Source organism: Streptomyces smyrnaeus (genome assembly GCF_017676345.1).
GTDB classification, from domain to species: Bacteria; Actinomycetota; Actinomycetes; order Streptomycetales; family Streptomycetaceae; genus Streptomyces; species Streptomyces smyrnaeus.
The window spans coordinates 57,672-113,780 of record NZ_JAFFZM010000021.1 but is presented as its reverse complement, the minus strand read 5'-3'; the positions used below and the strand labels follow the sequence as shown (position 1 = coordinate 113,780).

Sequence of the window (56,109 nt, the reverse complement as noted above, 5' to 3'; positions counted from 1 at the left end):
TGGAGGTGCGGGTCGGCGCCGCACTCGCCGGAACACACCGCTTCCGGATCCTCAAGTACCGCCCGGCGCGGCGCCGGACGGGCGAGTCGGGCTCCGCCGCCGACAGGGCAAGGGAAAGTCCTCCGGAGAGGCCGCGGGGAATTCCGCTGCGGCCCCGGCCTGTCGTCAACCGGGACAACGCGGGCTTCTGGGAGGGCGTCCAGCGGCACCAGTTCCTCTTCCAGCGCTGCGCGACGTGCGCCGTTCCACGCTTCCCGTGGCTGCCCGGCTGCAACGCCTGCGGGTCCGCCGAGTGGCGGGCCGTCGCGGCCTTTGGGCACGGCACCGTCTACTCGTACGTCGTCATGCACCACCCGCCCTTCCCGGCCTTCGACCCGCCGTACGCGGTGGCTTTGGTCGAGCTCGACGAAGGGGTGCGGGTCATCAGCAACGTGACCGGGGTGCGCCACGACCAGGTGCGGATCGGGATGCCGGTCGAGCTGGAGTTCCTGCGGGTGGACGACGACCTGGAACTGCCCGTCTTCCGTGGAGCGGCCTGATCAATCTGACCGGAAGGCGTCGTCGAAGGGAGGCAGGAGTTGTGATGTCACACACCGAAGTTCCGATGTCACACGCCGACGCCCGCTCACGTACTCCGGCCGTGCCGTCGGCGTGGCCGGAGGAGGGCGACCAGCTGCCGCCGTCGGAGATCCCGGTGACCCGCACCCTCATCGTCTCCGGCGCCCTGGCCTCGCGGGACTTCCAGGACGTGCACCACGACACCGAGGCGGCACACCACAAGGGCTCCCCCGACATCTTCATGAACATCCTGACGACCAACGGACTGGTGGGCAGGTACGTCGTCGGATGGGCGGGTCCGTACGCCGTGCTGCGCAAGGTCGCCGTCCGACTGGGGGCGCCCAACTATCCGGGCGACACCATGGCACTGTCCGGACACGTCACCGCAGTCACGCCTCCGGACCCTGACGCGCCGGAGGGCGAAGGCGCCACTGTCGAGATCGCCGTACGGGGCACCAACCGGCTCGGCGACCACGTCACCGGCACGGTCACCGTCACCCTCCGGGAGCCCCCGGCCGGGCAGCAGGACGCTCCCCCGTCGGCCAGTACACCGAAGCGGACAGCCGCTCATGTGACCGAGCGGGAAGCCGACCCGGGAGGTGGCACCGCATGAGCCTCCGGAAGGCCGACGCTCTCGGCGGCCGTGCTGCCGTCGTCGGCATCGGTGCGACGGAGTTCTCCAAGGACTCGGGGCGCAGCGAGCTGAAGCTCGCCGTGGAAGCCGTGCGGGCGGCCCTGGACGACGCCGGTCTGGCGCCGGGTGACGTGGACGGCATGGTCACCTTCACCATGGACACCAGCCCCGAGATCACGGTCGCGCAGGCGGCGGGGATCGGGGAGCTGTCGTTCTTCTCACGGGTGCACTACGGGGGCGGTGCGGCCTGTGCGACCGTGCAGCAGGCAGCGCTGGCGGTCGCCTGCGGTCTGGCGGAGACGGTCGTGTGCTACCGGGCCTTCAACGAGCGCTCCGGGCGGCGCTTCGGTTCGGGTGTGCAGCAGCGCGAGCCGTCGGCGGAGGGCGCGGCGCTCGGCTGGTCGCTGCCGTTCGGGCTGCTGACACCCGCCTCCTGGGTTGCCATGGCGGCGCAGCGCTATCTGCACACCTACGGTCTGCCGCCCGAGGTGTTCGGGCACGTCGCGGTGGTGGACAGGAAGTACGCGGCCACCAACCCGGCTGCCTACTTCTACGGCAAGCCGCTCACCCTGGCCGAGCACGCCGCCTCACGCTGGATCGTGGAGCCGCTGCGGCTGCTGGACTGCTGCCAGGAGACCGACGGCGGCCAGGCGCTGGTCGTCACCTCTGCCGAACGCGCCCGCGACCTGCCGCACCGGCCCGCCCTGATCACGGCCGCCGCCCAGGGCGCCGGCCGGGGCCAGGAGCAGATGACGAGCTTCTACCGCGACGAGCTGACCGGACTGCCCGAGATGGGCGTCGTGGCGCGGCAGCTGTGGCGCACCAGCGGGCTGGGGGCGCAGGACATCGACGTGGCTGTGCTGTACGACCACTTCACACCGTTCGTGCTGATGCAGCTGGAGGAGTTCGGCTTCTGCGCGCGTGGCACAGGAGCGGACTTCGTCGCCGCGGGGTCCCTGCCGCTCAACCCGCACGGCGGGCAGCTGGGGGAGGCGTATCTGCACGGCATGAACGGCATCGCCGAAGCGGTGCGCCAGCTACGCGGTACTGCCGTCAACCAGGTTGACGACTGTGCGCGAGTGCTCGTCACGGCGGGCACCGGCGTACCGACCTCCGGGCTGCTGCTGACCCGTTGAGCATCGGGCAGATGGCTGAACCCCGGCATGCGGTGGGCGTGTCTGACCGGCTCTACGGGTCTCGGCTCGTTCACTCGGCCCATGGCGACCAAAAATCAGATGATGAGACGGGCGGCCCTGCTGTCGGCCGCGCTCGCCACCGTGCTCACCGGGGGCGCTGTCCCCGCCTCCGGTGTGGAACCCGCCCCTCCCGGCCCGGCCACCAGCCGTCCCGCGACGGCCACCCCGGACGGCACCGCCCCGGCAGACGGCACCACAGCGCCGACCGGTGACGCTCCGCCCCCGGGCGAGCCGGCCCACCCGGGCGGGCCCGCCACCTCCACAGGGGACCCCGGCGGCGATCCGACCGGCGGTCCGGCCGGCGAGCCTGGCGGCGCGAGAGGGATGACCGACCCGGCAGCACCCGACGCGCCGGCCGACCCGACCGCACCCGGCTCCGCGGGCGTACCGGGGGACCAGCCCTCGCTCGTGCGGGGCGACCCCCGCGACTTCGGGGCGCACATCTTCCAGGGCAACGCCTTCGACACCTGCCAGGCACCCTCGGCGGCCACCATGCGGGCGTGGCACGGGACCTCGCCGTTCGGTGCCGTCGGTGTCTACATCGGCGGCCGTGGCAGGGCGTGCCCGAAGCAGAAGCATCTGAGCCCGGACTGGGTGCGCAGCGTCGACCAGCAGGGCTGGAAGCTGCTGCCGATCTACGTCGGCTCCCAGTCCCCCTGCGTCATCGCCAAGAACAAGCGCAAGGTCCGGATGTCCAGCAAGGACCCCTACGGGCAGGGCAAGCGGGAGGGTCTGGACGCGGTACGCCAGGCGCAGCATCTCGGGATGGGCAAGAGCAGCGCCGTCTACCTCGACATGGAGGCGTACCGGTACAAGCGCAAGAGCTGCGCCGACACCACGCTGCGCTTCATCCAGGGCTGGAACAGCGCGGTGCGTGCCCAGGGGTACGTCGCGGGCTACTACAGCAGCGCCAACTACGGCATCGCGCACCTGGAGAAGGCCCGCGCGGCGGGGGCGCGGGGACTGCCCACGGCCGTCTGGTTCGCCCGCTGGCGGACGCGGCCGTCGGTGGACGGGGAGAAGAATCTGCATCCCCGGGCATGGCAGCCGCACCGCCGCATCCACCAGCACACGGGCAATGTGAAGCGCACCTACGGCGGGCACACGGTGCACATCGACCAGAACCTCGTGGATGCCCCGGTGGCGGTCGTCGGATGAGGCCACCAGGCGCACCCTGATCCGCCTGGTGGATGCTCTCCACCTTCAGGAGGTGTAGTTAGCACCACCACTACACCCTGAGGCGGACTCGGCATCGGGACCTTGGGGCGATCCGGGGAGGCCGGGCGACTCATAGCGTGGATGCCATGACCACGCCTGGGACAGTTCGGACTCCCCGGACCACCAATGCGAAGCACGCGCGGTCCCTTGCGATGCAGCCAGGCTCCGGGGGACAGCCACTGACGTTCACCTCCTATGTGCGAGCCAGGGGGCCGGTGCTGCTGCGCACGGCCCGCTCCCTGACCGCCAACCCCAGCGACGCCGAGGACCTGCTCCAGACGGCGCTGACCAAGACCTATCTGGCCTGGGAGCGAATAGAGGACCACCGCGCGCTGGACGGCTACGTCCGCCGGGCGCTGGTCAACACCCGCACCTCGCAGTGGCGCAGGCGCAAGGTGGACGAGTTCTCCTGCGAGGAGCTGCCGGAGCCCGATCCGCTGCCCGCCCCCGACCCCGCCGAGCAGCAGGCCGTACGGGACGCCATGTGGCGTGCCGTGCTCAAGCTGCCCGCCCGGCAGCGTGCCATGGTGGTGCTGCGCTACTACGAGGACCTGAGCGAGATCCAGACGGCCGAGGTGCTCGGGGTCTCCGTCGGCACGGTCAAGAGCGCCGTCTCGCGTGCCCTGGCCAAACTGCGGGAGGACCCGCAGCTGGCAGCGGACGTTCGCGCGGACGCCCCCATGGACGGGCGCGTGGACGGACGCGGGGCGGGGCACGGCTCCCTGGATCAGGAGCCTCTCGCGGCCTGAGGGCGCTGTCGTCGCCGCCATCGCCGTCGCCGTCGCGTACGGCACCGGATCGGCGGCGGGGCCGGGGCGAGGCGGGTTCCGGAGCCGGGCCGGAGCGATGACCGGCCGGACCGGCCGGACCGGCCGGGCACCGGGCGAGGAGAGGGAGCGGGGCCGGACCGGGCAAGGGTCGGTCACGGATCGGGCCGGCAGCGGACAACTATCCGGTACGGATCGGTACAGGACCCCGTGACATACCGAGCGGTCGGTGGCAGGCTTCCGCGGAACCGGCGCATTACCCGTGCGTACGACCGCACCTGCGCGTGACCGCTCCGGCGGGCACGCCCGTGCGTGACCGCATGCGGCATGCGTCTGCTCCGCGTATCCACCGCTCAAGGGGAGGCCCCGGTGCTGAGCACGATGCAGGACGACGTACCGCTGACCATCTCGCGCATCCTGCGCCACGGGATGACCGTTCACGGGGACGCGCGGATCACCACGTGGACAGGCGAGGCGGAGCCGCACCGCACCACGTTCCGTGCGACCGGCGAGCGCGCCGCACAGCTCGCGCACGCCCTCCGCGACGAGCTGGGCATAGGCGCGGAGGACCGGGTCGCCACACTCATGTGGAACAACTCGTCCCATGTCGAGGCGTACTTCGCGATCCCCTCCATGGGCGCCGTACTCCACACCCTCAATCTGCGGCTGCCCGCCGAACAGCTCGTCTTCATCGTCAACCACGCGGCCGATCGCGTCATCCTCGTCAACGGCACCCTGCTGCCCCTGCTGGCGCCGCTGCTGCCCCGTCTGCAGACGGTCGAGCACGTCGTCGTCGTCGGCCCGGGCGACACCTCGGTGCTGGAGGGCTGCACCCCACAGGTGCACGAGTACGAGCAACTGCTGGCCGGGCGCCCCACCTCCTACGACTGGCCGGAGCTGGACGAGCGCGCCGCAGCGGCCATGTGCTACACCTCCGGCACCACCGGTGACCCCAAGGGCGTCGTCTACTCGCACCGCTCGGTCTATCTGCACTCCATGCAGGTCAACATGGCCGAGTCGATGGGCCTGACCACCGCCGACACCACGCTTCCGGTCGTCCCGATGTTCCATGTGAACGCCTGGGGACTGCCGCACGCCGTCTTCATGACCGGCGTCAGCATGCTGATGCCCGACCGCTTTCTGCACCCCGGGCCGCTCGCCGAGATGATCGCGGCCGAGCGGCCCACCCACGCCGCCGCCGTCCCCGTCATCTGGCAGGGCCTGCTGGAGGAGCTGGCCGCCACCCCGCGCGACATCTCCAGCCTCAAGACCGTCACCATCGGCGGCTCCGCCTGCCCACCGAGCATGATGCGGGCCTTCGAGGATCTGCACGGTGTACGGGTCTGCCACGCCTGGGGGATGACCGAGACCTCCCCGCTGGGCAGCCTCGCTCACCCGCCCGGTGGCCTTACCCCGGAGGAGGAGTGGCCGTACCGGATCACCCAGGGCCGCTTCCCCGCCGGTGTGGAGGCCCGCCTGGCGGCCCCGGGTGGCGGCTTCGCGCCCTGGGACGGCGCCTCGCCGGGCGAACTGGAGGTGCGCGGCCCGTGGATCGCCGCCGCCTACTTCGGCGGAGTGGGCGAGGAGCCGCTGCGCCCCGAGGAGAAGTTCAGCCCGGACGGCTGGCTTCGCACCGGCGATGTCGGCGTCATCAGCCCGGACGGCTATCTGACGCTCACCGACCGTGCCAAGGACGTCATCAAGTCCGGCGGCGAGTGGATCTCCTCCGTCGAGCTGGAGAACGCGCTGATGGCGCACGAGGCGGTCGCGGAGGCCGCCGTCGTCGCCGTCACCGACGAGAAGTGGGGCGAGCGCCCGCTGGCCGGCGTCGTCTTCAAGGAGGGCCACGACCCCGTGCCCTACGAGGAACTGCGCACCTTCCTCGGCAAGACCATCGCCCGCTGGCAGCTTCCCGAGCGCTGGGTCACCCTCGACGTCGTACCGAAGACGAGCGTGGGGAAGTTCGACAAGAAGGTACTGCGCCGCCAGTACGCGGCGGGCGAGCTGGATGTGACCAAGCTGGGCTGAGGCCGTCGCGCCGCTGCCGGAACGCGGGAGCCGTGCCTGTTTCGGGAGGCGGGGTCGGTGCCACGAGGCCTTGGACCCGGAGGCTCCGGCACCACCGGGCGCGGCCCCAGGCGCGGCCCCGGGTTCGCGCCGGGCGCGGCTGCGGGCTCGGCCGCCGCTTTTCGGCGGCCGGTCAGTGCGCGCCGATCTTCGTCAGCAGGTCGACGATCCGCGACTGCACCTCCGGACTGGTGGACCGCTCGGCCAGGAACAGCACCGTCTCGCCCGAAGCCAGCCGCGGCAGTTCGCCGGGGTCCAGGTCGGCCGAGGTGTAGACGACGAACGGGGTGCGGTTGAGCATCCCGTTCACCCGCAGCCAGTCGATGATCCCCGCGCGCCGCCGCCGTACCTGCATCAGGTCCATCACGACGAGGTTCGGCCGGATCTGGCCGGCCACATGCACCGCCTCCGAGTCCGTCGGCGCGTGCGCGACCTGCATACCGCGCCGCTCCAGGGTCGCCGCGAGTGCCGCGGCGATCGCCTGCTGCTCCTCGACCAGCAGCACCCTGGGCGGATGCTGCTCGCTGTCGCGCGGGGCCAGTGCCTTCAGCAGCACAGCGGGATCGGCACCGTAGGCGGCCTCGCGGGTGGCCTGTCCCAGCCCCGCAGTCACCAGTACGGGTACCTCGGCCGCGACCGCCGCCGTACGCAGCGACTGCAGCGCCGTCCTGGTGATCGGCCCCGTCAGCGGGTCGACGAACAGCGCGGCCGGGTAGGCCGCGATCTGCGCGTCCACCTCCTCGCGCGAGTGCACCAGTACGGGACGGTAGCCGCGTTCGGAGAGCGCCTGCTGGGTGGAGACGTCCGGCTCCGGCCAGACCAGCAACCGCCGCGGGTTGTCGAGCGGCTCGGGCGGCAGCTCGTCGTCCATGGCGTGCGGCGGCACACCGAAGCCCCGCCCGTCCGTCATCTCCACGGGACTGTCCGGCCCGTCCAGCGGCTCCGGCCCCTCGGTCACCTCGGTACCCGGTGCGCCGCCGGACGCGCCGACGGTGAACTCCTGAGGACCGGGCCGGGGCATGGGCATCGGCCCCGGCATCGGACCGGGCTGCCCGGCCCCCTGCCCCTGCCCGGGCCCCTGTCCGGATCCCTGTTCCTGGCCGGCTGGCTGTCGTAGGGCGGGGGGCTGCGCCTGTGAGCGGGGGGCCGCATCCGGTGCCGGGCCGGACCTGGGCAACTGTCCCGGGGCCTGGCCCGGTACCGGTCCCGGCAGCTGCCCCGGCGGATTCCCCGCGGCTCCGTGCTGGGCACCCTGGTCCGCCTGCCCGGGCCCGGCAGTCCACGGCTGAGCCTGACCGGGTGCGGTCGCCATCGCTGAGCCGGGCTGCGGCCGGCCGGTCGGGGCTGTCCCCGGCGGAGCGGCCTGCTCCGCGGGGATCGCACCGTGCTCGACCTGCCCCGGTGCGGAGCCGGATCCTCCGGACTGTCCGGCCTGTCCGCCCTGTGGCCCGGTGTGCGGGGCCTCGGCCGACCAGGCGGTGTCGCTCTGGGGCGGACCGGAAGGAGCGCCGCCTTGCGCCCGCTCCTCGGGCGTCGCCAGCTTCCGGCGACGGCCGGAGCCGGGAGGCGGTGCCGCTCCCGCCGCTCCCGCCGGAGCAGCAGGAGTGGGCGGATTGCCGGTGGCGGACGGTGCGGAAGGGCTGGAGGGGGTGGACGGTATGGCGGAAGCGGCCGACGGTGTCGTGGACTGCGCCGGAGGCCACTGCTGAGCGGCGGCGGCCGTCTGCTCCGCCATCCGCTCGGCGAACGGCACGCCCTGCCCCAGCGTTCGTACGCGGGGGCCGGGTTCGGCGCCGTACGGGCCCGAGGGCGCGCCCTGCCGACCCGGCTGTCCGGGCTGTCCGGCCTGCACGTGCTGTTCCTGCTGGCCGTGCTGTCCCTGCCGGCCCTGCTGACTCTGTGGTGCCTGTGTCTGTGGCGGTGTCTGTGGCTGTGGTTGTTGGAGTGCTCCGCCGCCCAGGATCGGACTGGCGGCGACGACGGAGGATTCCCCCCGCTGCGGAGGGCCGCTCTCCTGTTGCGCTTCGGGGGCGCTCGCGTCCGGGTTCGCGCCTCCCTCGGCGGTCGCGGGCGGCATCCCGCCAGGCATGGCACTGCTCGCGGCCTGTGCGGCGTACTGGTCGTAGCCCGGGTCCGACGGGACGGCTTGCTCCGCCTCCGCCGACGAAGGGCCCTCCTGCGAGGGAGCGGGTGGGAGGGCGAACGGCGCGTGGTGCGGGCCCTGCTGGGCCGCGGCCTCCGCCTGGGCCCGCGCGCGGGCGGCCGCGATGCGCCGTGCCCGGCGTCCTCCCCCGGCAGGCGTCAGCTCCAGACCACCGGAGGCCTCCCCGACCTCACCGGTCTGTCCGCTCTCCGCGCCGCCCGCTTCCTGCTGACTCGGTACCTGCGCCGCCAGGCCGTCCTGAGCTGTCTCCGCGCCCGGAGACGGGGGCGCGGAGGAGTGCCCGGAGACGTGCGGGTCCTCCGGGCGCTCGCCCAGCGCGCGCCGCGCACGCCGACCCGAGCCCTGCGCGGGCACGGTCGCGGGCACGCCTTCTCCTGAGCTTTCCGAGCCGCCTGTTCCGCCCGAGGGGAGTTCGAGAGCACCGGACGCGGTACGGGCGCCGGGCTGTCCGCCGACGGCCGCCTGCTCGTGCTGCTCGGCCGGGCTCGGCCGCCCGCGCCGTCGCCCGGTGGGCCGGGGCATGGCCGCAGCGTCCTCGTACGCCCCTTCTCCGTACGGGGCCTGCTGGTACGGGGCTCCCTGTGCGGGAACCGGGGCGATCGGACGGCCGTGCGGCGCGGCCGACGTGTGCTCCGCGGGCGGCGGGGCCGGATGCGTACCGGTTCCCGGCTGTTCGCTTTCCGCGGTGGGGCGCGCGGGGCCCAGTGCACGCGGTCCCGCTTCATGCCGCGCCTGGCCACCACCGTCACCGTGACCGCCACCATCACCGTGACCGTGACTGTGCCCGCCATGGCGGCCGTCACCGCCTCCGTGGCGGTCACCGCTGCCGGTGGCCGCGGACGGTCCCGGCCCCAGTTCGATGCTCTGCCGAGGGTCGGGAACCGGAGCGAGCGCGCCCGCCGGCTGCCGTGGGTCCGCCACCGGCTCCAGGGCGGCCGCCGATACGCCCTCGCCGGTGCCGTGCCCGCGCTCCGCGCCCCCGGCCTGCCCCGTTTGCTCCGTATGCTGCGACTGCCCGGCCTGCTGAGCCTGCCCGACCTGTCCGGCCGGGTCCGGGCCTGCGCCGCGACCTCCGTCGCCGCTCTCCTGCGCGTGCCCCGCCGTCCCCCGCGCCGGGGCGGACGGCACCGGCATCACCGTCGTCTCGCCGCGCTCGGTACCGGGCACGACGCTCGGCACCCCGAAGGCCCCGTCCTCGCCGCCCTGCGAGCCGTTCCCGGGGGAGCGGCTGCCGCCCCGGGCGTGGCTCCCGCTCCGCCCGCGCGCGTGACCGCCGCCGCCCGTCGAGTCGTCACTGCTCGCCGCACGGCCACCTGTGGAGCGGCCCGCACCGGTCGAACCGTCCCGGTCCTGCCGGCCCGAGCCGCCCGTGCTGTCGGCGCCGATGCCGCCGCCCGTGCTGTCCGTACCGCCCGTACCGCTGGTGTCGCCGGGGCCGGGCCTGCGGGCCCGGCTGCCGGACTGGCGCGTCGTGTTGCCGACCGCCTTGACCGGGACCTCCAGCACATACGCGCTGCCGCCCGCCGAGCCGGGCACCTCATGTGTCTGGAGAACGCCGCCGTGCCGGGTGACGATGCCGCGCACCAGCGGCTCGTGCACCCGGCTGCCGCCGCTGTGCGGGCCGCGCACCTCGACGCGTACGACCTCGCCGCGCTGGGCGGCGGCCACCACGATCGTCGGGTCGACGCCGGGCGGCGGCGCCGAGGTCGTACGACCCGTCGCGTCCACACCCGCCACATCCGCGATCAGATGCGCCAGCGCCACAGCGAGCCGTTCCGGGTCCACCTCGGCCTCGATGGGCGGCGCGTGCACGGCGAACTGGGCGCGCCCCGGGCCGATCAGCTCGGTGGCACCCTCGACACCGGCGGAGACCACCGCGTCCATCGGCACCGGCTCGGTCCGCAGCCGCTCCTGGCCTGCGTCCAGCCGCTGGTAGCCGAGGACGTTGTCGACCAGCGTCGTCATCCGGGCGTAGCCCGCCGACAGATGGTGGAGGATCTGGTTCGCCTCCGGCCACAGCTGCGCCGCCGGGTCGGAGGTCAGCCCGGACAGCTCCTGGCGCAACTCCTCCAGCGGACCGCGCAGCGACTCCTCCAGTACGGCGCGCAACTGCGTCTGCCTGGCCGCTACGGCGTCGTAGGGGCGCCGGTCGGCGAACGTCAACACCGCGCCGACCAGCTGTTCGCCGTCCCGTACCGGTGCCGTCGTCATGTCGACCGGCACCGCCTGCCCGTCCTTCGCCCACAGCACCTGCCCGGCCCGCACCCGGTGCTTGCGGCCCGAGCGCAGGGTGTCGGCCAGCGGGGTCTCCTCGAACGGGAGGGGGCTGCCGTCGGGGCGTGAGTGGTGCACGAGGGGGTGCAACTGCCGGCCGCCGAGGTCGCTGGCGCGGTAGCCGAGGATCTGGGCCGCCGCCGGATTGACGAGCACCACCCGCCCCTCGGCGTCCACCCCTACGACGCCCTCCGAGGCGGCGCGCAGGATCATCTCCGTCTGACGCTGCTGCCGCGCCAGTTCGGCCTCGGTGTCCAGGGTGCCGGTCAGATCGCGTACGACGAGCATCAGCAGTTCGTCGCCCGTGTAACCGCCACCGCCCGGATGGTCGGCGAAGGCGGCCTCGAACGCGGAGGCGTACGGCGTCCTTCCGTCCTCGAGGTTGGCGCTGGTCACCTCGACCGGGAACTCGCTGCCGTCCGTACGCCGCGCCACCATCCGGGTCGGCTTCTGGCGGCCCTGCGTCTGTGCGGCCTCGTCCGGCCGCCGCATCGAGCCCGGGATGCGCTTCGAGTCGAACTCGGGCAGCAGGTCGAGCAGTCCACGCCCCACCAGCGCCGTGCCCGGCGTCTCGAAGGTCTCCAACGCGATGGCGTTGGCGTTCACCACTGTGCCGTTGCAGTTCACCAGGAGGAGCGCGTCGGGCAGTGCGTCGAGTATGGCGGCGAGGCGAGCAGCGCCTCGGGATGGCCTGCTGCTCACGGCGACAATTCCCTCCTGCTGACCTCAGGTGCTCGTGACCTTCCGCCCGTTTCTTCCCTGTTGGTCCGGTCAGGTCACGGCTGCCAGTCTGCCGTTCACCCCGGGCGTGCCACTAGGGGGAGTCTACGGGCCGCACTCCTGGAAGCGGCGGCGGATGCGTGTCAGGTCACCCCCGTAGCGCGGGGCAGAGGGCCGGCTGCGCGGGCGTCGCCGGCCAACACCCGGCGCACAGCGGAGAGTAGGCCGAACGCCCTCGGCTCACCCCCCAGGGCGACACCGCAAGCTCAAGCCGCCCGCTCGGACCGCAGGATCGGGTCGCCCGCTCGGACCGTGCACCCAGTCAGGCCGTCCGCTCGGACCGTGCACTCAGGAGGACGTCCGGGGCAGCGCCGGAACGAGGCTGTTCCACCGCGCCACCTCACAGCCGTTGGTCCGGCTGAACCGGGCGTCGACCTTCCGGCCCTGCCAGGTGCCGGTCACACGAGCCGTCGCCGGGCCGCCGTAGATCATCGTGCACGTGGCACCCGCCGCCACCGGCTTGAACGGGTCACGGCCCTGGGAGGTCGCCCGATCGAGCGCCGCGCACGCCCGGCTCGGAGCCGCGTGCCTGCCCCCCGGGGGGTGACAGCGGAGCGTGTACGACCCGTCGTGCGCCGCCCTCCCACTGTGGGCGACGGTGAAGGTGAGCTTGTCGCGGGGCCGGACAGCGGCTGCGGACCCACCGGCGGTGGCCGACGGGCCGGTGGCTGCCGACGGCTCGGCGGCCACCGCCTCCGGCGCCCCGAGGAGCGAGAGCAGGCCGGCCGCCGTGGAGGTGACCATGGTGAGGGTGAGGAGCGGGCGGACGCGGAAGGGTACGGGCGCGGTACGACGCGGCATGACTGACTCCAGAGGCTCGAGAGCACACCCCCGCCGGGACAGGCTGGACGGGGGCGGCCTTCGTGATGGGAGGGAGACGGGGGCGCCGCGAGTACGCCCCCTCTTCTTCAACGCCGCTCCGCCCTCACCGTTGCGCGGGCGGACCCGTCCGGGCGCAGCGCACACCCCGTACGGCCGCACCGGCGCCCACCGCGACCGCCCCCACCGACGCTGTCCTGCACCGGGCCACCTGCCCCGAGTCCCCGGGTATCCGGGGACCCGGCCCCGAGACCGACTTCGCCGAGGCCGACGCTCCAGGCCGACCCGGCCGATGGCGGCGCTGCCGGGCCGTCGCGCTAACGCTTTGCCCAGGGGTCCGCGGACCGAGTACGGTAGGGGCCGATTGGAGACAGCCCCCAGGGTTGTGCCATCATCAGCACACACTTTGCCGCCCTCCGGGCGTCCCGAGTGTGTCTGGAGGCTTCGCCTAGTCTGGTCTATGGCGCCGCACTGCTAATGCGGTTTGGGGTGACCCCCCATCCCGGGTTCAAATCCCGGAGCCTCCGCTCACGATCTCCGGATCCAGGATCATCCACGGATCTCAAGATCACCGAAGCCCCGGCCCGTCCGGGGCTTCTCTCGTTCCACCCCGTCCCCCTGATCCCGCTGCGCGGCACCCTTGTCCATGCCGTTTCCGCAGGTCACAGGGGGTGACCCAAACGGATTTCACCTCGGCGCGCAGGTCATGTAATGTTGTTCCCGCAACGCCGACCGGCAGAAAAACCGCCGAAGAGCAAGCGCTCGTAGCTTAACGGATAGAGCATCTGACTACGGATCAGAAGGTTGCAGGTTCGAATCCTGCCGAGCGCGCAGCAGCTGAGAGCCCCGCTCCGATCAATCGGAGCGGGGCTTTTTCGTGCCGTACGGCAGTGTTGACGGCAACCGCGTCAGTTTGCGGTGGCGGTGGCGGCACCCACTGACATCTGCGACGGCATCCGCGAGGCCTCAGAGCAGCGCTTTCTGTACACGAACAGGCGGTTTCGTGGCGCAGGCCGACATTCTGCGCGCCTGGAGGGCATGACCTCGTCAATCACCTCAGCGCCCCGGCAGCAACTGCGGGGTGGTGGCTCACGTGCGTGCCGGGGCCTGAGGACCCGCTGGTAGCAGAAAGGACGGAGTTTTATGAATCAGTGGATTCGCGGCACGGTCAGCGCCGAAGGTGACAAGATCGCGGGGCACAACTTCAAGGTCGTGAAGCCGAGCCAGACCACAGGCGCCTACACCTTGATCTTCCTCCGCGACTTCGAGGAGACCCCTTCGGTCGTGGCCACCATCAACGGCGATGGATGGAAGATCGTCGACAATGCGCATGTCGCGAAGGTCGACGCCGGACAGTGCGAGATCCATACCGGCGACTACTACGGGGCCCTGGCGGACCGGCCCTTCTCCTTCATCGCCGTAGGCTGACTACCTGCGATGGTTCCTGACGTCTCCCGTTGACCGGTACCCGGCGCGGTCGGCTCGGGGCGCGTACCCCGAGCCGTGCCGAGAGCAGCGGCTCAGAGCCCGCCGCACGAGAAGGGGCCGCCGGCAGCCTCCGCGCGCAACGACGCCGGCCGGTGCCGGGAGGTGCCGGGGAAGCGGGGCGGGGTGCTAGTCAGTACTCGGGAGGTGGCGTCGGAACCATGCGGTCAGGCCGGCGTCCACTGCGCGCGCCGGTGGCAGCTGGGGGGCGGGCTCGATGCCGGGCTCGTCGGCGAGCGGATGCGCCAATCCGGGGATCGACAGCAGTTCGGACCGTTCCCCCAGCGCGTCGACGAGGTGCAACGCGTCGGCGCGCAGCGCCGGGTGGTCCGACTCGCCGCTGACGACGAGCAGCGGCGCGCGATCGGCGATGGCGGGGGCCTTGGTGACGAAGTCGAGGGAGTCGGCCACCTTCTCGGAGTCGGCGTCGTAGGGGTAGTCGCCCGGGAACAGGTCCACGACCGACCGCATCCGGACGGCGGCGTTCACGACGGCGCCGGCGAAGACCGGAGTGCCGGTCTCGGCAAGGACCCGTAGCGCGACGGCCCCGCCCAGGGAGCCGCCGAGCACACCGATCGGGCCGTCACCGACCGGCAGCTGGGCACGCAGCGATGCCAGCGCGGCCGGGAACTCCTCGGTCGCCTGCTGGACGAACGGGGCCAGGAAGGACATCAGGGGGTCCCGCTGGAAGAGTTCCACGATCGCGTCCGTACGGCCGTCGACCATCCGAGCCCCGCACATCGGCATCCCGAGGTGCACCCGCCACGTGGGCAGACCGTTCATCGGCAGCGCGGCAGCGAACGCGGCGTCCGACCTCGGTGCGTCCAGCATGTGCCAGGTGACGATCAGCGGCGCGGCGCCGTTGTCGGCCGGGGGCAGCGCGGTGAACGGCACGCCGGCGGCTGTTCCCGTGATCGGTGAGTCCATACGGCCACCGTAGGTGTGCGGCCGTGCACCGAGCCTCGGTTATCGCCCCCAGCAGAACGTCCCGGCCCGGCTCGGCTCGCCTCGCCTCGCCTCGACCCCGCGGTCCCACCGGTCGGCCGTCGCCCCCCAGCTCCTGATGTGCCGTTGATCAGCGACCTGGAGAGCCGATGTTCTGGACAGGCTGACCGGTTCTGTTGACTGGTCCGTCCCGTCAGATGTAGGTCCAGCGCCAGGCGTTCGAGCTCTGCGCGCACTTGATCTTCCTGCCGCTCGCGGTGGAGGTGACGGCCCCGTGGTCGCTGTTTCGGCAGAACTGACCCGCCGAGTAGCAGTTCCCAGAACTGGAGACGATCGAGCACGTGCCGGTGCTGTCCCGGCTGCTGCTGTCGCTGCTGCTGCTGTTGCTGCCGCTTCCCATGTCGGCACCTTTGGCGGTGGCGGTCTTGGTGACGGTGACCGTGGGGCCGGGCTTCCTCGGGGACTTGGCCTTCTCGGTGACGGTCGGGCCGGGCTCGGGTGTGGCTGTGGTGGTCGCGGTGACGGTCGTCGCGGGCTTGGCTCTGCTGTCGACCGGCTGCTTGCCGTCGTCTCCGGTCGAGCCGATGGCCACGCCCGCGATGAAGAGGGCCGAGCCTCCGAGCCACACGAGTACACGCTTGCGGAGCGGGCGTGCGTCGGGTGGGCGGGGTGTCGGTGGTATGGGCCCGGTGTACGGATTGGTCATCTCGTCCCCCCAGGGTGTTTTGGGTGGAGTGACCGTAGTGCTCGGCAGAGTGAAGTGTGAGGGGGCGTGCAAGAGAAGTGACGTTTCTGTGACCGATGTGTGGTCGGCGCGTCGGCTCGGTCCGGACCGGTCCCCGGGCCTGGTCTCCGACGGGCGTCCCGCCGAGACCGCCTTGGTTCTCGGTTCCTTTCGCCGCCGTGTCAACGGTGACTGGAGCTTCGTCCCGGGAGGCAAGGGGTACCGGGGCGGCCTGGAGGAGCTGGTCCAGGACCACGGCATCGAAGTGGCCTGACCCGCCCGGGCGGTGACATGTGAGGACCACCGCCACCGTTCAGCAGAGGGGGCGGCTTTTTGGGGGGGTCGGCTCATCGGCTGAGTCTCAGGACGCGGGGTGGGGAGACATGGCCGTCGGGCAGGACGTGGGATTCCACCAGGGCGGTGAGGTCGGCCGGGAGGGAGCGGTCCGCGCCCTCGGTGGTGAGCCAGCGGGCCGCTGCAAGAGTGCCGTAGGTGGACCAACCGCACAGCATGACGACGCGAGCTGCGGGGTTGAAGGGGTTGGGGGCGCGGATCACCAGCCCGAGGTCCCGGGTGACGGCGCCGTCGGCCGCGTCACCCTCATAGGGAGTGCCGTCCCAGACGATCCTTCCGCTGCCGGTGCGGAACGGGAGGGAGTCCGCCATGGCTGTCAGCAGGCGGCCCGCGGTTTCGTTGGTCTTCGGACCGCCGAGGACGAGGAGGTAGCCCTCCAGGGCGGAGCCCGGCAGGTGAGCGGAGAGGTGGAGCTTTTCCAGGTCCAGGTCGCGATAGGCGAGGTGCAGGCTGGGCACGAGGAGGGAGAGCGCACGGACCTGGCCCAGTCCGGAGACGGGGCGCCGATAGCGGCCGGTGTCCACATGGTCGGTGTCGACGACTGTTGAGAGTTCGGCTGCCTTCTCGAAGCGCCAGATGCGGCGGGCAGGCAGGCGGCGGGCCAGCAGCCAGCGCGCAAGGCCCACCAGCCCGGTGAGCGCGGCGGCGACGAGCGCGCTCACCAGCTCCGATCCCACTGCCTCCAGCATGCTGTCCACCCTTGTTCCTTGCCCCTTGTCCCTTGCCCTGTGCCCTCTGCCTCTTTTGCCCCTTGCCCTTTGCGGTGGGTCCGGGCCCGTTCGTCGGCTGCCGTTCAGTCGTGGATGCCCAGGTCCTCGCGCATCAGTCGGCGCATGGCGGCCAGTTCGCGGTCGCCTTCGGTGGTGAGGGTGAGGCGTACCGAGTCGGGGGTCTCCCCGTCGCGGGCACGGCCGCGGTCGAGGCGTTTGACGGCGGCGTCGACTCCGGCGAGGACGCGGTTGACCGCGCGGGAGGCGTCCAGGATGTGTTCGGGAACGATCATCTGGGCCTCGGCGTAGCGGTCGCGGTAGTCGAGGCGGGCCTCTTCCAGGGCGGTGCGCTCGTGGTCGGTGTAGACGTCGTCGCGGAGCCGGTGCAGGGCGTCCTTGAGGAGGGTGCTGAACTGGCGTGAGGCGCGGTTCATGGCGGTGTAGGCGGCGCGGCGCTCCTCCAGGCGGCGCAGCCGGTCGGCCTCAGCCCGCTCCTCGACCCGTTGCCGCGCCGTGATGCGTTGGGTGAGTACGGGAGCGAACAGGGTGCCCAGGACGCCGACGACGGCCGTGATCATCGCTGCTATGACTGCGCTCACCCGTGGCAGCCTAGGTCTTTCCCACCCGTGGGCGCCCAGGTCTTTCTCAGCGGATTCACAGGTCTCGGCAAGCCTCCTCTCACCCGGGCGTTCGAGGGTGGGCGCATGAGCGGGAGCAGGAGCAGGAATGGGACGGGCGCGGCCTCGGTGCCGCGGGGTACGGGAAGTACGGGGCGCGTCTACGGGGCGCGCACGAGGGGTGAGCGCACCTCGCGCGGGTGCGTGCATCGTTCCGACCGGCGGCTGCGGCCCGAGGGGTTGCTCGTCGTCGGGGACCTGGTGCTGGACGAGGAGACCGGCGAGGTGTGGCGGGGCGGTGACCGGATACGGCTGACCGGCACCGAGTTCGAGCTGCTGCGCTTTTTGATGCGCAACCCGCGCAGAGTGCTCAGCAAGGCGCAGATCCTCGACCGGGTGTGGAACTACGACGTGGGGCGGCAGGCCAACCTGGTGGAGCTCTACATCTCGTATCTGCGGCGGAAGATCGATGTGGGCCGGGAGCGGATGATCCACACCCGGCGCGGGGCGGGTTATGTGTTCAAGCCCGGGGAGGGCGTGGGCGGCGTGGACAGAGCGGGGGACGGGTCGGATACGGATTAGCATCGAGGGGTAACGGTCTGTGAGGCACCTCGGCCGTTGCCACCCCGTTCCGTCTCTCCGACCGGCCTTCGGAGCCGGCCCCGAAGGAGCGCGTGCCATGAGTGACGGCAGCCGCACGAGTCGGATGCGCAGGACCAGCGTGTGGCTTGAGGAGAGGACCGGGACCCGTCGTAGAGCCGCCGGGAGCGGCCAGACCGAGGGGCTGGACCGGGAGAAGATCACGGCAGCTGCCGTACGGCTCCTGGACACCGAGGGGCTGGCGAAGTTCTCCATGCGCCGGCTGGCCGCCCATCTCGGGGTGACCGCGATGTCGGTGTACTGGTACGTCGATCGCAAGGACGATCTGTTGGAGCTGGCCCTTGACGCCGTCGAGGGCGAGTTGGAGGTGCCGGACGCGGATGCCGAGGACGTCGATTGGCGCGAGCAGTTGCGGCAGTCCGCTTACGCGCTGCGCGGACTGTTGCGCCGTCACCCGTGGGCGTCCGGCACGCTGGGCAGCTTCTTGAACGTCGGGCCGAGCGCGATGTCCTTCCAACTGGGGGTGCGCCGCGTACTGCTGCGCTCCGGGCTGCCCGAGCAGCAGGCGGACGGTGCGCTGGCGGCGCTGTTCTCGTTCGTGTACGGGCACGCCGCCGTGGAGGCGAGTTGGCATCGGCGCTGCAGTGAGGCGGGTGTCAGCTCGCAGGACTGTGTCGACGCGTTGCGCTCCACCGTCGGCGTGCGCCCGGAGTACGCGGAGTGCGGCGACGGCGGGGAGGGCGTACGCGCGGAGGCCGTACGCCCGGTCGAGCAGCGGGACTTCGGCGTCGCGCTGGACTGCGTCATCGCCGGGATCGAGGCCATGGCGCGGTACGGGCGCGGCGCGACCCCGTGGGACCGCGCCGCGCCCGTGATTCCGCCCCAGCCTCCGGCCCCCGAGGACCGCTGAGCGCTCCTGGGGACCGCTTGAGTGTTCCTAGGGCCCTGGGACCGCTGAAGTGCTCCTGGGGCCGCTGAGCCGCCGTCAGAACGGCAGCGACTCCCCTTGGACCGCCTGGATGTCCAGGTCCACCTTGAGTGTCGTACCGACGGCCGCGATCCCCGCAGCGACGACCTGGTTGTAGTTCATCGCGAAGTCCGAGCGCCGCAGTTCGGTCGTGGCGTGGAAGGAGGCGCGCAGCCCGCCCCACGGGTCGGGGCCGCTGCCCAGATAGGTGAGGTCCAGGTCGACCTCGCACACCACGCCGTGCATTCCGAGGTGACCGCGCACCGTCCACCGGTCGGGCCCTGCCACGTCGACACCGGTGCTCCGGTAGGTGATGTCGGGGTAGGACTCGATGTTGAGGAAGTCGCTGGAGCGCAGGTGCTGGTCGCGCATGGAGTTGCCGGTGCTGATGGACTCCGCCTTGATGACGGCCTCGACGGACGACTTCTCCGGGTCCTGGGCGATCTCGATGCGACCGCCGAAATCGGTGAACCGGCCGTGGACGCTGGTCATCCCCAGGTGCTGCGCGGTCGCGGCGATCGTGGAGTGCATCGGGTCGATGGTCCACGGCCCCGGCGGCGGCAGCTCCACCCCGCCCTGCCGGGCCAGCACCAGAGTGCCCAGGTCCGCGCGTCCGGAGGCGGTGACCATCGCCGTGGAGGCGGCCGGTGCGTAGCCGACGGCCGTGGCGATGACGGTGTACGCGCCCGGGGGCAGCGGCTCCCCGCCGCGCACGATGCCCTCGTCGTCGGCCTCGACGCGCCGCACCTGGGTGCCTGTCATATCGGTGACGGTCAGCACGGCGTGCTGCACCGCCCAGCCGTCCCGGGTGCGCACCCGCGCCCGCACGCCGTCCTGGCCGGTCCCGCCGCCGCCGGCCCCGCCGGCGCCTGCGACGCCGCCCGGGTCCGCTCCGCTTGCCCCGCCTGTCATCACTTTCCAGCTCCTTCTCACATACGACGGCCCCGGCCTCGTCCACGACGGGCCCCGGCGCCTCGGCGGCGGGCCGTCCCTTGCCCGCGCTCGCTCAATGCGTTTCCGGGCCGCCGGGGCCCTTCCCCGAACCGGACCCGACGGCGCGCGCTCCGCTCGACTCGCACGCCGTCAGGACCGGGGGGTCACTCGTCCGGGTGGTGCAACTCGATGTCGTACGCGTCCACTCCGGATCCGGTCACATGCAGCGCGTTCGCCTGGGGCGGGTAGCCGCTGGCTATGACCGAGTAGTCGCCGGCGTCCAGGTCGGTGAAGGCGTAGGCGCCGTCCTCACCGGTGGTGGACGTGGCGATGACGTTGCCCGCCGCGTCAACGAGTGTGACGCGCGCGTCCGGCAGCGGCCTGCCGTGTCCGCCTGCCCGTACGGTACCGGTCACCCGGGCGCCCGCCGCCAGGTCGACGTCGAGCCGGGTGGTGCCCTGGCCCTGCACCTCGACCGGGACCGCGGTGGGCCGGTAGCCGTTGGCGTTCACGGCCAGCGTGAAGCTGCCGGTGACCAGCTCGTCGAACCGGTACTCGCCCGCCTCGCCGGTGATGCCGGTGGCCACCACCTCGCCCCGGACGTCGGTGACGACGACCATCGCGCCGTGCACCGGGGCGCCGTCGGCGATCCCGCGCACCTGGCCCGCCAGGCCGCTGGTGCCGGAGAGCAGCAGATCGTGGCTGAGGGGTTCCTCGCCGACCACGACCGTGGACGCCTGCGGCTGGTGGCCGTCGGCCGCCGCGATCAGGACGTAGGAGCCGGGCCCCGGTGCGTCCAGCGTGTAGGAGCCGTCCGCGTGGGCGACGGAGCGGCCGAGCTGGCGCCCGCTGAGCGAGATCAGTGTGACGGCCGCGCGGGCGACGCCGATGCCGTCGGCGTTGCGGACGGTGCCGTACACCCCGTGGCCGCTCGTCGGTGTCGGGGCCGGGGACTGGGCTGTGGCCATGGCTGCGTACTCCCTGAGCTGCTGAGTGTCGCCCCCCGTGGTTGTTGCCCCCGGCATCGGGGCCTCGGCTGCCGAGACCGCCTCGGTTGCCGAGCCCACCTCGGTCGCCGGGTCCGCCCCGGTCGCCGTTGCCTTCGCGGTCGCCCCGCCGGTTGCGGCGGTCTCGCTCGCCTGGTTCGCGGCGGTGGTCCGCAGCGGCACCTCCCGGATGAACAGCACACACACCAGCGCCAGCAGGGCGACCGGCGCCGCGTACAGGTAGATGTCACCGATGCCGTGGCCGTAGGCGCTCTCCACGACGGTACGGACGGGCGCGGGCAGCTTGTCCAGGTCCGGCAGCGAGCTGCCGCCCCCACCCGTGGCGCTGCCGCCGGGCTTGATGCCGAGCTTGGTGAAGCCGTCCTCCATGTAGTGGGTGATCCGGTTGGAGAGCACGGCGCCGAGCGCCGAGACGCCGACCGCACCGCCCAGCGAGCGGAAGAAGTTGACGGTGGAGCTGGCTGCTCCCAGATCGTTGGCCGCCACCTGGTTCTGGGTGGCGAGCACCAGGTTCTGCATCATCATGCCGACGCCGAGGCCGAGCAGCGCCATGAAGATCGACATGTGCCAGTACTCGGTGTCGTACCGCAGCGTGCCCAGCAGGCCCATGCCCGCCGCCATCAGCACTCCGCCGGCGATCAGGAACTTCTTCCACTTGCCGGTACGGGTGATGATCTGGCCGGAGACGGTGGTGGAGACGAACAGCCCGGCGATCATCGGGATGGTCATCACCCCGGCCATCGTCGGCGACTTGCCGCGCGCCAGCTGGAAGTACTGGCTGAGGAAGACCGTCGCGCCGAACATCGCGATACCGACGAACAGAGAGGCGACCGAGGCCAGCGTGATCGTGCCGTTGCGGAACAGCCGCAGCGGGATGATCGGCTCCTTGGCCTTCGACTCGACGAGCACGAAGATCAGCCCGAGCACCACGGCTCCGCCGACCATCGTGTAGGTCTGCCAGGACACCCAGTCGTACTTGTCACCCGCGAAGGTGACCCACAGCAGCAGGGTGCAGGCCGCGGCGGCGATGAAGAACGCGCCGGCCCAGTCCACCTTGACGCCCGGCCGCTTGACGACGGGAAGGTGCAGTGTCTTCTGCAGGACGATCAGCGCGATGACGGCGAACGGGACGCCGACGTAGAAGCACCAGCGCCAGCCGAGCCAGCTGGTGTCGGTGATCACGCCGCCGAGCAGCGGGCCGCCGACGGTGGCGATGGCGAAGGTGGCGCCGAGGTAGCCGCTGTACCGGCCGCGCTCCCGCGGGGAGATCATCGCGGCCATGATGATCTGGGCCAGCGCCGACAGTCCGCCCATACCGATGCCCTGGGCGACACGGAAGGAGATGAGCATCCCCGGGTTCTGCGACAGACCGGCGCCCGCCGAGGCCAGTACGAAGACGACCAGGGCTATCTGCACCAGCAGCTTCTTGCTGGCGAGGTCGGCCAGCTTGCCCCACAGCGGGGTCGTCGCGGTCATCGCCAGCAGTGAGGCGGTGACGACCCAGGTGTAGGAGCTCTGGCTGCCGTTGAGATCGGAGATGATCTTGGGGAGCGCCGTGGAGACGATCGTCGACGACAGGATGGCGACGAACATACCGAGCAGCAGCCCGGAGAGCGCCTCCATGATCTGCCGGTGCGTCATCGGGGGCGTGCTCCCGGATGCCGCCGCGGCGGCGGGGTCCGCGCCCGGGGTCACCGTGGACCCGGCAGCCTGTGCCTGGCCCTGGGCCGTCCGGGCGCGGGCGGCACCGGAGTGGCCTGACGACGCGGCGTGTGCCGCGTGCCGGGCCCCGCCGCCGGTCCCCTGCGCGGCGTCATGGGACCCCCCAACCGGTGGCTGGGATCGGGTTGTTGCCATTCGGCGTCCTTCTAACTCAGTGGTGCGGTCGTTTTCGTCTCGTGGGGTAGCCCGCCGCGGGCGCGGCAGTCCCCGAAGCTCGTACGGAGCCGGCTGAGCAGCGTGTTGAGCTGGGCGACGTCCTCGTCGCTCCAGTCGTGCAGGTGGGCGGCGAGCACCTCGATCGTGTGTGTCGAGAGGTCCGCCAGGAACCGCTCGCCGCTCGGGCTGATCCGCAGCAGTCGGGATCGGCCGTCCTGCGGGTCAGGGCGCCGTTCGATCCAGCCGCGGTCGGCGACGTGGGTGACGTGTCGACTGGTGACCGACATGTCGATCGCCATCAGCTCGGCCAGTCGGCTGGTGCGCATCTCCCCGTGCTTGTCCAGGAGCATCAGTACGGCCGCCGAGGCGGGCGGACACTCCGCGGGTAGACCGCGCGCCATCTCTCGTTTGACGGCGCCGATGGCGCTGATCTGCCGGGCCAGCTCCTCGTACTGACTGCGTTCGGCCATCTGCACCCCATGAACTTGTTGCTTAGGGCAACCATAAGGATCGTTGGTTGCTGTAGGCAAATTGATTTCGGGCAAGCCAGGCAAACTCTGAGCAAAGAGTGAGGACCCGTGGGGGCGGCACGGGAACGTGTGTGAGCGAGCGCACAGCGCCCGCCGGGGCGCGGCTGTGCCATCCGGGGGACGGTTCGCTAGGGTCCTGGGACATGGCTCACAACCCGCAGGCGCCGCAGGGTCCGGACGGACAGGGACACCCCGACCCGGCAGGCAGCACCCAGATGTTCCGCGCCTTTGTCGACGAGGGCACCACCCGGCCCGGCAGCAGGCAGGCGCCCGCCCCGGCCTCGGCCGGACCGCGGATCGGCGTGATCGTCGGAGTCGTCGTCGTGCTCGTCGTCCTGGCCGGTGTCGCCTGGCTCGCCTTCTCCTGACGGCGACCGGGGCCCGACCTGCTCGGGCCCCGATCTGCCGCCCATGGGACCGACCGGCGCCCTTGAACGGTCCCGGAAGGGGGCCCTGACCTGGGACGGGTCCCGGTTACCTCCAGCCGGACAGCCGTACCTCACGGGTCTCGACGTGCATCCCCAGGGGCACCCGCCAGGCGTCCACGCACACCGTCCAGGTCTTCTCCTTCTTCTCCCCGGCCCTGATCGGTACGGGGAGCGCACGTGTGCTCTCGCGGGTGGCCCAGTCGACGCCCAGCGCGCCGATGATGTGCGTACCGAAGGTGACCTTGCCTCCGGTGACCGTACGGCCTCCGGAGTTGGTGAAGCGGACGGTCACCTTCTCGCACCACCGGTCCTCGGCCTTCGCCCGCTGCGGCTCGCTCGCCGTCAGTACGGCCGGGCCGCTCGGCGTGCTCGGGGAGTCGGGTGCGCCAGGGCCGGAGCCGCCGCCGTCGCCGGAGCCGGGCGGTGCACCGGTCGAGCCGGACGAGCCGTCCGGACCGGTCGAGTCCTTGGAGCCGCCTCCCGAGCCTCCCGGGTCGGCCGAACCCTCCGAGCCGTCCGAGCCCTCCGAGCCCGACGAAGCGGAACCGGACGCTCCCGTGGCGCCGCCGGTGCCGGCGCCGTCGCCCGCGTCCGCCGTGCCTCCCGTACGTCCCTCGCCGGCGCCTCCGCGCGCGCCCTTCGTGCTGCCGTCGGCCTCGCGGGCGGCGTCGCCGCCCTTCCCGTCGCCGTCACCGGGCAACGGCACCATCCGTACCTTGTCGTCCGGGCGTGCGGGACCGGCACCGTCGCCGCTCCGCCCCGACGGGTCCGCCGCGCCGACCGCCACATAGCCGTCGTCACCGCCTGAGCCGCAGCCCGCGGCCAGCGGTGCCCCGAGGCATACGAGAGCCGCCGAGGCGGCTAACCGGCTGCCTCGACGGCTTCGTGCGGTGCTCTCCTGGCTTCGCATGGCGACAGTGTCACTGACGCCTCGTCAGAAGTGAACCCTCTGTGGGCGAACCCGGGTGTCCCAGCCCTGGTCCATTCCGCTGTCCCTGGCCTTGTCCCTGACCGCACCCCTCTCCGTGTTCCGGTGGCTCCCCGAGCAGACGTCCCGCCCGGTGTGCCTCTCGCCGCTCGTCGCGGTCCCGCTGTCGGTCCGACTGTCGGTCCCGCAGTCGGTCCTGCTGTCGGTATCCCCCGCCGCACTCCGCCCCCGTCCCGGTCAGTCTTCCGCGATCAACCCCTCGCGCAACTGTGCGAGCGTGCGCGTCAGCAGTCGGGAGACGTGCATCTGGGAGATGCCGACCTCCTCGCCGATCTGCGACTGCGTCATGTTCGCGAAGAAGCGCAGCATGATGATCTGGCGCTCCCGCGGGGGGAGCTTGGCCAGCAGCGGTTTCAGGGACTCGCGGTACTCGACGCCCTCCAGCGCGCTGTCCTCGTAGCCGAGCCGGTCGGCGAGCGAGCCCTCGCCACCGTCCTCCTCCAGTGCCGGTGAGTCCAGCGAGGAGGCGGTGTAGGCGTTGCCGACGGCCAGCCCGTCGACCACGTCCTCCTCGGAGACGCCGAGGCAGCCCGCGAGTTCGGTGACGGTCGGGGAACGGTCCAGGGTCTGCGACAGCTCGTCGCTCGCCTTCGTCAGCGCCAGCCGCAGTTCCTGGAGGCGGCGCGGCACCCGCACCGACCACGAGGTGTCGCGGAAGAAGCGCTTGATCTCCCCGACCACGGTCGGCATCGCGAACGTCGGGAACTCCACACCGCGTTCGCAGTCGAACCGGTCGATCGCCTTGATCAGCCCGATGGTGCCGACCTGGACGATGTCCTCCATCGGCTCGTTCCTGCTGCGGAAGCGGGCCGCGGCGTAGCGGACGAGCGGCAGGTTCAGCTCGATGAGGGTGTCTCGTACATACATCCGCTCAGCCGTGTTGGCCGTCTCCGGCGACTCGGCCGCGGCCTTGTCGAGCGCGGCGAGCCGCAGGAAGAGGGAGCGGGAGAGCGTGCGGGTGTCGAGCGTGTCGCTGTCGGGCACCACCGCGGCCCCGGCGAGCTCCGCCGGCGCGGCGCCCGCGAGGTCTTCCGGCGCCACCTCGTCGAGCACCGGTGACAAGCTGCCTGGCTCAGTGGGCCCGGGAGGAGCCCCCGGGGTCGGGGACGTGTTCTCGGCGAGCACCTTGGAGCTGCCCAGTTCTACGGACATGCCACCCCCTTGAGGTCGCGGACGGTCGCTGCGGCGCCCTCGGCTCTGAGGGAAGCACCTCCCCCTCCATACCGGGCACGCCACTGCGGCAAACGCAGCTCTTGCAGAATGTCACAAGTAGGCAACGCGACGTAGCCTCATGTCGATAAAACTGCACAGTTGAGGGCGGTGATGCGGAAGTTGAGGTCGCTCGAACCGGTTACGCGTCGATTCGATTTGCGGCTCGCAGCCGGGCGAAGCTGCGCGAGAGCAGCCGCGACACATGCATCTGCGAGACGCCGAGCTCGGCGCTGATCTGGGACTGCGTCAGATTCCGGTAGTACCGCAGCAGCAGGATCCGCTGCTCGCGCTCGGGCAGTTGTACGAGCAGATGGCGGACGAGATCACGGTGTTCGACCCCGTCGAGCTCCGGGTCCTCGTAACCGAGCCGGTCCAGCAGCCCCGGCATCCCGTCCTCGCGTTCCTGCGCCGCCTCCAAGGAGGTGGCCCGGTAGGCCCGTCCGGCCTCGATGCAGGCCAGCACTTCCTCCTCGGAGATCTTCAGCCGCTCGGCGATCTCGGCGGTGGTCGGGGACCGCCCGTGCAACGTCGTCAGATCCTCGGTGGCGCCGCTGACCTGCACCCACATCTCGTGCAGTCGGCGCGGCACATGCACCGTGCGGACATTGTCGCGGAAGTAGCGGCGGATCTCACCGACGATCGTCGGCATCGCGAAGGTGGGGAACTGCACCCCGCGCTCGGCGTCGAACCGGTCGATCGCGTTGATCAGCCCGATGGTGCCGACCTGGACCACGTCCTCCATCGGCTCGTTCCTGCTGCGGAAGCGCGCCGCGACGTAGCGCACGAGCGGCAGATTGGCCTCGATGAGGGCGGCACGGATGCGCTCGTGTTCGGCGGAGCCGGGCTCGTGCCGGGCGAGCTGTTCGAAGAGGGACTGCGTCAGCGCCCGGGTCCGCGCGGCCCGTTCCCGCTGCGCCTCGGCGGGGGAGGAGGCTGGTTCGGCGTCGCCGGAGGGAGTCTGGGTGGGGGTACGGGTCCCGTCCACTCAGCCACCACCCCTTACGGTGCAGATCTGTCTGGTCGATCGCTTCGACTGCTGCGCTTGCTTTGCCTGCTTCGCCTGCTTCGCGGCGTGCTTCGGCTGCTGTGCCCGCTGGGCCCCGAGCCGCGCTGTGCAAGCGGGCACGATTCATCAGCCAAAAAGCGGTCATAGCATCACAAGACATGTGCACCGTGTGCAAGCACCGTATAACTCCGTGTTGCTTGCCAGTTGCGGCCGGGAGCACCCGCGCGCAGGGCACAGCGGTGCCCGGGCAGGAGCGGCGGAACAGGTGTTTCGGCGGGGCGGGGCGGGGGCCTCAGTTGACGAGCGAGGTCATGAATCGGCCGACGCCCTGCGCGGCACTGGAGATGCCCTCGAAACCTATCTGGACCAGATCTGCCGCGCGTTCGGGGGACGTGATGATCGTGTACAGCACGAAGACGACAAGCACATAGCCCGCGAGCTTCTTCGTCTGCGCCATCGCGCTGCCCCTCCCCCGGGCGTCGATCCCCGGGTGTCGATCCCCCGGGCGTTCGATCATCGACACCCTGTACACCTGTGCGGCGGTGTGAGTGTAGCGGGAACGGTGCGGGGCCAGCAGGCGAAAGAGACTCCTGGGCTCGCCACCGGATCTGCGGGGAGGCCTTCGGACGGCTCAAGGGGGTGCGGGGCCGGCGGGCTCAGGAGCTGGGCGAGGGCTGAGGGAAAGGCTGCGAGCAGGCTCAGGAGATACGCGGAGGGCTGAGGGGAGGGCCGCGAGCGGGCTCCCGAGAGTTACGGCGGGACGGACTCGGGGAGGGCCAGGGAGTCCAGGAGGGGGCCGGGGAGGTCCAGGAGGCGCCGGGAAGGTCCAGGAGGGGGCAGGGGGAAGGGCTCGGGCGGGGCTCAGGGGAGGAGGACGGTCTTGCCCCGGGCGCCGCCCGCCCGGTTGCGCGCCACCGCGCCGGGCGCCTGGTCGAGCGGGACCTCGGTCTCGATGGGGACTGTCAGCGGGCCGCTGTCGATCTCCTCGCCGAGCCGCTCCAGCAGCTCGGCGGAGGCCGCGATGTGGTAGTTGATGCCCTCGATGCCGCGCCCGTACAGCGCCTCCACCGACGCCGCGTCCAACGTCGAGACGGCCACCCCGCCGTCCCGTACCAGCGCGGCGTGCCGGGCGAACTCCTCCGGCGAGGCCGACCCGAGATCCACCAGCGCGTCCACGCCGCGCGGATACTCCTCCCGTACGGCGTCCGCCAGGTCCCGTTCCCGTACATCGACGGTCAGCGCCGCGCCGAAGGCCGCCATCCGGGGCTGGTCGTGCCCGTGCGTGGCGGCCACCACGCGCAGCCCGCGGGCGGCGGCGAGCTGGGTGAGGAACGTACCGACACCGCCGGCGGCGCCGATGATCAGCAGGCTCTCGTACGAGCGCAGCGCGGCCGAGTCCATGATCCCGAGCGCCGCCATCCCTGCCGTGGGAGCCCCCGCCGCGGCGGTCAGCGGGATGGAGGCGGGGGCGCGGGCGATGCTGCCCGCCTCGTTCACCACCACGTACTCCGCGTACGTCCCGCGGCCCACCGGCTCACTCACCACGTGCCCGAACACCTGCTCGCCCGAGGTGAACCGGTACGTCTCCGGACCGCCGCCCTCCACGACGCCCGCGAAGTCCACCCCCATCACCAGCGGGAAGTCGTACGGAACCAGGTCCTCCAGCATGCCCTCGGCGATCTTCCAGTCCAGCGGATTCAGGCCCGCGGCCACCACCCGCACCAGCACCTCGCCCTCGCCCGGCTCAGGCTGCCGCGCCTGCAGGACCTCGGGCCGCCCGTTCCTCTCCCGCACACCGACAGCACGCATGCACCCGCGCCTCCCTGCTCCCCCCTGGGACCAGCGGACGCTCTCAACGTACGACAGCCCGCGGCCATCCGCAGATCGCCCGCCCGCCCCCCGGCACCCGAACTGGACCGGGCACAGCCGAATGCAACCGAATACGGCCGAATACCGGGCGGCCGGAGAAACGCCGGGAGCAGGGTACGAAACGTCGGGAGCAGGGCCCGCATAAGCAGGCCCTGCCCGAGGCCAAACCTGTCCCGATGCGTAACCGAAGGATTAGCCATGGCGTCGCAAGGAGTACAAAAAACAGCGCGAACAATGCTAGTCTGCGAGCAACAGCACAATTGCTGCCGGTCCCCATGGCGCGGACCCCGCACCTCCGGCGCAAACGAAGAGCGGGGCCGCGGACGAGGATCGACGGTGGGCTCACTCCAGGCCGCGAGTGGGCCCATCAACTCGTACGGGAGCTACCACAACTGCTCCGTCCGGACGGCGTAGTACACCGCCTGGAAGAAGCCGGCGATTGCTCGCGCGAGATCTGCGAATCGCTGCAACGTCGTCCTCGCCGGCTCAGACTTGCAGCCCGCACCGGCCATTCTCCTCACCCCCTCTCAAATGGGAGGTTGAGATGACGATACAGCAACGCGCAAGCGCATCCCGGAGAAAAACGCGGTTATTGTTTCGCTATTGTTTTGCCTGACTTCGCTGCCTCTTTTCATCCAGCCGGTCGGCCGAACAGCGTGCTCGGACAGGGGCTTGGGACAGGTTCCGGTGCGGGTCCGGGCAGGCACGGTATTGCCGACAGGCCACAGGCCGACGGGCCACAGGAAATGCTTCCTCTTCGCGATTGCGTCGACCTCAGCTCCTGGGGGCACGGCTCGCCGGGGGAGCCTCCTGGTGCGCGGAAGCGGTCCGCTCGGGGCTCGCGGTCTGCTCAGGGCCCGGGGTCCGCTCGGGGCTCGTGGTCTGCTCGGCGGCTGCGGGGCGCTCCGGGGTCTCGGCACGCTGTGTTGGCGCACTTCGCGTGGTGGCCGACGCCTGCTTCGCGGTGTGTCGACGGGCCTTGGCCCGGTTGCCGCACACCCGCATCGAGCACCAGCGGCGACTGCGGTTCTTGGACACGTCCCAGAACACCCAGGCGCAGGAGTGTTCCGCACAGCGCTTGAGCCGGCCGGCCTCCCCGGCGAGGGTCAGTTCGCTCCAGGCGATTGCGAGGTGGGCGAGGGCCTTCCTGATCGGCGGCAAGTCGGGGGCGGGGGAGAGGACGCCGTCGCGCGAGTCCTGTCCTCCTCCGCCCCGGACCGAGATGAGCACGGGCAGCTCGCGCAACGCCTCGTCGGCTCTGGCGAGGAGCGCGGCGTCGGCGGTGTCGCCGACGTTGATCCCCAGTTCCTCCCGGATGCCGGTACGCAGCCGCAGGCAGAGGGTGTGGTCGTCGGGGTCGATCCGGCGGTCGCGGTCGAGCAGTCCGTGAGCGACGAGCCAGGCGGCCAGTCCGCTCGGCGTCTCCAGCTCGTCGGTGCCGAGCTCCACGTCGACGGTGTTGGCGAAGGCTTCGATCAGCTGGGCCGAAGCCGGCGCTTCGCGCATAGGGGCACCTCCTGTGAAGGGCGCCAGCCTACACCCAGCTAACCGGCTAACGGTTTTACCGGTAGAAGAATCGCCCCTCCTGTGCCAGACTCCCGTTCGACGTAACCGGCAAAGCGCAATAGAGGGTTAGGGGAGCCGATGAGTGACCAGGCGCTCGGAACGGTGGCACCGCCGACGACAGCGGGGCCCACGGCGGAGCCCGAACCTCCTGCGGAGCCTGTCGCGGCTTCCGCCGCGGACTCCGCCGCGGAGTCCGACGCGGAGTCCGCCGCAGAGGCTGACGCCGAACCGGTCGCGGCGTCGGCCGCGCGGTACGGCACACGGAACACCGCCGTCCTCCTGGTCTTCACCGCGATCACCAACCTCGCAGACGGCGTCACCAAGATCGCGCTACCGCTTCTCGCCACCCGGGCCTCCGGCTCCCCGGCCCAGGTCTCGGCGGTGTCGCTGACTCTGTCCCTGCCCTGGCTGCTGGCTGCCCTCCATGTCGGGGTCCTGGTCGACCGGGTGGACCGCCGCCGCCTGCTGTGGGCGGCGGACGGCCTGCGGCTACTGGCCCTTGGCGCGCTGATCCAGGCCGCGGCGACCGACAGCGTCGGCATCGCGGTGCTCTGTACCGTCGGCGCGGTACTGGGCGTCGCCGAAGTGGTCGCGCTGACCGCGGCCTCGGCACTGATCCCGGCCCTGACACCGCCGGAGGGCCGGGAGCGGGCGAACGCGTGGATCGCCGGTGCGGAAACGGTCTGCAACGAGTTCTGCGGCCCGTTCGTCGGAGGGCTCCTCCTTGCAGCCGGCGCCGGGGTCGCCCTGGGCGTGACCTGGGTGTCGTACCTGGCCGCCTCGTTCCTTCTGCTGCTGCTCGTCGGCCGCTTCCGTGCCGCACGGGACAGCGCGGAAACGGCCGCGCGAGGGAGCACACAAAGGCGCGGCGCTCCCGGCAACACACCCGAGGGCGGCCCCGACAGCGGCCCCGACAGCGGCCCCGACAGCGGCTCCGAGAGCGGTCCAGAGAGCGGTCCCGAGAGCGTCAACAAGCAGATCGTCGGAGGACTGCGCTATCTGTGGCGGCATGTGCTGCTGCGCACCATGGCCCTGATTCTGACCGTCCTGTGTGCCTGTTGGGGCGCCTGGCTGGCACTCATGCCGCTCTACGCCACCGACGTCATTGGGGTGAGTTCGGCGGAGTACGGAGCGATCCTGAGCGCCTTGGGCATCGGAGGGCTGGTCGGTGCTCTCGCCGTCTCCTGGGGCAACCGGCTCTTCGGCCGTCGCCGGGTGATGTTCGCCGACCTGATCGGTACCTTCGCGATGATGGCCGTACCGGCGCTGACCACCGACGTCCGGGCCATCGCTGCCGCTGCCTTCGTCGGCGGCATGGGCGGCACGCTGTGGACGGTCAACTCCCGCACCATCGGGCAGCACCTCGTGCCCGACAGCATGCTCGGCCGCTACAACGCCGTGAGCCGTCTCTTCAGCTGGGGCGCCATGCCCATCGGCGCCGGCGTCATGGGCCTGCTGGCCGAATGGCTGGGCATCCGTCTCGCGTTCGCGGCCTTCGCCGCGTCGGTTGCCCTCACGGTCCTGCCGTTCCTCCGAGTCCTGACGCGCTCGACGTTGGCGCAGGCTTTCGCCGAGAAGCGCGCGTAGGACCGCAGACCGGAGGCGGCCCCGGGCGCCGACCACCGAAGGGCCCCTACGGCGAAGGGCAGGCCGTACCCCGTGCGGGGCTTGATACTTCCGGCGCGACCGAGGCCCGGCGGCTTCGGCCCCGAGCCGTCACTCGACGGTGGTGGCGGTGTCACCGAGGGTTTCCAGCACCTGCCGGAGGCCCTCGGCCGTCTTCTCGACCAGGTCGCGGTCCACGCCGTCGAGCAGTTGCGCGTAGTTCGCCAGGTGGTCGGCGAAGGCGGCCCGGGTGACCTCGTGTCCGTACTCGGTGAGGCAGATCTTGACGCTGCGCCGGTCGTCACCTTCGCGCACCCGCTCGACCAGGCCCTTGGCCTCCATCTTGTCGATGCGGTTGGTGATGGCGCCGGAGGTCACCATGGATGCCTTGAGCAGGGACCCGGCGGTGAGGGTGTAGGGAGGCCCGGAGCGCTGGAGTGTGGTGAGTACGTCGAACTCGCCGTGCTCCACTCCGTGCGCGGCGGCCGTGGCCCTGGCGGTCTTGTCGATCACACGGGCCAGCCGCTGGACCCGCGCGAGGAGTTCTACCGGCCAGAGGTCCTCCTGGACCTCGGGGCGCTCCTTGACCCACTGGCTGATGATCGCGTCCACGACATCGCTCATCTCTTCCACTCCCCTCAACGTGTGTCTTCTCAACGTTAAAGCACTTGACGTTGAGAGAGTCGGTCTGGTGTTATCTCAACGTTGAGATTGTCAAGGTTGAACTACTTGGAGTCCCTCGATGGCCCAGCTCGCCCTTCACCCCGCTGCGCAGACACCTTCCGTCGCTGCCGTGCAGCCACCGCGCCAAGTTCCTGCCGCATGGCTGGCGTTGCTGGCCACTCCGGTTGCCGCGAGTGCGAACGGCCCGGTCCTGATCCTTTCGGACATGGCCGGTTCCCTCGGCATCCGTACGGCCTCGGCAACCTGGCTCGTCACGGTCTTCGCCTGGGCCCTGGCTGTCAGCACCCCGCTGATGGCGGGCCTGCTGCGTCGTCGTGGGCTGCACAGCGCACTCCGGCTGAGCGCGATCCTGGTCGCGGCCGGCACCGCGATCGTCGCCATGGCGCCCTGGCTGCCGCTGGCCATGGCAGGCCGGGCGGCCCAGGCGATGGGCGGCGCGGGCCTGATCACTGCGGCGATGAGCCTGGCGGTCTCGGTCCGCCGGATGGGGGTGATCACGGCGGGCTTCGGAACGCTGGGCGCGGCAGGGCCGCTGCTCGGCTCGGTGATCGCCGACCTCGTCTCCTGGCGGGCATCCCTCGCCGTCGGAGCGGTCGCGCTGTTCGCCCTTCCGGCGGTCATGCGTCGAGCCGTCCCACCCGCGCCGCAGCAGAGCACCCCCTTCGACGGCCGGGGTGCCGCCCTGCTGGCTGCGCTGGCAACGGCCCTGATCTTCGTCCCGCTCTACCCGCTCCCGGCGGTGACCGCCTCCATGGTGGTGACCGCGCTGCTGGCCCTGCACGTCCGATCCGAACCCACGGGCTTCGTCCCGTCCTCGCTGCTGCGCACCCGGACGTTCGTCCTCTCCGCCCTGCTCGCGTGCGTCCTCGCGACGTCGTACTTCACGTTGCTCTTCGCCGTTCCGCAACTGCTGGACGACCGCACCGGCTGGTCGGCCTCCACGATCGGCACCGGCCAGCTGGCCGCCCTCCTCGCGGGTTCGGCGCTCTCCATGGTGCTGGCCGCGGCCTCGGCCCGGATGAGCCGCCCGCGCGTACTGACGATTCTGCTCACGGCCGGAGCGCTGGCGCCGCTCACCGCCGTTCTGACGCCCTGGGCGCCGCTGCTCCTGCTGGTCGCGACGCTGGCCTCGTTCGCGGCGAGCGCGGGCCAGGCGACGCTCGCGGTAGTGGCCACCCAGGCCGCGCCGACCACCCAGCGCGCCACAGCGATCGGCCTCTTCACCCTCTGCTACCAGCTGGGCGGCGCCTTCGGCCCGGCGATAGCGGCCCTGATCACGCTGGGCGGTTGAACGCCCGGCCACGACCCGACCCCAACTGCGCACACGCACACCAAAGACCAAAAGACCACTCGCGATACCAGGAGCGTCATCATGAACGAGGAGACACCCACCATGTCCGCGACCAACACTCCGCCCGCGGCTCTGCTGACCCGCCATGCCGAAGCCGAGACCTGCGCCGACCCGAGCAGTGTGATCACTCTTCTTGCCGATGCGGACAGCCCCGCAGGAGGCTTCACCAGCTACCGATCCACCTTCGCGCGGGGCGGGACAGGAGCCCCGGCCCACTTCCACACCCGGGCGTCGGAGCTGTTCTTCGTGATCAGCGGGGCTCTGCAGGTTCTGGTGGGCGAGGAAGTCACCATCCTGAGGGAAGGCGACTTCCTCGCGGTGCCGCCCCACACCCCGCACGCCTTCGCGGCCGCCCCGGGGTGCGAAGCGGATGTCCTGTTCGTCTTCACCCCCGGCATGGGTAGGTTCGACTACCTGCGCCTGCTCGGCCGGGTGATGCGTGGCGAGGCGGACCCGAAGGAGATCGCCGAGTCGTCGGAACACTTCGACAACCACTATGTCGACAGCCCCGCCTGGCGTGCTGCCCTGGAGAGTTCCGCGTGACCGCCCCCACGACCCGGTTTAGTGCCGCCCGTTCACAGAAGAGGGGAACCACGCGAGCGGCCGGGACACCCGGATGACACTGCCGTACAAGCAACGGCCCTCTCACTGACCGGCCCACCCTGAGAGGCCGGACCGGGTGCGACAGGGCCGGGACGCCGATAGGCAGCACGAAGGGCCGGACCCCGCGCGGGGTCCGGCCCTCCATCGTTCCTGCTCAAGAGCGGTAGCGGTGGGATTTGAACCCACGGAGGAGTTGCCCCCTCACTCGCTTTCGAGGTCTGTTCGGGGTGGTGAGGGGGGCGTACGCGATCGTTCGGCGGCGTTCGTGGACTGCGCGGAACGGCGGTGGTGGGCCTCGACGAACGGCGCCGTACGGCCGTGAATGAGACCCGAACTGAGACCCTGCACGGGCGACGCTGACGCTCGCTCAGCTGAAGGCTTCGGCTGGTAGAAGGGGGCCGCTGCCCTCGTGCTCCCTCTCAACGTGTTGAGGGCAGGGAGCATCGCCATCCTCGTCCATCAACCGGGCTCCGCGGCTGTCAGCGATCCTGAGCGCGTTGCTGAGGGCGGTCACGGTGTCCCGGAGCGCCTGGACGGCACTGTCCGCCTCTCCGCCCTCTTGCTTTGAGTCATCCGAGGCGGCGATCGCGTCGAGAAGCTGGACGGCACGCTTGAGGGCACGGTCACCGTTGATGAGGTGGGCGTCTTCCACTGCATCGGCGTACAGAGAGAGGGGAGACCCGGGGTTGCCGTTCAGGTAGCAGGGCTTCCCCGATTCGTGGCCCATGGGAGAAGACGCAACTCCGGCGACGAAGGCGTGGGCACGGCGTCGCGGTCGTAGATCAGCATGTGGAGTCCTTCCACCCTTCTACTGTGCGGAAGACGACCAGCGTCGTGCTGGGCGTGATGGTGAGGGCATCGCCGCTCTGGAAACCGATGCGCTTCGCACCGCCAGTGATGTGCCGAAGGTCCGCCACGGCCATCGAACGGCCACCGACCTGGATCACGTCGCCGGTCTTCAGTTCGCCGGCGCCTACTTCGATTGCGACCTGTTGCGCGGAGCGGGCCTGGAGCGGCTTGTCCCGGGGGTTCGGATCCGCGTGGGCTGAAGGTGACACGCGCAGTCGCAGGCTTCGAACGTCACGCCGGGATGGCCTTTGCGAGCGTGGGCATGGCGGCAGGCTCCGTGTCGACCCAGCTGACATTCCGTGGAGCGATAGCTCACGGGCGTTCACCACCGACGAGCCGAGCGCCCTGGAGGGTGCGGGCTTCGTGGGCGAGGAAGAACGGCCGAACGAGAGGGCCGTCAGTAGCCGGGACGAGGAGCGGGCGCCAGGCGTCCGGGCAGTGGAAGCGACTGCTTGGGGAGATGACGCAGGGACGGCGCCGAGCCGGGAGCTTCCCGCCTTCGTCCACCTGGGCGGGTGGTGTGGGACGGCTCGGACGGTGGTGTAGCAGTGCGAGCAATGCTCGGAGGTAGGGGCGCACGACGCAGCTCCTTACGGCTGCGGATCCGGGCCTTGCTTAATCGGCGCGGCCGGATCCTCGGAGAGGACGAGGGCCCACGCGACGGTGGAAACACCGTCGGTGCGGAGCCCGAACTGGTCGCCTTGCTCCAACGCGGCCAGGAGCGCCGTCCAGTGGGCAGCACTGGGCCCAACGGGCGGGGTCACTTCGACTCGAAAGCCAGCGTGGCCCCGCCTGAGGCGCGGTTTGAGGCCGATGGCGGAGAGCCGAGCTGCGATCGAACGCGCTCGTACAACGGGTTGAGGCATGACGATCCTCCGCCACGAGTCGGTCACGTGGAGTAAAGCTAGTTAACTAGGTTAGAGCTAGTGGACTAGATTTTCCACATGCCTGAGCAGCCGCCCTACCTCCGCATCGCCGACCTGTTCCGGCAGCGCATCGCTGACGGCGACTGGTCACCCGGCGACCGGCTCCCTTCCCGCGCCACGCTGGGCGCCGAGTACGGCGTAGGCGACAACGTCATCCGCAGAGCGCAGGAGCTTCTGATCTCTCAGGGTCTGCTGGAGGGGCGCGCTGGCTCCGGCACATACGTGGCGGAGCCTCGCCGGCGCATGCGTATGGTCCGCTCGCTCAGCCGCGAACGCCGCGGCGGTTCACCATTCCGCGCAGACATGGCCGCTCTCGGCCGGAACGGCACGTGGGAGCACCACACGGACGCGAAGGTGCCAGCTCCGCCGGACATCGCGGCTCGCCTCGGTATCGGTGAGGGCGACCTCTGCGTCCGTACCCGATACGAGTTCCTGTCGGACAGCAAGCCGGTGCAGCTCTCGACCAGTTGGGAGCCCTACGCCCTGACAGGCGGCACGATCGTTGTGCTTCCCGAGGGTGGTCCGCATGCCGGCCGTGGTGTCGTGGAACGTATGGCCGCGATCGGGATCCACATCAGTCACGCGGTCGAACAACCTGAGCCCGGCCACGCCACAGCAGAAGAGGCCCAACTCCTCGGCCTGCAACGTGGATCACTGGTCACCCGCATCCAGCGCACCTACTACAGAGACGACGGCCGCCCGGTCGAGACCGCCGACATCATCGTCCCAGCGGCCCATGCCGAGATCGTCTATGAGGTGCAGATCAGCTCCGAGGGATGATGCGGCGGTGAGCAGGGCCAGGGCTTACGCCCGACCTCGGGTAGTTGCGTTTACCGCGCTCCCCGGCGGTGCCGTTGCGACCGGCTCCTGAAACCCGTCTCACCAAACGGAAGCGGCCAGAACAACCAACGGGGCCCCAGCGATGTGTCTCTGGGCTTCTAGCTCTGAATGGCACACTCGTCCGTATGAATGAGCTGCCACAGGACACGTTGGATGCCAGGACAGGAGCAGCCGAGACCCGTAACAGTGTCAGCGGCAGCACAGTTAACGGTCCTGTGGTGCAGGCTCGGAACATTGACGCCGTTCACATCCACACCACGCGTCGGGACCCGCTAGTTCCTCGGGAGTTGCCCGCGGCGCCCCCCACATTCATTGGACGGCAGGCTGAACTCGCGTCGCTCAGTAACGCTCTTGAAGCCAATGTGCAAGAGGGCTCGCCCGTCGTGATCTCCGCTATCGGCGGTACCGGTGGCATAGGGAAGACATGGCTGGCGCTGCACTGGGCTCACCAGCACATCGACCGGTTCCCAGACGGGCAGCTCTTCGTCAATCTGCGCGGCTTCGACCCCAGTGACCAACCGGTGGCTCCGCACGAGGCAGTGCGGGGCTTCCTTGACGCGCTTATCGCGGATCAGAAAGAGATCCCAGCAGAACCCAGTTCCCAGCTCGCTCTGTTCCGCAGTCTGGTAGCGCAGCGACGGATGCTGATCGTGCTGGACAACGCCCGTGACAGTGATCAGGTGGCGCCGCTCATCCCAGGGAGTCCGACGTGCACCGTCCTGGTGACAAGCCGCGATCAGATGGCGGGCCTGTCAGCGACACACGGCGCCCACATGCTCCCGGTCAACACGCTCAGCGAGGCCGAGGCACGGACGCTCTTGAGCCGTCGATTGGGCGAGGAACGGCTGGCGGCTGAATCCGCTGCTGTCACGGAGCTGATTGCCTGGTGTGCGGGGCTGCCCCTCGCACTGAGCATCGTCGCCAGCCATGCACGTCTGGAGCCCCGGACCCCGCTCGCTGATTTCGCTGCCGAGCTGCGTGATGCTTCCACCCGGCTGGAAGCGCTGGACGCCGGCACGCCGACTACGCGGCTGGAAACAGTGCTCTCGTGGTCGTACCAAGCCCTCACTACAGAGCAAGCTGCCGTCTTCCGATTGGTGGGGCTGGCCCCTGGCTCCGACCTCAGCCTCCATGCCGCCGCCAGCCTCATGGGCCTGCCAGTTGCCCGGGTACGCAGGGTTCTGCGGTCGCTGGTGGGTGCTTCCCTCGTGGAGCAACCAGGGTCAGACCGCTACCGCATGCACGACCTCGTCCGGCTGTACGCGGCTCAGCGAGCACACGCCGATCATCCGCAGGATGAATGCACTGCGGCCCTGCAACGTATGGCCGAGTTCTGTGCTCGCACCGCGCATGACGCAGACGTACTCATCGCTCCGCACCACGCGCCAATCGAACTCGGTGAGCAATCCAGCGGATGCCAGCCGCAACCCCTCGCTGATGCCGCAGCCGCATGGGAGTGGTTCAGCGTCGAACGCGCCAACTTGATGGCGGTCCTGCACATGGCCGCCGAGAGGGAATGGCATGCCCGGGTCTGGCAGCTGGCCTGGACCCTCACAACCTTCCAGCTCAGGCAAGGCCACCTCCACGACAACCTCATCGCCTGGCGGGCCGGCGCAGACGCGTCGAAGTACCTCAACGACCCTCCCACGCGGACTCGCTCGCACCGCCATCTCGGGCGCGCATGCGCCCAGCTCGGCCGCCACGAGGAAGCGCTGAGTCACCTCGAAGAGGGCCTTGCCGGAGCCGTTGCGGACGGTGACAGCCTGGGGCAGGCACACACTCACCGGGCCATCGCCAAAGCAATGGAAGAGCAGGGCAACAATGAGCAGGCACTCGGACACGCTCAGCAGGCCCTCGAGCTCTACGACGAGCTAGGCGTCCAGTTCAGCGGCTCCCACGCACTCAACGAAGTCGGCTGGTACACCGCAAAGCTGGGCCGCTTCGACCAAGCTCGCCAGCACTGCACCGAGGCTCTGACTAGGTGCTGCACTAACAACGACCGCAGCGGCGAAGCAAGAACTCTTGTCAGCCTGGGCTACATCGACCACCACACAGGCGAACCCCGCACGGCGGCCGACTACTTCCGCCGGGCCATCACTCTCTACACCGAGCTCGGCGACACCACCGCGGAAGCAGAAGCACTCGACCACCTTGGACACGCTCTGGCTGGCTACGACACAGACAACGCCCGCCGCGCTTGGCAGCAAGCTTTCGACCTCTACGCATCACAGCACCGCGGCCCAGACGCCCAACGTATTCAGGCGCGCATCGCGGAGCTTTCTTAGCGCTCTTAACCATCAGGGGCACAGGCACCTACAGGCTGGCAGTGCCTCCACGAAGCACTGAGGGTATGTGCTGCAGAAGCAACCTGTCGCTGTTCACGGAACCTGGTGTACAGCAAGGGCATCTTCGATCGATCACAGCGCCCAGCCATGAGCTGACATGGGATCGGTATTCGCGAGGTCCCCCGCTGCACAGCTATCAATGTGCGGTTCCCTGTGAGTCCCCGTCAGCTCTGGAAGGACTGGGGGTGTCGTCCAATGTCACGCCCACATCAGCAGTGATGCGAGGGTGACGGTTGCTTGGTAGGACTCGGTGGTCTTGTCGTAGCGGGTGGCGATGCCGCGCCACTGCTTGAGGCGGTTGAAGCACCGCTTGAGGATGTTGCGCTGCTTGTAGACCTGCTTGTCGAAGGCCGACGGACGGCAGCCACGGCAGCCGCGGCGGAACCGGTTGCGGATCTGGTCGGACCGTTCCGGGATGGTGTGCCGGATGTTCCGTCGCCGCAGCCAGCGGCGTATGGCTTTGGAGCTGTAGCCCTTGCCTCCGATGACGTGATCGGGGCGAGTCCCGGGCCGCCCCTGTCGTGGCCCGGGGCACCCGGACCCCTTCATCACGGCAGTGAATTGCGTGCAGTCGATGATGTTCCCGCCGGTGACGGTGAAGGCGAGCGGTCTACCCACAGTGTGACGGGCCAGGTGGAACTTGCTGGTCAGACGCCTCTGGACCGGCCGAGTCTTCGGGTGTCGAGCCCCTTTCTACGCTCCGGCCGCGTGCGCTGGTGCGGCCCGGACGATCGTGGAGTCGACCGACACCAGCCACTCGATGTCCCCGGCCGCATCGGCCCTGGGCAGAGCGGCCCGGAACATCCGCTCGAGAGTGCCGTCTTTGGCCCAGCGGCGGAAGCGGGTGTGCAGCGTGGCCCGGGAGCCGTACCGCTCGTGCACTTCCAGCCGGGCCGTTCCAGTCCTGAACTTCCACACGATCCCGTTGAGGATCATCCGGTCGTCCAGCCGTCTGCTGCCCCGCCCGGACCGGGGCAGCAGCGGCTGCACGAAGGCCCAGCTCAGCCGGACCAACCCGGAGACGGCTGACACCAAGTTGCGGGCTGGTCGACGCGCCGTAGGGCTGTCTCCACAGCTTGTGGGGTTGCTGAGCGCCCACCGAGTGAAGCACGACGCCGAACGGGCGTCGGCAGGAGCCGACTGGTACGACGAGGGATGGCTGTTCGCCACGCCGACCGGTCGCGGTACATCCACCCGAGTCGATTACGACGAAGGGGAGGGAACTGCTACGAGACGCGAAGTTTCTGCGGCGGCGCAAAGGGCTTCGGGTTGTGATCCGTGATCACGCCGATACGGTCATCGAGTGGCGCCGCCGCTCCCTGCAAATGGATCTGGGGAGACCCGGCGAGGAGACGCCCGAACAGCGGAGGCTCCGTCTTTAGCGGCAGCGGGCCAGCCGTGGTCGTATGAGGAAGGCTAGGGAGCGAGCCGAGGAACTTGCGCCCGCTACGGGCGTAGCGCTCAACGTTTTCGGCGAAGCGGCACGAAACGCACTGCTGAGCGGTCCCCGTCCGGGTGTCGCATACGTGGAATGAGACCCAAACAGAGACCCCCACGACGAAGGGCCGGACCCCGCGCGGGGTCCGGCCCTTCGTTCGTCCTGCTCACAAGCGGTAGCGGTGGGATTTGAACCCACGGAGGAGTTGCCCCCTCACTCGCTTTCGAGGCGAGCTCCTTCGGCCGCTCGGACACGCTACCGAGAGGAACTCTAGCTCAAGGAGGGCCCGGGATCGAAATCGGTATCGGGGTCGGTGCCCGAGGGGGTGGGGGGAGAGGGATCGGTGGGGCGGAAGAAGTCGGTGAGGAGGGCGGCGCACTCGCGTGCCAGTACGCCGTTGACGACCTCGGGGCGGTGGTTGAGGCGGCGGTCGCGCAGGGCGTCCCAGAGGGAGCCCGCGGCGCCGGCCTTGGCGTCGGGCGCGCCGTAGACGACGCGGTCGACCCGGGCGAGTACCGCGGCGCCCGCGCACATCGTGCACGGTTCCAGGGTGACGACGAGGGTGCAGCCCGTCAGTCGCCAGTCGCCGCCGCCCAGGGTGTGGGCGGCGGCGCGCAGGGCGAGTACCTCGGCGTGCGCCGTCGGATCCCCGTACGCCTCACGGGCGTTGTGGCCCCGGCCGAGCACCGCGCCGTCCGGCCCCAGGACGACGGCGCCGACCGGCACGTCCCCCGTCCCGGGCGCCTGTGCGGCTTCCGCGAGAGCCAGCCGCATGGGCTCGTGCCAGGGGGCGCGTACGGGGTCGCCCTCGAGGCCGCCCTCGGGGTGGGCGCCCAGGTCCGGGGGGATCTCCGGACCTGGGCCGGGGGACGCGGCGGTCGGCCGGTCGTCGTGCGCGGGGGTCATGGTGACAGTGTCGCGCCTGGGGTGTGCCGGCTCAGCGGACGGCCTCCAGTACGTCTGTGCAGCCGAGCGCGTCGGCGACCTCGCTCAGTGCGTCCTCGGGAGAGAGCGAGAGCAGAACCTTCTCTTCCATCCCGAGGTCGGAGAGGAGTTCCGCGTCGCCCAGCGGCCCCGCGGGGGCGGTCTCCGCCTCGGTCGCCGCGGCGCGTTCGGCCGCTCCGTCGTCGTCCTCGCTGCCCTCCGGTTCCCCTTCCTCCGTACCGTCCAGGTCCACGAGTTGGTCGAGGGCCGACGGGTCTTCCGGCTGGCGGCCGAGCAGCTCGTCCGAGAGCAGTATCTCGCCGTACGAGCTGCGCATCGCTGCCGCCGCGTCCGAGACGAACACGCGCGGGTCGTCCTCGCCGTCCACGCGGACGACACCGAACCACTCACCGTCCTGCTCGATGCAGACCAGCACCGTCTCGTCGTCTGTCGTGGCCTCCCGGGCCAGGTCGGCCAGGTCGGCCAGGGTTTCCACATCGTCCAGCTCTGTGTCGCTCGCTTCCCACCCGTCTTCGGTGCGCGCGAGCAGCGCGGCGAAATACACCGTGACTCTCCCACTGATTCAAGATGTGCCCGAGTGCTGACGAGGACCGTGCCCCCGCCCCATCGGAATCGTGGCAGAAACCCGCGCCGTGCGAAGGGTCTTCGACAGTGCGTCGTCGCGCTGTTTCCCCGACTGTTGCCCGAACGTTTACCCGGGCGCTCGCCTGCGACGACTCACTGTGACATCTTGCGACTCACAGCTGTGGGGGAAGGGGTGCCGCCCGGCGCGGCGGCGACCTGGCAGCGGCCCCGTTCCGGCCCGCTCCCGCGGCTGCGGCTCACCAGCGGAACGTGCGCATCCGCAGCGCCTGCCGGCGCCTGCGGGCCGCCCGTGAGCGGCGCGGGTGGACACGCTCGCGCAGCTCTTTCGCCTCGTTCAGCTCGCGCAGGAAGCGGGCGCGGCGGCGCAGCCGCTCGGTGTCCCCGCTGCGGTCGCCCTCCGGGCGGCGGTCCGTGCCCGCGCCGGGGCCCGCGCGGCGATCGGGGTCCGTACGGACATGCGAATCCGTACGCAGGTCCGGACCCGGCCCCGGACGCGGGCCCGTGCCCGGTCCCGGACCCGTGCGCAGATCTGGGCGGGCATCGGTACGCGGTTCCCTACGGACGTCGATACGTGGATCTGCGCGGACATCGGTACGCGGGTTCGCGCGGAGATCCGCACGGGCATCCGTGCGGCGGTCCTGGGCCGCGCGGAAGTCCGCTTCCCGACGGGGCCGGGAGATCTGTCCCGGCTGCCGGCGCGTCTGCTGCCCGGGCTCACGTGGCTCTGACATATGCACACCTCCGGTGTACTTGCCCACTTTCCCTGGTCCGCCCGGCGTACGCCAGTGCGCCCCGGCGTATCCGAGTGCCCCGTGTACGCGCCTGCGCAGACGCGTACGGGCGCATGCGGGGGCGTACTTGGGGGCGTACGGGCGAAGACGGGCGGACGTGGACCAGACATGGGTGGGCGTGGGGTGGACACGGGGGTGGACGTGGGCGGCGGACAGCAGGGCGCACCGCTTCGGGTACCGGCGGGTTCCACCGTGCGCGGCCTCGGATACTGTCGGACCATGCGGATCCACGTCGTCGACCACTCGACATTGCGGCGCGCCCCCCTCCTAGACCAGGAGCGGGGCACTTTTCTGTCGGTGTCTTGACGCGAGAGGGGGCTTCTCCATTGTAGGAAGTTTCATCTCGAACTAAATGGACGCTTCCTTCCGCTCATCCACAACGGATAGGAATGCAGCGAAACAGCGGCTTGGCGAACAAGCCAGACGCCGACGGGATCAAGCCAGCCCACTGCTCCGCGCCGAAAAGAGGTTCGAGGTGCAAGCTACCTCCGGTAGGGTCGCTTTTTGATCGCAGACTCTGACTTTGAGGGGGGGGAGAGATGCAGATTAAGCGCAGTGTTTCGATAGGGATGACTGCTGCTTTCTTGTTCACGGGGGTGACAGCTCAGGCTTCCGCCGCAGAGCCAACGGTGAGCAGCGAACCGAGCACCGTTGCTTCCGATGGCTCGGTTGCTGCTTCGTCCTACGGCAGGTCGCCCATCAACTTGTTCACCACTCATGGTGACAACGCCCACGTGACCCGGGGTGAGGTATCCGTTCATGGATGGTGGACCAAGCAGAGCGGCCCTGCCAAGAAGGCCAAAGTCACGGTGTGGCTCCAGGCGCACAAGGGATCGAAGTGGAAGAGCATAGACGAGGGAGTCCGGACCGTTAAGCCGGGGACCAGTAAGCGGGCCAACGCTCGGAAGAAGTGCAAGAACAGAACCACGAAGGTTAAGTTCCGCACGAAGGTCGATGTCGACATTATCGGTTACGCCGACTCGCCCAGGAAGCTCTACACAAAGGGCGTCAAACTCCGCTGCAAGGTGTGACAGAAGCGAGACTAGAAACCAGAGCAAAAAGAACATCGGGCGTGGAGGCACGGGTGAGGCGCAAGAGATCGCCACATGACAGGGCGGCGGGGGAGAGCACGAGGGCGGAGATGTTTCTCGGCCTTCATGGGGTCGTAGATGTCGATGCCGCTGTGATTGAGCACTGGCATCAGGGCGATGTGGCGCAGGTGGACGATGGCATCAACGGTCTGGTGATCAGTCGCGCCGACGCATATGGCTGGCCTTCGGCCCACTCCAGTGATGGTGTGCCGCCCGGGCGCCGATGGTGGCATCTGGAGGCGGGCGGTGACTGGCGGAACCCGGGCCGGCAGACGGAGATGGTCTGGTGCCAGGTTGACGTGGCTCCCCAGTCGCCCGCCTACCGCCTGCCCTTCGTGCCGCTCACCGCGCTCTTGTCCGACGCGCTGAGTGCTGTCGGCACCTACCGCCTCACCGGCTTCCACGCTCTGGTGCCCATGGAAGCAGCGGTCGATGCCCGCGCAGCCCTCGCCTCCATGGTCGAGTGGCAGGAGCTGACGGCTTTCCGGCAGCCTGAACACGCGGTGCGGGTCCGCCTGGAAGGACTTCCGGAGTCGGTACGGGCCGATGCGCTTGCGGCGACAGCGATGGACCTTGCCCAGGGGCACCTCGCGTGCCGCCCCGGGGCAGAGGCCGACACCAATACCCTCATCGAAGGGATCGCCACCCGGCCCACCGGCCACGAGCGTCTACATGAAGTCCCCAGCGGCGACCACTGCCTGAACTTCGACTGCACCGTTCAAGGGTGGAGCGCGGATACCGCGGTATGGCTGGCCGAACTCTTCACCGAGGCACTCCGGCAGTCACGCGCGGCGAAGGCCAGCGTGCTGGTCGCTGTGGGCGCCTGAAATGCGGGGACATCTTCCGTAGCTAGCTCTGAAAGCTGGTCCCCGGGCCGTTGCGACGGTCCGGGGACCAGTCTCGGGAAGGTTACTTCCCCCGTATCGAGCTGGAGTTCGATACGGGTCATTTTCCTTCATGCGCCTCGCGCCGCCGCCGAGGCTCCCTCGTGAGATGCCTGTGCAGTGTCCTCCGGGGGGCGGCGCCCCTTGGGCAGGCCCCGAACATTCCCGGCGAAACTGCTGCGATCGGTCGGTCAACGGCCGTGTTCGGGGCTCGGTAACCTGGAGTCCAGGGTCGCAGTGCGGCCTTCATTGCCGTTTAGACCCTTGGAGGATATTGTGCGTTTGCAGATCGTCGACCACCCCCTGGTCGCGCACAAGCTCTCCACCCTGCGCGACGCGCGCACCGACTCACCGACCTTCCGCCGTCTCGCGGACGAGTTGGTGACGCTGCTCGCGTACGAGGCCACCCGCGACGTGCGCGTCGAGGAGGTCGGGATCACCACGCCGGTGACCGAGACCACCGGCGTGCAGCTCTCCCGGCCGCGTCCCCTGGTGGTGCCGATCATCCGGGCGGGCCTCGGCATGCTGGAGGGCATGGTGCGGCTGCTGCCGACGGCCGAGGTCGGCTTCCTCGGGATGATCCGCGACGAGCACACCCTGCAGGCCTCGACGTATGCGAACCGCATGCCCGACGACCTGTCCGGGCGCCAGGTCTACGTCCTGGACCCGATGCTGGCCACCGGCGGCACACTGGTCGCCGCCATCAAGGAACTGATCCGGCGCGGCGCCGACGACGTGACCGCGCTGTGTCTGCTGGCGGCGCCCGAGGGTGTCGAGGTCATGGAGCGGGATCTGGCCGGTACGCCGGTGACCGTGGTGACCGCCTCGGTGGACGAGCGCCTCAACGAGCAGGGCTTCATCGTGCCGGGCCTGGGCGACGCCGGTGACCGGATGTACGGGACGGCCGGGTAGGGCGGGGCCCTGGTTAAGCGGGACCCGGGTAGGGCGGGAGGACCCGCACGGCAGGGCAGGTCCCGCCGGGCGCCCGGCGGGCCGGGCCGTGACCGTGGAAGAGGGGCCGCTCAGCAGGTGGCCCCGGAGGCCGAGGCGGACTTGCCCGGCCGTGGCGAGGAGCCGGTCAGCTCGGCGAGGGCCGCGGTGGCCGCCTTCTTCTTCGCCAGGCGCTCGAAGCCCTTGCCGAGGACGAGATCGATGTCCTTGCCGTCGCGCTCGTCGTACCGGGTCCTGGTGTCCTCCAGCTGGGTGCCCAGCACCTGCAGTCGGTCCGACGTCGTCGCGCCGGGGGCGCCGATGAGGACGCCCGCCTTCTCGACCTTCTGATCGAACTCCGCGGGCGCGTTCGCGATCTTGCCGATCTTGAAGCCGCGCTTTTTCAGCTCGTCGGCGGTGTCCTTGGCCAGGCCGCTGCGCGAGGTGGCGTTGAGGACGTTGACGGTGATCTCGCCGGGCTCGGGGAGCCCGTGGCCGCCGGCCGCGTTCCTGCCGCCGGCGGCGGCCTTCGCGGTGGCGGCCGGGGAGGCGCACTTCGCGTGTTCGGCCGGGCGGCCGGCGGCGGCCTTGTCGGGGCCGGGGTCGCCTCCGGAGAAGATGTCGACGAGCTGGAGCGTGCCCCATCCGAGTACCGCGACGGCCAGCCCCGAGGCGAGTGAGGCGGCGATGATCCGCCCCCGCCTGCGTGGCCTGCGCATCCGCGGGTAACGGTCACCCCTGATGCGGTACTGCCCGCCCAGCCCTGGGGGAGTGAGCATGCTCATGTGCGCAGGGTAGTGGTCGCAGGCTGTACTGCCTACTAGATGATCAATGGCTCCTCGATACGCCTACAAACACGTACCCGAACGGGGGAATGTGTGTGCCCCGAACGTGCGCTTCGGCCTGCTTCGGCCCGACTCGATCGAGGATGTGGCTCGGCCCGGTCCGCGGACGCGGCTCAGTCCAGTTCGAGGACGCGTGCGTGCAGCACCTGGCGCTGCTGGAGCGCCGCGCGCACCGCGCGATGCAGCCCGTCCTCCAGATACAGGTCGCCCTGCCACTTCACGACGTGGGCGAACAGGTCGCCGTAGAACGTCGAATCCTCCGCGAGCAGAGTCTCCAGGTCGAGCTGGCCCTTGGTGGTGACGAGCTGGTCAAGGCGCACCGGGCGCGGGGCCACATCCGCCCACTGACGGGTGCTCTCCCGGCCGTGGTCGGGGTACGGCCGCCCGTTTCCGATTCGCTTGAAGATCACACGGAAAGCCTACCGGGACACCGGTACCGGGCGCAGCCCTGCGCCGCTGGTGCAATCCGGGTGATCTCCGGTTGAGTGGGGAGAAGGTGGGCAGGCCGTAGGCGGACGGTGAAGAGCGCTTGCCTGCGGGTCCGGTGGTGTGGCCGTCGCGAGCCCGGTCGAACGACGCCCCGTTGTCCACAGGCTGTGGACAACGGGGCGCGTTGTTGTACGCGTCGGCGGATCAGCGGATGAGGTGTGCGCCCTTGTACGGCCCGATGACCGGGCGGGATGCCGGGTCGGAGCCCGAGCCGGAGCCGGAGCCGGTGTCGGTGTCGGAGCCCGAGCCGCTGCCGGTGTCGGCCTCGGGGGTGGTCAGGCGCGCGGCGGCCGGGCGGTCACTGCCGCGGGGCAGTCCGCTGGTGTCCCAGGCGTAGTGACCGACCGCGTTGGCGATGGCCTTGACGTTGAGATCGAACGCGCGGGTGTTGATGTTCTTCAAGGTGTCGCAGGCCTGGTGGTAGCAGCCGTCGTACGCCGCTCCCGCCGTGCCGCCCCACAGCTTCTGCTGCTCGGCGGTCTTGATCCCCTCGGCGCCGGTGAACGTGCCACCGGCGGGGATGCCGGCCTCGATGAACGGACCGTAGTCGGAGCGGCCGGTGAAGTCGGAGCCCTGGGTGGTCGCGCCGCGGGTGGCGAGGAAGTCCACCAGGTCCTTCTCCAGCGTCGCCGAGCCCTCCGGCCCTGGGCCGGCGCCCGTGCTGTCCGAGTCGTCGCCGTCGTAGGCGAACAGTCCGTAGTTGGGGCTCGCGATCATGTCGAAGTTCAGATAGAGCGAGATCTTCGCGCGCTCGGCGGCGGGCAGCTGCTCCACGTAGTGCTCGGCGCCGAGCAGCCCCAGTTCCTCGGCGCTCCACAGCGCGAAGCGGACCTTGTTGGCGTGCTTGCCCTTGTGGTCGGCCTTGGCCAGCTGCAGAGCCGCCTCCAGAACGCCTGCCGAGCCGGAGCCGTTGTCGTTGATGCCGGGGCCCTCGGGGACGGAGTCGAGGTGGGCGCCGAGCATCACCGTGTTGTCCGGGTCGCCGCCACGTGTCTCGGCGAGCACATTGTGGGTGGTGCGCTGCTCCTGGTGCTCCCGCACCTCCAGATTGACGACGACGTCGGAGGAGCGGCCCTCGGCGACCTGCTCGGCGAGTGCTTCGCCGTCCGCCTTGGTGATGCCGCCGGTGGGGATGCGGGCGGCGTCCGGGCTGCCGAGGGTGCCGTTGAGCGCGCCGTCCTCGTTGTTGTAGATCACCGCGCCGACCGCGCCCGCGTCGGCGGCGGCGGCCTGCTTCTGTGCGAACGAGCAGCCGCCCCGCTTGATCAGCGCGATCCTGTCGTCGTACGCGCCCTGGGCATAGTCGCCGGCCTCGCACCCGCTGGAGCCGTCGGCGTCGACCGGTACCGCCGTGACGGGCGCCTCGATGCCGCCCTCCGGAGTGCTCTTCGTGTACGTCATCAGCGTGATGGGGACGTCACGCTGGTTCTCGCCGAGCACCTTGAGCTTCTCGGCGAGCGTCTCGCGGTAGGTGAACTCGAACTTCTGGTACGTGACCTTGTAGCCGGCCGCCTTGAGCAGGGCCCCGGCGTAGCGCGCGGAGCGGTCGTGGCCCTTGGAGCCCGCGCCCCGGTGGCCGTCGCTGAGCTCGGCGATGGCGCTGAGGGCCGTCAGATGCTTCATGGCCCCGCGCCCGCTGGTGCGCCGGACCAGCTTTTTGGCCAGCTTGTCGGCCTCTTTCGCGGACTGCTTGACCGGTTTCGGGGACTTGGCGAGGGGGCGCGGGGCGGACGGCTCGGTGGCGGTGGCTGCCGTGGACGAAGCGAGGAGCAGCGGGGTGGCCAGGGCGGTGGCGGCGAGCGCCGCCATGGATCTCCTGCGCAGCGTGTGCGGGGAGCGGGCGGAGCGGAGCGGTACGGACACAGTCGTGGTCCTTTCGGGAACGGCTGTTCGACGTGTGGTGCTCTGGTGCTCTCTGGTGCTCTGCGGTGCTGAGCTGTGCTGTGCTTTTCTGTGCTCCGAGGTGCGGTGCTGTGCTCTGCGGTGCTCTTGGCGTTCCTGTCCGGAGCGTCCGGCATACGGACGCGCGGACTCGGTGAGAGGGAAGTTAGCGGGCGCCGGGCCCGGAGGGAACGCCTGTGCGTGTTCTGCCGGTGCCGCTGTGTGCGCGGTGTCGGTGTTGCTGCGGATGTCTTCCCGGCCGTAGCGCACGGGTACCGCACCCGCACTGGTGGCTCGGGAACGCATGGGGAGTGGACCCGCGTTGGTAGCGTGTAGCGTCCGACACCGCCCGCGTGCCGTCTCCGCGCCTCGCCGGCCACCGGCCGGGAGACACCCAGCCCCGCGCCCCTGATCAGGAGCCTTCCGTGACCAACCTCGCACTAGGACCCAGCTGGCTGGATCCGGACTTCCTGATCCAGACCTTCGGCCCGGTCGGGATCCTGGCGATCGTCTTCGCGGAGTCGGGCCTGCTCATCGGCTTCTTCCTGCCCGGCGACTCGCTGCTGTTCACCACGGGCCTGCTGATTGTGACCGACCAGCTGCACATGCCGCTGTGGCTGATGTGCCTGCTGATCGTGCTCGCCGCCGTGCTGGGCGATCAGGTCGGATACATGTTCGGCAAGAAAGTGGGGCCCACGCTCTTCAAGCGGCCGGACTCGCGGTTCTTCAAGCAGGAGAACGTCGAGAAGGCGCACGAGTTCTTCGAGAAGCACGGCCCGAAGTCGCTGGTGCTGGCCCGGTTCGTGCCGATCGTGCGGACGTTCACGCCGATCATCGCCGGTGTCAGCGGGATGCGGTACCGGTCCTTCGTCATCTTCAACATCGTCGGCGGCACCCTGTGGGGTGCGGGCGTCACTCTGCTCGGCGCGGGGCTCGGACAGATCGACCTGGTCCATCAGCACATCGAGAAGATCCTGGTCGGCATCGTGCTGCTGTCGGTCGTCCCCATCGTGGTCGAGTACCTGCGGAGCCGCCGCAAGAGCGACTCGCCCGCCGAGGACGCCGCCGCGGAGGCTCCCGTCCACGCGGGGAACCACCCCCCGGCGCCGGGCGCCCCGGGAACGCCGGGCACCCCCGCCGCCGCCCCCTACGGCGCCCCCGGTTACGGCGCTCCGGGCTACGGCGCTCCGGGCCGGCACCCGGGCGCCCCGAACGCATACGGCCCGAACGCCGGTCACGGGCAGGGACAGGGACAGCAGGACCACGGCCAGGGGTACGGCCAGCAGGGTTACGGCCCCGGCGGCCACGGCCCCGGCCACGGCCAGGGGCCCGAGGGTCCGATGCCTCCCGGCTCCCCCTACGGCGTCGGCCGCCCGCTCCCCCCGGAGGTTCCGTACGGCGGCACCGGCGGTGCTCCGCAAGGAGCTCCGCAGGGCCCGCCGCAGGGCGCCCCGTACGGCACCGGTGCGGCTCCCCAGGGACACCAGGCCCCCGGACACCACCAGGCGCCCCAGGGACACCAGGCGCACCCGGCGGCAGCGCCCCAGGGGCCGCAAGACGGTCCGTACGCGGGGCCGTACGACTACGACGAGGGCGGGGCGCCGCAGGGTCCGCCCGCCGCGCCCCAGGATCCGTCGGCCCCCCAGAACCGCTCCGGCCGCGGCCGGCACGCCCGCCGCTGACAGCTGCGGCGGTTCGCACCGCGGGCTCGCACAGCGGGTGCGTACAGCAGGTTCGCTCAGCTCAGCCCGGCCCAGCACAGCCCAGCACAGCACAGGACGAACGAAACCGCGTTCCGTCCCGGACGGGGGACCGGGGCGGAACGCGGCGTCTTCGGGGGAGGGGCGGGGGAGGGGCAGAGCGGTGATCAGGCCCCGGGAGGCGGGGTCTGGGTCGAGGTCGGGGTCGAGTTGCGGCGGTGGAAGGGAAGCAGGCGCTTCAGCAGTGGCCAGGCGAGCAGCGCCGCGATCACCACGTACACCGTGACGGCGAACGGGGTGTTGACCAGTCCGGTGACGCTGCCGTCACTGATCTGGAGCGCCCTGCGCAGTTGTTGCTCCGCGTTGGGGCCCAGGATGACGCCGATGATCGCGGGGAGCACGGGCAGCCCGTAGCGCCGCATCATCAGGCCGATGAGACCGATGACGAGCAGGATCACCACGTCGATGGCCTCACCGCCCACCGCGTAGGCGCCGACCGCCGCGAAGAAGAGGATGCCGGCGTACAGGTAGGGGCGCGGTACGCGCAGCAGCTTCGACCAGACCGGTGCCAGCGGCAGGTTCAGGACGAGCAGCATGACCATGCCCACGAAGAGTGAGGCGATCAGGCCCCACACCAGTTCGGGCTCGCGGTCGAAGAGCAGGGGGCCCGGCTGGATGCCGTACTGCTGGAACGCGGCGAGCATCACGGCGGCGACGGCGGTGGTCGGCAGCCCGAGGGTCAGCATCGAGACGAGGGTGCCGGCCGCCGACGCGGAGGCGGCCGACTCCGGTCCGGCGACGCCCTCGATGGCGCCCTTGCCGAACTCCTTCCGGTGCTTGGAGAGCCGCTTTTCGGTGATGTAGGAGAGGAAGGTGGGGATCTCCGCGCCGCCGGCGGGGATCGCGCCGAACGGGAAGCCGATCAGCGGTCCGCGCAGCCACGGCTTCCAGGTGCGCCGCAGTTCGTCGCGGCCCAGCCAGGGGCGGCCGACCGGGATCGAGGGTCCGGTTCCGCGCCGCAGATGCGCGGCGACCCACAGCGCCTCGCCGATGGCGAAGAGACCGACGGCGACGATCACGACGTCGATGCCGTCCGAGAGCTGGAGGCTGCCGAACGTCAGCCGCTGCTGGCCGGTCATCTGGTCCAGGCCGACGAGCCCGAGGGTCAGGCCGATCAGCAGGGAGGCGAAGCCGCGGACGCGGGAGGAGCCGAGGACGGAGGTGACGGCGATGAAGGCCAGCACCATGATCGCGAAGTAGTCCGGGGCGCCGATGTCGACGGCCAGGTTCGCCACGGTCGGGGCGAGGACCACCAGCAGGATCGTGCCGATCATGCCACCGGCGAAGTGGCCGATGGCCGCGGCGGCGAGTGCCTGGGAACCGCGGCCCGCCTTGGCCATCGGGTTGCCTTCGATGGCGGCGATCACCGCCGCGCTCTCCCCGGGGGTGTTGAGCAGGATGGAGGTCGTCGAGCCGCCGAACATGCCGCCGTAGTAGATCCCGGCGAACATGATGAAGGCGGCGGTCGGGTCGAGCCCGTAGGTGACGGGCAGCAGCAGGGCGACGGCCATCGCCGGTCCGATGCCCGGCAGTACGCCGATTGCGGTGCCCAGCAGGACGCCTACTGCCGCCCACAGCAGGTTGAGGGGGGTCAGGGCGGTTCCGAAGCCGTCGATCAGGGAGTTGACGGAGTCCATCGGTTACATCACTCCCATCAGTGGTCCGCCCGGCAGCTGAACACCGAGGAGGAGGTGGAAGACGGCATAGGTGAGGAGGGAGAGCCCGGCGGCGATCAGTGGGTCGCGGGTGAGGGCGTGGGTTCGGCTGCCCAGTGCGAAGGCCGAGCCCCAGAAGAGCAGCGCGCCGGCGACGGGGAAGCCGAGCGGGTCGATCAGCGCGGCGAAGGCCAGGAAGACGCCCGCGAGCAGCGCGACCGTACGCCAGTCGGCCGGCTCGGCCAGATCGACGTCCTCGCCGCCCTCCGCCTCGCCGCGCCCGCCGCGCAGGACGTCCACCGCGAGCAGGACGGCGACGACGAGCAGCGCCGTACCGACGACGAGGGGCACCGTGCGGGGGCCTACCGGGCCGCGTGCCGAGGCGACCGTTTCCATGGTGAGCGCGTCGGTCAGGACGAGGATGCCGACGGCCAGCAGCAGGCCGCACACGCCCAGTTCGGAGTAGGCACGCAGCCCGGTGGGCCGGGGGCGCTCGTCCGGGCGCTGGGTTCCGGTGTCGTTCGCCGTGCTCACTGTCCCAGCTCCTTCAGGACGGAGTCCACGCGCTCGTTCTCGCTCTTGAGGAAGCGGCCGTACTTGTCACCGGGGAGCCAGGCGTCGTCCCAGCCGTTCTTGCGCAGCGACTCACGCCACTCCTTCGAGCGACGCAGCTCGCTCATGAAGTGGATCAGCTTGTCCCGTTCGGCGTCGGTCAGGCCGGGCGGCGCCATCATGCCGCGCCAGTTGGTGAAGGACACGTCCACGCCCGACTCCTTGAGGGTGGGCGCGTCGAAGCCCTTGACGCGCTCCGGTCCGGTGACGGCGAGCAGTCGCAGCTCGCCGGACTTGATCTGGTCGCGGTACTCGCCCAGTCCGGAGACGCCGAACTTCACCTTGCCGCCCAGTACGGAGGCCAGCAGCTCGCCGCCGCCGTCGAACGGCACATAGTTGACCGACTTCGTCTTGATGCCGGCCGCGCGGGCCATCAGCATGGGGGCGAGGTGGTCGGGGCCGCCCGGTGAGGAGCCGCCGCCGACGGGCATGGACCGTGGGCGCTTCTTCCAGTCGGCGAGGAGCTGCTGGAACGTCTTGTACTTGGAGTCCTTGGCGACGACCACGATGTCGGGCTCCTCCGTGAGCCGGGCGACGGGTGTCGCGTCGGCGAGTGTGGAGGGCGCGTGGTTGGTGTGGACGGCGCCGACCACGCCGAGCCCCATGGACATCGTCAGCTTGCCGTTGCCGCGCTCGTTGACGAGGCGGCTGAGGCCGACGGTGCCGCCGGCGCCGGGCAGGTTGAACACCTCGATGTTGTGGTTGAGCCCGGCGTCCTCGGCGTTCTTGGCGGCTGTACGGGCGGTGATGTCGTAGCCGCCGCCGGGGGTGTTGGGCACCATGAAGCGCAGGCCGGGGATGTTCGTGCCGCTCGTTGCGCCGCTGCCTGAGGTGATCAGCGGCGGTACAAGCAGCACGACGACCGCGGCTGCCAGGGGGGAGAGAAGGGCGCGCGTACGCACGCGGAACACCGCCTTTCCAGGGCAGTCCGGGGGACGGGGGTGGGGGAGGCCCACATGCTGCCTGGGTGGCGGGGCGGTGTCTGCCCTCGTACGGCAAGAAAAGTATTGGTCGTTGTGGTCGTTGTGGTCCCGGGGTCGGAGCGACCGGATGGTGGGGGTTCGGGGGTCTTCCGGCTACGCCGTCAGTTGGCGTCCTCGGCCGGGACCAGCGCCGTGTCGATCGCGTCGGGTGCCGGGTAGTGGGGCAGGTGGTGCTCCAGTCCCAGCCGTCGCAGCAGCCTGCCGACCGGCACGTGCGCGCACACCAGCACCAGCCAGCCGGCCCGGGAGAGCGCCGTGGAACGGGCCCGCAGCAGGACGCGCACCACCGAGCAGTCCAGGAACGTCACCTCCCGCATGTCCACCACGACCCGGGGCGGCTCGGCGTCCGAGAGGGCCCGGACGAGGTCGGTCTCCAGCTCGGGCAGTGTCGCGATGTCCAGTTCGCCCCTCGCGCGTACGGTCCGGAACCGGGCGTGACCCGGGGTGTCGGAGCGCGGGACGGCGACCATGGAGACCCCTTCCACTGACGAGCAGCACGGCGGTGCGGCGGTACGGCGATATGACGGTGCGGTGGTGCGATGCGGTGGTACGGCATACGGCGGTGCGGCCGAACGGGCCGCACAGATGCGGCGCCGAGGCCGGTGTGGTCCGTGCGCCTGCGGCGACACGGCCGTTCGGCCGGGGTCCGGGGCCGAACATGTGCACTCTAAGCACGTCGTGAGGACGCTGAGGCGTGAGTGCGGACACCGAACCCCTCAGTGCCTCGATCTCACCCGTCCGAGTGATAGCGCGGTGTTGTGGTGTGGGCAGGGGGCGCATGGAGGGCGCATGACGTGTGCCCCATGAGGGCAGGGCTGAAGGATGCGACCTGGGAGGAGAGATGAGGCGCGCGCCACAGCCGAGGCACTGGCCGCGCACTTCGGGCTGGAGCCGCTGCCACGCGAGGGCGGCCGGTTCCGCCGGCTGTGGGCAGGACCCGAACTGAGCGACGGCCGGCCGGAGGGCTCCGCGATCGTGATGCTGCTGACCGACGCACCCGACGACTACTGCGCGCTGCACCGGCTGCCGAACGACGAGGTCTGGCACTACTACCTCGGCGCGCCGCTCCAGCTGGTGCTGCTCCCGCCCGAGGGGACCGCGGCCGTCGACACCCCCGTGCTCGGGCCCGATGTCCTCGGCGCCGGGCACCAGGTGCAGCTGACCGTACCGGCGGGCACCTGGATGGGCGCCCGGGTCATGGCGTCCGGGGCGGACGGGGCCGACCGGTCGGGCGGGGCGTGGACGCTGTTCGGCTGCACGATGGCGCCCGGCTACACCGACGCGGGTTATGAGCACGGGGACGCGGAGGCGCTCGCCCGGGCCTACCCGCGGCACGCGCGGCTCATCCGGGAGCTGGCCCGATGAGCCCGGCGGAACCCCGGCCCGAGGCGGAGCGGCGCACCGTGTTGGTGACCGGCGCCTCCGGCGGAATCGGGCGCGGTGTCGCACTCCGGTTCGCCGCGGCGGGCGCCCCGGTGGCGGTGCACTACCGCAGCGACGCGGCAGGGGCGCGGCGGACGGTCGAGCTGATCGAGCAGGCGGGCGGCACGGCTCGCGCCGTGCACGGCGAACTGGCCACCGAGGACGGCTGCCGCGCCGTCGTCGAGGAGGCCGCCCGGTGGCACGGCAGGGGCATCGGCGCGCTGGTCAACAACGCGGGCGTGCAGCCCGTACGCCCGCTGCGCGGGATGACGGCCGAGGAGTGGCGCGCGGTGGTCGAC

The 56,109-nt window shown here is 70.6% G+C and carries 48 protein-coding genes, 3 tRNA genes and 5 pseudogenes (2 of these 56 running past the window's edge); 25 read left to right on the top strand and 31 right to left on the bottom strand.

Going from position 1 to position 56,109, the window contains the following annotated elements; translation table 11 throughout:
• The 6 genes from JW613_RS28740 to JW613_RS28715 form a co-directional block, all read left to right on the top strand.
• Positions 1–539, top strand: the 3' portion of a protein-coding gene (locus JW613_RS28740; protein ID WP_209213789.1) for a bifunctional MaoC family dehydratase N-terminal/OB-fold nucleic acid binding domain-containing protein. It extends 457 nt beyond the left edge of the window; only the last 539 of its 996 coding nucleotides appear in the window; its start codon lies beyond the left edge, outside the window; the stop codon is at positions 537–539.
• Positions 540–604: 65 nt separating this feature from the next.
• Positions 605–1,171: a MaoC family dehydratase gene (locus JW613_RS28735; protein WP_209213804.1), complete on the top strand. Its 567-nt coding sequence runs from the start codon at positions 605–607 to the stop codon at positions 1,169–1,171.
• On the top strand, positions 1,168–2,328 hold the full coding sequence (locus JW613_RS28730) for a lipid-transfer protein (protein WP_209213788.1): 1,161 nt from the start codon (positions 1,168–1,170) through the stop codon (positions 2,326–2,328). Before JW613_RS28735 ends, JW613_RS28730 begins: the two co-directional genes overlap by 4 nt.
• An 81-nt stretch (positions 2,329–2,409) precedes the next feature.
• Positions 2,410–3,546 carry a glycoside hydrolase domain-containing protein gene (locus JW613_RS28725; protein ID WP_245226434.1) on the top strand — a complete coding sequence of 379 codons (1,137 nt, stop codon included), beginning with the start codon at positions 2,410–2,412 and terminating at the stop codon, positions 3,544–3,546.
• A 146-nt stretch (positions 3,547–3,692) separates the two neighbouring features.
• The gene (locus JW613_RS28720) at positions 3,693–4,355 is read left to right on the top strand and encodes a SigE family RNA polymerase sigma factor (protein WP_372448015.1); all 663 of its coding nucleotides are present in this window, start codon (positions 3,693–3,695) and stop codon (positions 4,353–4,355) included.
• A 387-nt stretch (positions 4,356–4,742) separates the two neighbouring features.
• Positions 4,743–6,401: a long-chain fatty acid--CoA ligase gene (locus JW613_RS28715; RefSeq protein ID WP_209213787.1), complete on the top strand. Its 1,659-nt coding sequence runs from the start codon at positions 4,743–4,745 to the stop codon at positions 6,399–6,401.
• Between the two features lie 172 nt (positions 6,402–6,573).
• Here the strand turns inward: JW613_RS28715 and JW613_RS28710 are convergent, their stop codons facing one another.
• Both JW613_RS28710 and JW613_RS28705 read right to left on the bottom strand, forming a co-directional pair.
• Positions 6,574–11,580 carry a PAS domain-containing protein gene (locus tag JW613_RS28710; RefSeq protein ID WP_209213786.1) on the bottom strand — a complete coding sequence of 1,669 codons (5,007 nt, stop codon included), beginning with the start codon at positions 11,578–11,580 and terminating at the stop codon, positions 6,574–6,576.
• A 366-nt stretch (positions 11,581–11,946) separates the two neighbouring features.
• Positions 11,947–12,459, bottom strand: a complete 513-nt coding sequence (locus JW613_RS28705; RefSeq protein ID WP_209213785.1) for an SSI family serine proteinase inhibitor — start codon at positions 12,457–12,459, stop codon at positions 11,947–11,949.
• A gap of 455 nt (positions 12,460–12,914) precedes the next feature.
• Between JW613_RS28705 and JW613_RS28700 the strand changes: the two genes are divergently transcribed.
• The 3 genes from JW613_RS28700 to JW613_RS28690 all read left to right on the top strand — a co-directional run bounded on the left by JW613_RS28700 (position 12,915) and on the right by JW613_RS28690 (position 13,905).
• Positions 12,915–13,004 (top strand) — tRNA-Ser (locus JW613_RS28700).
• Between the two features lie 231 nt (positions 13,005–13,235).
• A tRNA-Arg gene (locus JW613_RS28695) sits at positions 13,236–13,308 on the top strand.
• Between the two features lie 312 nt (positions 13,309–13,620).
• On the top strand, positions 13,621–13,905 hold the full coding sequence (locus JW613_RS28690; RefSeq protein ID WP_209213784.1) for a hypothetical protein: 285 nt from the start codon (positions 13,621–13,623) through the stop codon (positions 13,903–13,905).
• 186 nt (positions 13,906–14,091) lie between these two features.
• Here JW613_RS28690 and JW613_RS28685 read toward each other — a convergent pair whose 3' ends face one another.
• Positions 14,092–14,889 (bottom strand): alpha/beta hydrolase family protein, encoded by a 798-nt coding sequence (locus JW613_RS28685; RefSeq protein ID WP_209213783.1) that lies wholly within the window; start codon positions 14,887–14,889, stop codon positions 14,092–14,094.
• Positions 14,890–15,100: 211 nt separating this feature from the next.
• Positions 15,101–15,613 (bottom strand): hypothetical protein, encoded by a 513-nt coding sequence (locus JW613_RS28680; protein ID WP_209213782.1) that lies wholly within the window; start codon positions 15,611–15,613, stop codon positions 15,101–15,103.
• A 142-nt stretch (positions 15,614–15,755) separates the two neighbouring features.
• On the opposite strand from JW613_RS28680, the pseudogene JW613_RS28675 reads away from it, so the two are divergent.
• Positions 15,756–15,905: pseudogene (locus JW613_RS28675) on the top strand (TerD family protein); the annotation flags it as partial.
• Positions 15,906–15,978: 73 nt separating this feature from the next.
• Here the strand turns inward: JW613_RS28675 and JW613_RS28670 are convergent.
• Both JW613_RS28670 and JW613_RS28665 read right to left on the bottom strand, forming a co-directional pair.
• Complete coding sequence (locus JW613_RS28670) at positions 15,979–16,683, bottom strand: hypothetical protein (protein ID WP_209213781.1); 705 nt, start codon at positions 16,681–16,683, stop codon at positions 15,979–15,981.
• 95 nt (positions 16,684–16,778) lie between these two features.
• Entirely contained in the window at positions 16,779–17,294 is a 516-nt protein-coding gene (locus JW613_RS28665; protein WP_209213780.1) for a hypothetical protein, read from the bottom strand.
• Positions 17,295–17,507: 213 nt separating this feature from the next.
• Here JW613_RS28665 and JW613_RS28660 point away from each other — a divergent pair.
• Together JW613_RS28660 and JW613_RS28655 are read left to right on the top strand one after the other, a co-directional pair.
• Positions 17,508–17,894, top strand: a pseudogene (locus tag JW613_RS28660) (winged helix-turn-helix domain-containing protein); the annotation flags it as partial.
• Positions 17,895–17,991: 97 nt separating this feature from the next.
• Positions 17,992–18,822 (top strand): TetR/AcrR family transcriptional regulator, encoded by an 831-nt coding sequence (locus tag JW613_RS28655; RefSeq protein WP_209213779.1) that lies wholly within the window; start codon positions 17,992–17,994, stop codon positions 18,820–18,822.
• Positions 18,823–18,897: 75 nt separating this feature from the next.
• On the opposite strand, the gene JW613_RS28650 is transcribed toward JW613_RS28655, so the two are convergent.
• The 3 genes from JW613_RS28650 to JW613_RS28640 all read right to left on the bottom strand — a co-directional run bounded on the left by JW613_RS28650 (position 18,898) and on the right by JW613_RS28640 (position 23,167).
• On the bottom strand, positions 18,898–19,791 hold the full coding sequence (locus tag JW613_RS28650) for a YceI family protein (RefSeq protein WP_209213778.1): 894 nt from the start codon (positions 19,789–19,791) through the stop codon (positions 18,898–18,900).
• Positions 19,792–19,976: 185 nt separating this feature from the next.
• Entirely contained in the window at positions 19,977–22,460 is a 2,484-nt protein-coding gene (locus JW613_RS28645; protein WP_209213777.1) for an MFS transporter, read from the bottom strand.
• A gap of 227 nt (positions 22,461–22,687) precedes the next feature.
• Positions 22,688–23,167, bottom strand: coding sequence for a MarR family winged helix-turn-helix transcriptional regulator (locus JW613_RS28640; RefSeq protein WP_209213776.1), 480 nt, complete (start codon positions 23,165–23,167; stop codon positions 22,688–22,690).
• A 203-nt stretch (positions 23,168–23,370) separates the two neighbouring features.
• Between JW613_RS28640 and JW613_RS28635 the strand changes: the two genes are divergently transcribed.
• Positions 23,371–23,595 carry a hypothetical protein gene (locus tag JW613_RS28635; protein ID WP_180289687.1) on the top strand — a complete coding sequence of 75 codons (225 nt, stop codon included), beginning with the start codon at positions 23,371–23,373 and terminating at the stop codon, positions 23,593–23,595.
• 106 nt (positions 23,596–23,701) lie between these two features.
• On the opposite strand, the gene JW613_RS28630 is transcribed toward JW613_RS28635, so the two are convergent.
• From JW613_RS28630 to JW613_RS28605, 6 genes and pseudogenes are all read right to left on the bottom strand, one after another.
• Complete coding sequence (locus JW613_RS28630; RefSeq protein ID WP_209213775.1) at positions 23,702–24,565, bottom strand: hypothetical protein; 864 nt, start codon at positions 24,563–24,565, stop codon at positions 23,702–23,704.
• Positions 24,566–24,820: 255 nt separating this feature from the next.
• Positions 24,821–25,795: an RNA polymerase sigma factor SigF gene (locus tag JW613_RS28625; RefSeq protein WP_209213774.1), complete on the bottom strand. Its 975-nt coding sequence runs from the start codon at positions 25,793–25,795 to the stop codon at positions 24,821–24,823.
• A 199-nt stretch (positions 25,796–25,994) separates the two neighbouring features.
• Positions 25,995–26,840: an RNA polymerase sigma factor SigF gene (locus JW613_RS28620; RefSeq protein ID WP_099882573.1), complete on the bottom strand. Its 846-nt coding sequence runs from the start codon at positions 26,838–26,840 to the stop codon at positions 25,995–25,997.
• A 313-nt stretch (positions 26,841–27,153) separates the two neighbouring features.
• On the bottom strand, positions 27,154–27,318 hold the full coding sequence (locus JW613_RS28615; protein WP_180289686.1) for a hypothetical protein: 165 nt from the start codon (positions 27,316–27,318) through the stop codon (positions 27,154–27,156).
• Between the two features lie 404 nt (positions 27,319–27,722).
• Positions 27,723–28,670, bottom strand: a complete 948-nt coding sequence (locus tag JW613_RS28610; protein WP_209213773.1) for an NADP-dependent oxidoreductase — start codon at positions 28,668–28,670, stop codon at positions 27,723–27,725.
• Positions 28,671–29,684: 1,014 nt separating this feature from the next.
• Positions 29,685–30,236: pseudogene (locus JW613_RS28605) on the bottom strand (CGNR zinc finger domain-containing protein); the annotation flags it as partial.
• 138 nt (positions 30,237–30,374) lie between these two features.
• Between JW613_RS28605 and JW613_RS28600 the strand changes: the two are divergent.
• Entirely contained in the window at positions 30,375–31,883 is a 1,509-nt protein-coding gene (locus JW613_RS28600; RefSeq protein ID WP_209213771.1) for an MFS transporter, read from the top strand.
• A gap of 129 nt (positions 31,884–32,012) precedes the next feature.
• Here the strand turns inward: JW613_RS28600 and JW613_RS28595 are convergent, their stop codons facing one another.
• A complete protein-coding gene (locus JW613_RS28595; RefSeq protein ID WP_209213770.1) occupies positions 32,013–32,525 on the bottom strand; it encodes a MarR family winged helix-turn-helix transcriptional regulator in 513 nt (170 codons plus the stop codon).
• Between the two features lie 118 nt (positions 32,526–32,643).
• Between JW613_RS28595 and JW613_RS28590 the strand changes: the two genes are divergently transcribed.
• Together JW613_RS28590 and JW613_RS28585 are read left to right on the top strand one after the other, a co-directional pair.
• Positions 32,644–33,876: an MFS transporter gene (locus JW613_RS28590; RefSeq protein ID WP_209213769.1), complete on the top strand. Its 1,233-nt coding sequence runs from the start codon at positions 32,644–32,646 to the stop codon at positions 33,874–33,876.
• Between the two features lie 81 nt (positions 33,877–33,957).
• Positions 33,958–34,479 carry a cupin domain-containing protein gene (locus JW613_RS28585; RefSeq protein ID WP_209213768.1) on the top strand — a complete coding sequence of 174 codons (522 nt, stop codon included), beginning with the start codon at positions 33,958–33,960 and terminating at the stop codon, positions 34,477–34,479.
• Between the two features lie 427 nt (positions 34,480–34,906).
• Here the strand turns inward: JW613_RS28585 and JW613_RS28580 are convergent, their stop codons facing one another.
• Both JW613_RS28580 and JW613_RS28575 read right to left on the bottom strand, forming a co-directional pair.
• Positions 34,907–35,266: a hypothetical protein gene (locus JW613_RS28580; RefSeq protein ID WP_209213767.1), complete on the bottom strand. Its 360-nt coding sequence runs from the start codon at positions 35,264–35,266 to the stop codon at positions 34,907–34,909.
• A 55-nt stretch (positions 35,267–35,321) separates the two neighbouring features.
• Positions 35,322–35,597 carry a hypothetical protein gene (locus JW613_RS28575; RefSeq protein WP_209213766.1) on the bottom strand — a complete coding sequence of 92 codons (276 nt, stop codon included), beginning with the start codon at positions 35,595–35,597 and terminating at the stop codon, positions 35,322–35,324.
• A 735-nt stretch (positions 35,598–36,332) separates the two neighbouring features.
• On the opposite strand from JW613_RS28575, the gene JW613_RS28570 reads away from it, so the two are divergent.
• Complete coding sequence (locus JW613_RS28570; protein WP_209213765.1) at positions 36,333–37,094, top strand: GntR family transcriptional regulator; 762 nt, start codon at positions 36,333–36,335, stop codon at positions 37,092–37,094.
• 185 nt (positions 37,095–37,279) lie between these two features.
• On the top strand, positions 37,280–39,439 hold the full coding sequence (locus JW613_RS28565; protein WP_209213764.1) for an ATP-binding protein: 2,160 nt from the start codon (positions 37,280–37,282) through the stop codon (positions 39,437–39,439).
• A 258-nt stretch (positions 39,440–39,697) separates the two neighbouring features.
• On the opposite strand, the pseudogene JW613_RS36930 reads toward JW613_RS28565, so the two are convergent.
• Both JW613_RS36930 and JW613_RS36925 read right to left on the bottom strand, forming a co-directional pair.
• Positions 39,698–40,153: pseudogene (locus JW613_RS36930) on the bottom strand (IS5 family transposase); the annotation flags it as partial.
• Positions 40,154–40,192: 39 nt separating this feature from the next.
• Positions 40,193–40,489, bottom strand: coding sequence for a transposase (locus tag JW613_RS36925; RefSeq protein ID WP_504739763.1), 297 nt, complete (start codon positions 40,487–40,489; stop codon positions 40,193–40,195).
• Between the two features lie 7 nt (positions 40,490–40,496).
• On the opposite strand from JW613_RS36925, the pseudogene JW613_RS37120 reads away from it, so the two are divergent.
• A pseudogene (locus JW613_RS37120) lies at positions 40,497–40,712 on the top strand (tyrosine-type recombinase/integrase); the annotation flags it as partial.
• Between the two features lie 398 nt (positions 40,713–41,110).
• On the opposite strand, the gene JW613_RS28555 reads toward JW613_RS37120, so the two are convergent.
• The 4 genes from JW613_RS28555 to JW613_RS36920 form a co-directional block, all read right to left on the bottom strand.
• Positions 41,111–41,197: transfer RNA gene (locus JW613_RS28555), tRNA-Ser, on the bottom strand.
• A gap of 10 nt (positions 41,198–41,207) precedes the next feature.
• Entirely contained in the window at positions 41,208–41,843 is a 636-nt protein-coding gene (gene tadA / locus JW613_RS28550) for a tRNA adenosine(34) deaminase TadA (RefSeq protein ID WP_209213763.1), read from the bottom strand.
• 31 nt (positions 41,844–41,874) lie between these two features.
• The gene (locus JW613_RS28545) at positions 41,875–42,426 is read right to left on the bottom strand and encodes a tRNA adenosine deaminase-associated protein (RefSeq protein ID WP_185017533.1); all 552 of its coding nucleotides are present in this window, start codon (positions 42,424–42,426) and stop codon (positions 41,875–41,877) included.
• Between the two features lie 277 nt (positions 42,427–42,703).
• Entirely contained in the window at positions 42,704–42,940 is a 237-nt protein-coding gene (locus tag JW613_RS36920; RefSeq protein WP_209213802.1) for a hypothetical protein, read from the bottom strand.
• Positions 42,941–43,887: 947 nt separating this feature from the next.
• Here JW613_RS36920 and JW613_RS28535 point away from each other — a divergent pair.
• The 3 genes from JW613_RS28535 (at position 43,888) to upp (ending at position 46,145) form a co-directional block, all read left to right on the top strand.
• A complete protein-coding gene (locus JW613_RS28535) occupies positions 43,888–44,289 on the top strand; it encodes a hypothetical protein (RefSeq protein ID WP_209213762.1) in 402 nt (133 codons plus the stop codon).
• Between the two features lie 110 nt (positions 44,290–44,399).
• Positions 44,400–45,176, top strand: coding sequence for a hypothetical protein (locus tag JW613_RS28530; RefSeq protein WP_209213761.1), 777 nt, complete (start codon positions 44,400–44,402; stop codon positions 45,174–45,176).
• A 333-nt stretch (positions 45,177–45,509) separates the two neighbouring features.
• A complete protein-coding gene (upp, locus tag JW613_RS28525; protein ID WP_209213760.1) occupies positions 45,510–46,145 on the top strand; it encodes a uracil phosphoribosyltransferase in 636 nt (211 codons plus the stop codon).
• A gap of 110 nt (positions 46,146–46,255) precedes the next feature.
• On the opposite strand, the gene JW613_RS28520 is transcribed toward upp, so the two are convergent.
• The 3 genes from JW613_RS28520 to JW613_RS28510 all read right to left on the bottom strand — a co-directional run bounded on the left by JW613_RS28520 (position 46,256) and on the right by JW613_RS28510 (position 49,306).
• Positions 46,256–46,948, bottom strand: coding sequence for a LytR C-terminal domain-containing protein (locus tag JW613_RS28520; protein WP_209213759.1), 693 nt, complete (start codon positions 46,946–46,948; stop codon positions 46,256–46,258).
• 173 nt (positions 46,949–47,121) lie between these two features.
• Positions 47,122–47,418 (bottom strand): type II toxin-antitoxin system VapB family antitoxin, encoded by a 297-nt coding sequence (locus tag JW613_RS28515; RefSeq protein ID WP_003999914.1) that lies wholly within the window; start codon positions 47,416–47,418, stop codon positions 47,122–47,124.
• 223 nt (positions 47,419–47,641) lie between these two features.
• Entirely contained in the window at positions 47,642–49,306 is a 1,665-nt protein-coding gene (locus tag JW613_RS28510; RefSeq protein ID WP_209213801.1) for a M28 family metallopeptidase, read from the bottom strand.
• Positions 49,307–49,803: 497 nt separating this feature from the next.
• On the opposite strand from JW613_RS28510, the gene JW613_RS28505 reads away from it, so the two are divergent.
• Positions 49,804–51,060 carry a DedA family protein gene (locus tag JW613_RS28505; RefSeq protein ID WP_209213758.1) on the top strand — a complete coding sequence of 419 codons (1,257 nt, stop codon included), beginning with the start codon at positions 49,804–49,806 and terminating at the stop codon, positions 51,058–51,060.
• A gap of 185 nt (positions 51,061–51,245) precedes the next feature.
• Here the strand turns inward: JW613_RS28505 and JW613_RS28500 are convergent, their stop codons facing one another.
• From JW613_RS28500 to JW613_RS28485, 4 genes are all read right to left on the bottom strand, one after another.
• Positions 51,246–52,775, bottom strand: a complete 1,530-nt coding sequence (locus JW613_RS28500; RefSeq protein ID WP_209213757.1) for a tripartite tricarboxylate transporter permease — start codon at positions 52,773–52,775, stop codon at positions 51,246–51,248.
• A 3-nt stretch (positions 52,776–52,778) separates the two neighbouring features.
• Entirely contained in the window at positions 52,779–53,327 is a 549-nt protein-coding gene (locus tag JW613_RS28495; RefSeq protein WP_209213756.1) for a tripartite tricarboxylate transporter TctB family protein, read from the bottom strand.
• On the bottom strand, positions 53,324–54,307 hold the full coding sequence (locus tag JW613_RS28490) for a Bug family tripartite tricarboxylate transporter substrate binding protein (RefSeq protein WP_209213755.1): 984 nt from the start codon (positions 54,305–54,307) through the stop codon (positions 53,324–53,326). Before JW613_RS28490 ends, JW613_RS28495 begins: the two co-directional genes overlap by 4 nt.
• Positions 54,308–54,489: 182 nt before the next feature.
• Positions 54,490–54,858 carry an STAS domain-containing protein gene (locus tag JW613_RS28485; RefSeq protein ID WP_209213754.1) on the bottom strand — a complete coding sequence of 123 codons (369 nt, stop codon included), beginning with the start codon at positions 54,856–54,858 and terminating at the stop codon, positions 54,490–54,492.
• A 352-nt stretch (positions 54,859–55,210) separates the two neighbouring features.
• On the opposite strand from JW613_RS28485, the gene JW613_RS28480 reads away from it, so the two are divergent.
• Both JW613_RS28480 and JW613_RS28475 read left to right on the top strand, forming a co-directional pair.
• A complete protein-coding gene (locus JW613_RS28480; RefSeq protein ID WP_209213753.1) occupies positions 55,211–55,753 on the top strand; it encodes a cupin domain-containing protein in 543 nt (180 codons plus the stop codon).
• Positions 55,750–56,109: the 5' end (the start) of an SDR family NAD(P)-dependent oxidoreductase gene (locus JW613_RS28475; RefSeq protein WP_209213752.1), read on the top strand. 420 nt of this gene lie beyond the right edge of the window; 360 of the gene's 780 nt are visible here — the first part of the coding sequence; it begins with the start codon at positions 55,750–55,752; its stop codon lies off the right edge, out of view. The genes JW613_RS28480 and JW613_RS28475 overlap by 4 nt, the downstream gene beginning before the upstream one ends.

Excerpts from the sequence above, each read along its gene's own strand:
- JW613_RS28735 (WP_209213804.1), top strand. The coding sequence starts at position 605 with ATGTCACACGCCGACGCCCGCTCACGTACTCCGGCCGTGCCGTCGGCG.
- JW613_RS28730 (WP_209213788.1), top strand. The coding sequence starts at position 1,168 with ATGAGCCTCCGGAAGGCCGACGCTCTCGGCGGCCGTGCTGCCGTCGTC.
- JW613_RS28725 (WP_245226434.1), top strand. The coding sequence starts at position 2,410 with ATGGCGACCAAAAATCAGATGATGAGACGGGCGGCCCTGCTGTCGGCC.
- JW613_RS28720 (WP_372448015.1), top strand. The coding sequence starts at position 3,693 with ATGACCACGCCTGGGACAGTTCGGACTCCCCGGACCACCAATGCGAAG.
- JW613_RS28705 (WP_209213785.1), bottom strand. The coding sequence starts at position 12,459 with ATGCCGCGTCGTACCGCGCCCGTACCCTTCCGCGTCCGCCCGCTCCTC.
- JW613_RS28690 (WP_209213784.1), top strand. The coding sequence starts at position 13,621 with ATGAATCAGTGGATTCGCGGCACGGTCAGCGCCGAAGGTGACAAGATC.
- JW613_RS28685 (WP_209213783.1), bottom strand. The coding sequence starts at position 14,889 with ATGGACTCACCGATCACGGGAACAGCCGCCGGCGTGCCGTTCACCGCG.
- JW613_RS28680 (WP_209213782.1), bottom strand. The coding sequence starts at position 15,613 with ATGACCAATCCGTACACCGGGCCCATACCACCGACACCCCGCCCACCC.
- JW613_RS28655 (WP_209213779.1), top strand. The coding sequence starts at position 17,992 with ATGAGTGACGGCAGCCGCACGAGTCGGATGCGCAGGACCAGCGTGTGG.
- JW613_RS28650 (WP_209213778.1), bottom strand. The coding sequence starts at position 19,791 with ATGACAGGCGGGGCAAGCGGAGCGGACCCGGGCGGCGTCGCAGGCGCC.
- JW613_RS28645 (WP_209213777.1), bottom strand. The coding sequence starts at position 22,460 with ATGACGCACCGGCAGATCATGGAGGCGCTCTCCGGGCTGCTGCTCGGT.
- JW613_RS28640 (WP_209213776.1), bottom strand. The coding sequence starts at position 23,167 with ATGGCCGAACGCAGTCAGTACGAGGAGCTGGCCCGGCAGATCAGCGCC.
- JW613_RS28635 (WP_180289687.1), top strand. The coding sequence starts at position 23,371 with ATGGCTCACAACCCGCAGGCGCCGCAGGGTCCGGACGGACAGGGACAC.
- JW613_RS28630 (WP_209213775.1), bottom strand. The coding sequence starts at position 24,565 with ATGCGAAGCCAGGAGAGCACCGCACGAAGCCGTCGAGGCAGCCGGTTA.
- JW613_RS28625 (WP_209213774.1), bottom strand. The coding sequence starts at position 25,795 with ATGTCCGTAGAACTGGGCAGCTCCAAGGTGCTCGCCGAGAACACGTCC.
- JW613_RS28615 (WP_180289686.1), bottom strand. The coding sequence starts at position 27,318 with ATGGCGCAGACGAAGAAGCTCGCGGGCTATGTGCTTGTCGTCTTCGTG.
- JW613_RS28610 (WP_209213773.1), bottom strand. The coding sequence starts at position 28,670 with ATGCGTGCTGTCGGTGTGCGGGAGAGGAACGGGCGGCCCGAGGTCCTG.
- JW613_RS28600 (WP_209213771.1), top strand. The coding sequence starts at position 30,375 with ATGAGTGACCAGGCGCTCGGAACGGTGGCACCGCCGACGACAGCGGGG.
- JW613_RS28595 (WP_209213770.1), bottom strand. The coding sequence starts at position 32,525 with ATGAGCGATGTCGTGGACGCGATCATCAGCCAGTGGGTCAAGGAGCGC.
- JW613_RS28590 (WP_209213769.1), top strand. The coding sequence starts at position 32,644 with ATGGCCCAGCTCGCCCTTCACCCCGCTGCGCAGACACCTTCCGTCGCT.
- JW613_RS28585 (WP_209213768.1), top strand. The coding sequence starts at position 33,958 with ATGAACGAGGAGACACCCACCATGTCCGCGACCAACACTCCGCCCGCG.
- JW613_RS28580 (WP_209213767.1), bottom strand. The coding sequence starts at position 35,266 with ATGGGCCACGAATCGGGGAAGCCCTGCTACCTGAACGGCAACCCCGGG.
- JW613_RS28570 (WP_209213765.1), top strand. The coding sequence starts at position 36,333 with ATGCCTGAGCAGCCGCCCTACCTCCGCATCGCCGACCTGTTCCGGCAG.
- JW613_RS28565 (WP_209213764.1), top strand. The coding sequence starts at position 37,280 with ATGAATGAGCTGCCACAGGACACGTTGGATGCCAGGACAGGAGCAGCC.
- tadA (WP_209213763.1), bottom strand. The coding sequence starts at position 41,843 with ATGACCCCCGCGCACGACGACCGGCCGACCGCCGCGTCCCCCGGCCCA.
- JW613_RS28530 (WP_209213761.1), top strand. The coding sequence starts at position 44,400 with ATGTTTCTCGGCCTTCATGGGGTCGTAGATGTCGATGCCGCTGTGATT.
- JW613_RS28520 (WP_209213759.1), bottom strand. The coding sequence starts at position 46,948 with ATGAGCATGCTCACTCCCCCAGGGCTGGGCGGGCAGTACCGCATCAGG.
- JW613_RS28510 (WP_209213801.1), bottom strand. The coding sequence starts at position 49,306 with ATGGCGGCGCTCGCCGCCACCGCCCTGGCCACCCCGCTGCTCCTCGCT.
- JW613_RS28500 (WP_209213757.1), bottom strand. The coding sequence starts at position 52,775 with ATGGACTCCGTCAACTCCCTGATCGACGGCTTCGGAACCGCCCTGACC.
- JW613_RS28485 (WP_209213754.1), bottom strand. The coding sequence starts at position 54,858 with ATGGTCGCCGTCCCGCGCTCCGACACCCCGGGTCACGCCCGGTTCCGG.
- JW613_RS28480 (WP_209213753.1), top strand. The coding sequence starts at position 55,211 with ATGCGACCTGGGAGGAGAGATGAGGCGCGCGCCACAGCCGAGGCACTG.